Consider the following 52096-nt stretch of genomic DNA (forward strand, 5'->3'; position numbering starts at 1 on the left):
TTGAACTCGGGCGGCATGTGGGGCGGATCGGATTCTCGCGCCGGGGTTTTGAAGGGCCCCAGGTGTGCGCCGTACACCTTGTATCCCTGCATCAGACTCACGTGCTCGAGGTCCGGTGAACTGTCCTCGATGGCCGTGACCACGTTGACGAGCATCGAGAGATTGGGGGCGACGAGTTCGGCCCAGCTCAGTCTCTCCTGATACGCGGCGTAGAAGATGTGCGTGACGTCGGTGAGCTCGGCCAGTCTGCGGTGCGTCTCGTCGGCGTCGAGCAGATCCACCGCGATGTGCCGGACGCGTCCGTCGTCGATACCGCCGCGGCGTGAGAGCCCGACGATGTCCCAATCACCTGTTCGCTGCAGGTGATCGACCAAGTTACCGCCGATCACTCCGTTGGCTCCCACTATCACTGCTACGTGTGACATGAACTTCTCCTATCTGGATATCGCGATATTGCGATGTCATTAGTAGACCACATATCGGGATATTGCGATATTGGAGTAGGCTTCGAGGGTGGCTGACGAACTGGACCCCGCAGAGCTCGCGGCGGTGTTCGGTGCGCTGAGCAATCCCGCGCGATTGGCGATCATGCGGTGGCTCAAGGATCCCAATGACTTTCCGCCCCAGCTCGAGCCCGCCGAGGACGTAGGAGTGTGCCTCAAGCACATTCGATCGCGGGCGGGTGTTTCGCAGTCCACAGCCTCGCAGTACATGGCCGTGCTGCAACGCGCGCAGCTGGTGACAAGCACCAAGATCGGCCCCTGGGTGCATTACAAACGCAACGACGAATTCCTCGACCGACTGGCCGAGACGATCAAGTCCGATCTGTGACGTCTGTAAGCGGTGGGTTCGACCGGGGCTTTCTTCTTCGGTTCGACACCAGGTTGATGAACCCGGACAGCGCGAGACTGCCGCCAGGGTAGAGAAGAAGACCGAGTGAAAAGATGACGGGTTCCGAGGCGTCCTTCACCATGTACACCGCGCCGACGCCGGTGAGAACCACTCCCACAACGGTGGCAAGCGCGATGGTTCGCCGGCTCTGACGGGACAACCGCGTCGAGATCAAGGCTGCGAAACCTGCGAACACGCAGAGGAAGATCGACGCGATGAACAACGCATCCGACTTCACCACAGTGGCAGCGACGTACATAAATCCGCCGATGAACAGCAGCACCAGTTCCGGAACAGGCTGTCGCTGAGGAGTATCGACACTCATTGTGGCAGTCCCCTCGCGAGATCCACCGCGCGAGTGAGCGATGCTGCCCCCAACAGTAGACCGTGTACGGCCGCACCATCGGCAGCACGTTCTCTCAGCGCGACGGTGTCCGTCGCGCAGGCGATGGCCCGTAGGTCGATGCGCTGCAACAGCTTCTTCGTCACCGGTCGCTTGCTGTCCCAGAATGCGAGGGCCGCGATGAGATCAGTCGCTTCCGGTCCGGTCAACAGTGCATGGGCGACGGCGCATGCCGCTGGGTCCTCGAATGGCAGTAGATAGGTGGCGTCGTCGAACACCGCAGGTTTTCCGTCGTAGGGGCCGACCATCCTGAACTGCGGAATCTTGTGGAATCCGGAGATCGCGATCTTGTAGGGCGCAAACGTGTACGGCCCGACACCGAAGATGCAGAACCGGGCGCGATTTCGGTAGATCGACGACTTCCGGCCATCGAGAGCTGTCGCGTTGTCGGTCAGGTACTTCCACAACTTCGGTGCGCTGTCCGCCAACTGTGCGGTGTCGTCACCGGTGTGGGATTGCGGCACGATCATCCATCGCGAGACCACGCTCAACTTGTCGCGATAGACGTCGGTGCATTTGAACAGGGGAAACAGGAAGTCTGTCTCGACGTCGACCGTAGCTCCGAGTTTGGTTCGTGGGCCGTCGTTCTCGGCCAGTTCCATGACGGCAGACGCATCGTGTTTGATGCCCTGACGCCACATCAATGGACTGATGCCATCGAACTGCTTGCTTCGCTCGTAGGCGTCGACGTCCGCGACGAGTTGTCCGTCGACCACTCCGATCCTGCTGCTGGGGTGCAGTGCGTCCATGCTCGAATACATCTGCGCGGTGTGGTCGGTGGCACCGGTTCCGAGTTCGACCACGAACCAGCAGGCATCGACTCCGGCGTCGAACCACTTCTTGGCGTCGATGGGGCGCAGACTCGAACCGGTGATCGGAAGGCCGTGCCGAGCGCAGTGCAACAGGACGTTTCGAGCTACCTGGGTTTTGCAGATCATCGCAACGGTGACCGGGCGATCTGCGAACTCGGTGAGCAACTTGATCCAAATGAACTCCGCAACATCGAAATTCGAGCTTCCGGTGATCGCATCGATGCCGCGCACGTTCCCGGTGTTCGCACGAGCCGGTCTGTTGTTGGAACCCAGAACCGACAGCTGTGAGTTGGTCACCCACGGTGGGTTGCCGACGACGAGGGTCGGGCCCGACTCCGACGTCCATGCGATGTCGCGCGCCAGGTCGAAATCGAAGATCGATGCTGTGATCACCCTGCCGAATATCGATGCTGCCGCGGCGTACTCGGGCTGCACTTCGATTCCGACCCGTTCTGTGTCGGGGTGACGCTCACCGATGACCGACAAGAAGTTCCCGACACCACACGTGGGTTCCAGGACACGAGTCCACTGCCGTCGAGGCAGGGTGTTCACCAACGCACGTGCCAACTCGATCGGGGTCTGGAAGTCCCCGAACTCGTTGTTGGGCATCGATGCCTCCGGCGGTGGTGCGAACAAGTTCCTTCTACGGCACTCAACCACACCACTGCCGAAGGCATTAAAGTCGACTGGGATGAAGCTCTCGCGTGCGGCCCTACTGCTGTCAACTCTGGCGTTCATCGTCGCTCTGATCTGGGTCGCCGTCACTGCGGGGGATCAAGTGCCCGCGCACTTCGACGGGTCCGGTCAGGTCGATCGCATGGAGTCGAAGCTGTCCTTCCTGCTCACGATGGGCGGCATCGGATTCGCGATCATCGGGTTGTTCGCGAGCATCGGGTGGTGGTTCCCCAAGGTTCCGGGGTCCATGGTGAATCTGCCGAGCCGGACGATGCACGAGTATTGGACTGCCGCCGAGAACCGACCCGAGCTGAACCGAAAGATGGCCGAGGACCTCGAGTGGATCGGTGCGGCAACGGCATTGCTGTTCGCCTGGATCACCGGCGTTGCGGGTGCAACGACGGGCGACTCGGTCGGCGTCTGGGTTCTCGCCGTCCCGACGGCGCTGTACCTGCTGGCCGTTCTGGGATACGTGGTGTTCGTCGTCAAAGGCGGCCGGTACCGCGTATCGAAGAACTGAATCAGGGGAGTGGTTGCAGCATCGCCAATTTCGGGTTCGATGACACACGGCCGGTCGATGTTCAGTGCGTACCGAGTCCGTCGAGGAGAAGTTCACCGACGAACGTCGCGTTGTCCTGTGGGCTGTTCTGTCGTCGGGTGAAGCATCGCATCAGCAGAGTGTTGGTGATTCCGGCAGCGAGATCCACTGGGCTCGAGCTCGTTCGGAAGACGCCGGTGTCCTGTCCTCGCGCGATGACCGGTGCAATGATCGCCGGCAGGTTGAGCTTCTCCTTGATCGAGATCAGCCCCTCCGGCTCGCCGTAGGTGTCGTGTGCGACGGCGACGAGGAGAGCGTCCATGAACTCGAGTTCGTCGGCGGCGAGTTGCGCGCACCGCAGCATGTGATTCCGCAGAATCGTGAGCTCGTCGAGGCCCAGCAACTGGTCGTCGGCCACCGACTCGCGAAGACGATCGACTCGACTCTGCAGTGCTGCAACGATGACGGACGGTTTGGTCGGAAACAGTGTCTTGCACGCCGCCCTCGGCACTCCCGCGATATCGGCGACGTCGTCCATTCGCGTCATGAAGTAGCCACGCTTTCCGAACTCGTCGCGCGCAGCGGTGACGATCGCAGCACGCGGATCGCGGGGCAGCGGCCGCTCCTCGCCCGAGACACCGACTTCCCCCACGACGTCATCGAGGTGCTGATGATGCCCCGACGTGTCGACGACGGCCCCGAGGAAGGCGAGCAGCGCATCGGACAACACATCGGCCGATACGGAAGCGGCGTCGACCTGACTGCGGATGCGAAAGCCGTCCACGACGGCATTGACCGTCACGGCGAACGATCGGGCCGTGAAGGGACGGCGAAAGGCTCCACCGTCGGGAGCGAACAGCACCTCGAATGCGTCGAGCACGGCGTCGTCACGCAGGCGGTACTCAGCGGCGAGTGCCGCGGAAGCGGGTCCGCGGAAAACATGGTCGAGAAGAGACGCGGTGGTGCTCTTCCGGTCGACGATTGCCGGGAAGTGGTCCGCGACGAGCGCCGACACCGATGCGCGAATCGACGCGCCGCTGTTCGTCATCTGCGCGCGAACGATGTCGTGGATGGCGACCGGTGGAGGAGTACGGGACAAATGTTCGACGACCGCGGCGAGGAAGTCGGATTTGGTCTTGAACTTGCGGAAGAACGTCGCCGTCGACGACTCGGTCTCGTGGACGACGTCCTCGATGCGCAGTCCGCGTTCGAGGATCTTGCGCGGATGTGCGATGAGCAATGACACACCCGCCTCGACGAAGTGGGCGGCGGTCGCGTCGAGCTCGGTCATAGAGCCGGACTTTACCCAGGTGGGGCCAAGATCGAGGTCGCGGGCGACAGTATTCACTCTCAGGTGAGAGCGACCTCGGTCATTCCTCGGAGTGACCCAGCGGAGCGGTTGCGGTGTCATTGGCCGTGTTCGCGCCACCGGGACAGCGGCGGTGCCCGACACCAAGGACCTCCATGACAGTGCTCGATATCCGCGTCGGCGACGCACCCGACCCCCGGCTCAGCGCTCGTGAAATCGAAGTACTCACCGCCTGGCTCATCTCGGATTCCAAAGCGGAGGCGTCCCGTTCGCTCTATCTGTCGATGGGAACCGTCAATACACATCTGACTCGCATCAGAGCGAAATACACGGCGGTGGGGCGAACGGCACCGACCAAGGCGACGTTGCTGGTGCGTGCGCTGCAGGACGGGTTCATCGACATCGACGATCTGTGAGCGGCTATTGCACCTCGACGCGTCTGGACTTGATCTTCTTCACCACGAACCAGGCGATCAGCGCGACGACTATGCCGATGACGACGTACTGGAACACCGAGGCGTAGTTCTCCACGTAATGCCAGTTCTCGCCGAGGAAGTAGCCGGAGAGTACGAAGATCGAGTTCCAGATCAGGCTGCCGAGAGTGGTGTACAGGGTGAATTGGAGAATCGGCATCCGGGACACGCCGGCCGGGATGGATATGCCCGAACGGACGACCGGGATCATGCGGCCGAAGAACACTGCCGACCGACCGTGACGGGTGAACCAGTCCTCTGCCTTGGTCAGATCCTCGGTGCCGACGAACGGCATCTTCTCGACGATGGCATACATCCGATCGCGGCCGAGCTTGATGCCGAGCCAGTACAGGACGAGTGCGCCGATCACCGAGCCTGCCGTCGTCCAGAACAACGCACTCAGCAGCGTCATGCCGCCCTGCGACGCGGTGAACCCGGCGAGAGGGAGGATGATCTCGCTGGGAAGGGGCGGGAAGAAGTTCTCCGCGGCGACGGCGATTCCGGCCCCAGGGCCGCCGATGGCCTCCATCAAACTCACTGCCCATCCGGCAATCCCTCCGAGGTCGCTGTCGGCTGCGGCAAGGGAGGAAAGGGCACTCATGGCAACGACTGTACGAAACCGACGCCAGGAAAATCTGCTCACCAGGACAAATGCCCGAGAATTGAGACATATGGAACACTCGACGGTGTGAACCGAGTCTCCCGAGTAGTCCCCGCTGTTGCCGTTGCCACACTCCTGCTGAGTGCCTGCGGGTCCTCGGATTCGGCCGAGCCGGCACCGAGCACCCCGAGCGGTTCCTCCTCGTCGGCGACAACGTCATCGAGTTCGAGCACCGCAACGGTCTACGACCTACCCGGTAGCGGAGTGTTCCCCGAGGGCATCACCGCCGCGGACGACACGTTCTACGTGACGTCGACGTCCGACGGAGCGGTGTTCCGCGGAACCGTCGGATCTCCCGATGTGTCGGTGTTCCTACCCGGCGGCGCGGACGGACGCACCGGTGCTGCGGGTATCGATGTGACCGATGACGACGATCGCGCCGACTACCTGGTGATCGCCGGTGGAGCCACCGGCAAGGTGTGGGTGTACGACGCCGAATCCGGTGACCTGGTGGCCACGTTCACCAACGGTCTCGGTGCAGACGCGACATTCCTCAACGACGTCGCCATTGCCGACAACGGCGATGCCTACGTCACGGACTCGCGCAGCCCGGCGTTGTACCGCATTCCCGCCGAACAGATGACCGCCGGAACGCAGGACGGACCGTTGGAAACGTTCGTGAGCTTCGACGGCACTCCGTTCGCGTACGGCGAGGGGTTCAACGCCAACGGCATCGTGGAGAACGACGACGAATCTGCGTTGATCGTCGTGCAGTCGAGCACCGGCAACCTGTATCGGATCGACAAGACTTCCAAGGAGGTCACACAGGTCGATCTCGGGGGAGCGACACTCATGAACGGCGACGGGATGGAGATGGACGACGACACGCTGTACGTCGTCCGTAATCGCGACGGTGTTATCGCGAAGGTCGACCTCGATGACGACGGCAGAACCGGCGCGGTCACCGGCGAGATCACCGACGCATCGTTCGCGTATCCGACAACCGTTGCAGCGATGGACGATCGGCTGTACGTGGTGAACAGTCAGTTCGACAAGCGTGGGGGAGAGCCCGTCGAGCCGTTCACCGTCAGCTCGGTTCCGGAATAGAGCGGCTTCGCCGCACGTGCACGAAAGTTCGTAGCAGAGACCGAGTTTCCGTGCACAACGATCAGTCAGCGACGATGGCGTCGATCTGACCGAGTGCCAGGGCCATACCCTCGTCCATGCCCATCTCGACGAGTTCTTCGAGCTGGCTGAGGCTGTCGAATCGCGAACGTATGGTCATACGCGTTCTGCCGTCGACGTTTTCGAGGGTCGCGGTGGCATGGGTGACGGGCATCGTCGACGACGGGTTGCCGGAGTCGTCGGCGAAACCGTCATCGAAGGACAGTGTGGTCGGCGCGAAGATCTCGGTGAAAAGCCACCAGCCGGCGGCTTTTTCGCCCTCAGGGCCGGTCATGTAGTACGACGCCCTTCCGCCCGGAACGAAGTCGTGGCTGTCGAATGTCGCGGGCCACGTCGGTGGGCCCCACCATTTTTCGAGCTGGCGTGGGTCCTCCCAAATCTGCCAGACCCGTTCGACGTTCGCGTCGAACTCGGCGACCAAGGTCATGGTCAAGTTCTCCGCATCCTTGTGTGAGCTGATGAACGGCATGATTCAGCCTTTCTCATCTGTGGACAGAAGGTCGTCGATCCGGTCGACCCGGTGTCGCCAGATCTCCTCGTAGGTATCGAGTAATTCACGAGCTTTCGCGATGGTGTCCAATCGAACTCTCACGATCTGCTCCCTGCCACGCTTGTGCTTCGTGATCACGGCAGCACGTTCGAGGACCGCGACGTGTTTTTGTACTGCGGCAAAACTCATGGCGTAGTGAGATGCCAAGTCCGAGACCGACTGTTCGCCCACGGTGACCTTGGCGACGATGTCACGTCGTGTCGTGTCCGCGAACGCCTGGAAGAGGCGATCGACCTCCGCATCACTCAACTGATCTACAACCATGTGGTTGTACGTTATTCGTGCCTCGGTCCTCCGTCAAGGGGGCACATCGATTTGTCGGGCAACATGGAGTGTGGACGGCGACCCTCGTCGGCCGAGAGGAGTGCCAAGGTGCGGATTCGATCGGCCATGATCGGCGCGCTGCTGATTGTGTTGGGAGCCCTGGTAGTGCTGGTTCTCGATCTGCACACCGCGTGGCAGACGCCCTCGCATCTGCGTCGCACGATCAGTGAATACGGACTCGGCGCGCAGCAGTGGGTGTTCTCGATCGGGGTCGTCCTACTCGCTCTCGGTTCGGCGCTCACCCTCGTGTCCGCGATTCGGCATCGCCTCACTCGGCCTGGCGCAATAGCCTCGATCTTCCTCACACTGTGGACCCTGGGACTTATTGCCGTCGTCGCTGTGCCGAAACAGGATTGGTCGAACGACGCCTCACTGAGTCTCGGCGGGACGATCCATCGACTGGGGGCTGCCGTGGCGTTCGTCAGCATCCCGGTCGCAGTCTTTACGTTCTCTCGGCCCTGGCTTCGTGACACCGTGTGGGCAGTGCGCGCCCGCGTGACCATGGGACTCAGCGCGCTCTCCGTCGTGACACTGATGCCCATCGTCTACGCGCTGGCAGTGGGAGCAACCGGCTCGCGGCCTTGGTACCGCGTAGTCACACTCGGCTACGTGGAGCGGGTGCTCGTCGTCGCCGAAGTGATCGCATTGATATCGCTGGCGCTGTGGGTGTGGGCGGCAGAACGAAGGAGCCGCACCTCGAAGGCGACTCGGGAGCTGCGAGCCTCTCAGCCTGTCTGAGGGAACCGATCGAGCACGCGTCGCGTCCAACCGTTCAGTGACGTCTGTGTCGAGAGGTTGAACGAATGCGGCTGGTGGGCGGGCGTTTGCTCGCGGTGGTCTGTGCTTCGGCGCTGGTGCTGACGGGGTGTGGGGGCTCGACGCAGGGCAGCCCGGTCGCGAGTCGGGACGCCTCGACGGAATCGACGACGGTGGCGGCCGGTCCGGAGCCATTCGATCCATGCACCATTCCGAAATCTGCAGTGACGGCAAGTGGATTGGACGTCAGCACTGAGCGACCGGATTTCGCAGGTCTCACCACCTACCCAGGTTGGAAAAACTGCACCTGGGACGCCTCCGGAACCAGCCCTTGGTATTACCTATCCGTCATGTCATCGATCAACTCGATCGACGAATACTTGCGGAGCCCACAGAATCAACGCCAATCGCCGTTGCAGGTCGGCTCACGCGACGCGGTGAGGTACAACACCGATTACCAGGGAGATCCGCCAACTGGCTGCGACATCGTGCTCGACGTAGGGGGAACCTGATCATCTTCGCCTTGGACAGGATCGGATTGGAAGACGTTTTGGGGGACCCTTGCGCCGAGGTCCAAAGACATGCCACCGAGCTCCAAAGCTTTTTGCCGGCCTGAACAGGGGACGCAATGATCAACGAATCCGAACGACTCGCCCAGAACTTGACCCACTGGCGGTCTCTACGACAGCAAGCATCGGACGGCACACTTCATATCGAAGCGGACATGGCGCGCGCGTGTGACAACGTATGTGCAAACTACCTGGACGATTGTACAGAATGCTCGAAATGACGCTCAGGCTGTCGAAACCCGAAGCGTTCGGAGAGCTGCCCTCAGCACAGATGCTCGGGGCAAAGTTTCACCGTTTGGCGGTTGGGGAGGACGGCTCAGCTCGGTTCGCAATTACGCGACAGATCGAGATAATCAAGACGATGCGGGAGTTCTTTCGACACTATTTCGCCAGTGTCGAGGCGACCGATACAGACACCGCGTCCGCGGTCGAAGCTCTGTCACCACCGCTATAGACGCCGATTCCCGACGACCCAGGTGCTCGGTCGTCGGGAATCGCAGATCGAATGGCTCTGTCAGCGAGCGAGTTCCACGTCCGCTTCCTCGTCGAAGAAGGGGTCACCGTTTCGCGGAGCGTTGTAGCGCTCGAGGTCGAGAATTCCCTCACGCTTGGCGACGATGGTCGGCACCAATGCCTGACCGGTCACGTTGACTGCGGTGCGTCCCATGTCGACGATCGGTTCCACCGCAAGCAACAGACCGACACCGGCCAACGGCAATCCGAGTGTCGACAGCGTGAGGGTGAGCATGACCGTCGCACCCGTTGTTCCTGCCGTTGCGGCGGAACCGATCACGGACACCACAATGATCAGCAGGTAATCGGTGATGGTGAGATCGATGCCGTAGAACTGAGCGACGAAGAGCGCTGCAATCGCGGGATAGATTGCCGCGCAACCGTCCATCTTGGTCGTCGCCCCGAGAGGTACCGCGAACGACGCGTACTCGCGCGGAACTCCGAGGTTGCGTTCGGTGACGCGCTCGGTGAGTGGCAGGGTTCCGATCGACGAACGCGAGACGAAGCCCAGCTGGGTGGCCGGCCACACTCCCGAATAGAAGTTGCGCACCGAAAGGCCGTGCGCGCGAACGATCAACGGGTACACCACGAAGAACACCACGGCGAGGCCGACGTAGATCGACACGGTGAAGACTCCGAGTGAGCCGATTGCATCCCAGCCGTAGGTCGCCACTGCGTTGCCGATGAGGGCGGCGGTGCCGATCGGTGCCAAGCGGATGATCCACCACAGCACCTTCTGCACGATGGCCAACAGTGACGCGTTGAACTCGAGGAACGGCTCGGCTTTCTTGCCTACCTTGAGTGCCGCGATACCGATGGCAGCGGCAATGACGAGCAACTGCAAGATGTTGAAGCTCAGCGATGTGGTTGCGGTGCCGCTGTCGGCGACCGTAGTTCTCGCACCGAGCGCGAGGAAGTTGTTCGGCACCAGCCCCGTGAGGAACGACCACCACGACCCGACGCTCGACGGATCGCCCGCCGAATCGGCGCCCGCGCTGGTACGCGAGCCGGGCTGCGCGACCAACCCGATCACGATGCCGATGATGACGGCGATGAATGCCGTGATGGCGAACCACCACAGCGTCTGGATCGCCAGACGGGCAGCATTGGTGACCTCGCGCAGGTTGGCGATGGAACTGACGATCGCCGTGAACACCAGCGGGATCACCGCGACGGTGAGAAGTTTGACGTAGCTCGAACCGATGGTCGACAGGGTGCCGACCAACCAGTTCTCGTTCCCGTCGGCGGCGTCGGGCATCGATCGGGCGATGAGTCCGAATACGACTCCGAGAATGAGTCCGGCAATGATCTGTGGACCGAATGCGGTTGCCCAGGTACGGACACGGCGCGTTCGGGTAGCGCTGGGGGCAGACATGGATATGCCTTTCGAAAAGGAGAGGTGTCGCCAGGGATGGGCGACAGAAGTGCTGGTCGGCCGATGGGCCGAACTTCAGGGGGTTGCGGTCTGGAGGACCGTCAACAGGTTGCGCTGGCTTGCAGACGCAAGTCGACATACCGTCGAGAGGTCAGCAGCGGATTCACTGATCGAACGGTACTCCGCCTCCGAACTGCGCAATCAAGCAGGGGCGGGCTCTGAGGGATCACTGTGGAATCGGTATGGGTGCGCTGCGGCGACCCTCGGTCGCCGTATTCGTGGGTTAGCTTGAGGTTTCCTGACGACGACGAAACGAGATCATGAGTACCGAATCGAAGCCCCGAGGATTGGGCCGGCGACTCGTCGGTGCCTTCTGTGCGGTCGTCGCCGCCCTGGTTGCCGTCGTTCTGGCATCGGCCGGTTGGGTGGCGTATGCGACGGCGGGGAAGGTCTACGACGTCGACGATGCGCCGGACGCGCCGGTGGCCATCGTCCTCGGTGCACAGGTGCGCGACGGCAAGCCGATGCGATTTCTGGCCGGACGGCTCGACACGGCGATTGCCTTGATGGCAGCGGGGAAGATCAAGGCAATCCTGGTCTCCGGTGACGCGGACGGCAACTCCGGCAACGAGATTCAAGCCATGACCGACTACCTGATCGAGCACGGAATCGACCCCAGTGTGATCATCGGAGACGATCACGGCATCGACACCTACGACACCTGCGCCCGCGCAAAGGAGACGTTCGGCGTCGAACGGGGACTGATCATCAGCCAACCCCTCCACGTGTCGCGAGCAGTAGCGTTGTGTGAGGACATGGACCTCGACGTCGACGGAGTCACGGCCGAGTGCATCGACTGCAATACCCTTGCAGTGGTGCGTAACTACGCGCGAGAGTTGCTGGCGCGCCCCAAAGCGGTACTGGATCTGTGGTCGGGTCGCGACCCCGTGGTGGTGTCTCCGCCCGTCGATTCTCTTGCGAACATCACCGATCGATGAGTGTGCCCGACGGCGACATCACAGTGCCGACCGTGGTGCGAGACTTGGCGGGACCTGACGATATCGAGCCGGTGTGGTCGAATGAACTGGGCGGGTTGACTTTTCGTCTCGGCACAGGACGCTACGTCAAGTGGACGCCGGTCGCGGCCTCGATCGACTTGGAGGAGGAGAGGCGTCGTCTGCAGTGGGTGATTCGATACAGCCCGGTGCCCGAGGTCCTCGACACCGGTTCCGATGACTCGGGCTCCTGGATGGTGACCGAGGCCTTGCCGTGGGGGAACGCGGTAGCCGATCGGTGGAAGACCGACCCGGCTGTCGCAGTTCGAGGGGCGGCGACCGGCCTTCGGGCGTTTCATGATGCTGTCCCCGTCGCACAATGCCCGTTCGATTGGTCGGTGATCTCTCGCATCGGCGATCGCGACCTGCCGGTCGAACCGCCGCCGATCGATCGACTCGTCGTGTGCCACGGCGACGCTTGCATGCCCAACACCCTGATCGCCGACGACGGATCCTGGGCAGCACACGTCGACATGGGCACCATGGGCGTCGCCGATCGATGGGCAGACCTGGCACCGGCAATCTGGAGCACCGAGTACAACTTCGGACGCGACTACTGCGCGGCCTTCTTGGACGCGTACGGCATCGACCTCGACAGTGAGCGCCTCGCTTACTACCTGTGGTTGTGGGAGTCCACGTGAGCAGCAGAATCGAACGGAGCCGCGCGCGGCTAGAGTGAGCGAGCCCGGTTCGACTACTCAGCGGACCCGTGTATTCAGGAGAAGTGGACGCTTGAGCTGGATTCGCTTGAACGACGTTGCCAAGGGATACGACCAGAAGGTGATGCTGCGCGAGGTGTTCTTTCGTCTCGCCGACGGCGATCGCATCGGTCTGATCGGGCGCAACGGAACGGGCAAAACCACCCTGCTGCAGCTGCTTCTTGGACGTGAGACGCCCGATACGGGAACGGTCGATGTCACCGAGGGCGCCCGGATCGGGTACTTCTCGCAGTTCTCGGAACTCGACGGCGATCGCAGCATCCAGGCGGAGCTCGAATCTCTTTTCGTCGCTGTCCACGCTATCGAGGTCGAGTTGGCCGAGGTCGAGGCCGCACTCGGAGGTGACCTCGACGAGAAGCAGATGTACAAGCTCGTCGACCGCCAAGCCGAACTGCTCGACGCCATGGAGAACAGCGGCGGTTGGACCTACCACCAGCAGATCGACACGGTGCTGTCGATGCTCGGATTCAACGCCGAACGACGTGAGCTTCCTGTCGATCGACTGTCCGGTGGTTGGCGCAACCGCGCAGCGTTGGCCAAGATCCTCATCGAGGCCCCGGACGTCCTGCTCCTCGACGAGCCGACGAACTTCCTCGATGTTGCCGGAATCGCGTGGCTCGAACGTTGGCTACGAGATTTCCGCGGCGCGCTTCTCGTTGTCTCGCACGACCGCGCATTCCTCGAGCAGGTCGTCACCAGCATCGTCGAAATCGAGAACCATCACCTGCAGACGTACGACGGTAGTTATTCGGAATACGTTCAGCAGAAACAGTTTCGACTCAAGAACCTCGAACGTGAGTTCAGCAACGAACAACAGCTGCTGGCCTACGAGCAAGAAGCGATCAGTGATCGCAAGGAAGCAGTGAAGAACCCCAGCGGGGTGCTCAAACGTCGACTGGCGAACATCAAGAAGAGCAAGAGTCCACGGCCGGTCGACACGGTGGTCACCGCTATCTACGGCGGTCTGCATGTGCACGACAACCTGGCGGAGATCAACGGGATCGCCAAGAGCTATGGGGAGCAACGACTCTTCGACAACATCTCCTTCACCGTGCACCGCGGTGACCGCATCGCCATCACCGGACCCAATGGATGTGGAAAGACCACTCTCGTCGACATTCTCGTCGGTGCCGAGCAGCCGGACAGCGGCAAGATCAAATGGAAGACCAAAGCGCCGTCGTTCATCTACTACAACCAGGTGCTGGCCGATCTCGATCTCGACGACACGGTGTCGCATTCGGTGAACGCGATGCCGGGCAGTCTCGCTCTGACGGCGACGAAGAAGGAAGTGCACCGCTTTCTCACGTTGTTGCAGTTCTCCGAGATGGATCTCAAGTCGAAGATCGGCGTGCTGTCCGGAGGGCAGAAGGCACGAGTTGCATTGGCGCAGTGCCTGTTGTTCGGCGCAGGCGTCATCGTGCTCGACGAGCCCACCAACCACCTCGACCTGCAGAGCACCCAGGTGCTCGAACGCGCACTGATGGCGTTTCCCGGCGCGGTGATCCTGGTGAGCCACGACAGGTTCTTCGTCGAGAAGGTGGCATTTCGGCAGTTGTCGTTCGACGGCAAGGGCGGCGTCACCGAAATCGCCGGTGTGCAGATGGCGTGACCAGAGCGGGCTACCCGTTGATCTTCGACGCGGACGTGCCCCACTCGGCGTCGCGCAGCTCCTTCTTCCTGATCTTGCCGGTCGATGTCTTCGGCAGCTCGACGATGAATTCGACGTTGCGCGGGGCCTTGTACGACGCGATGGCCGATTTCACGTGCGCCACGAGCTCGGCTTCCGAGGCGTCCGCGCCGGGCACCAGCACCACGAACGCCTTCGGTCGCTCTCCCCACTTGTCGTCGGGAACCCCGATGACCGCAACATCGGCGACGGCAGGATGGCTCGCCAGCGCCTGCTCCACCTCGATGGTCGAGATGTTCTCGCCGCCGGAAATGACGACGTCCTTGGCGCGATCGAGTAGCTGAACGTAGCCGTCGGGATGCATCACCCCGAGGTCACCGGAATGGAACCAGCCGCCCGCGAAAGCCTTTGTCGTTCCGGCGGTGTCGTTGTAATACCCCTTCATGACGTTGTTGCCGCGCATGACGATCTCGCCCATTTCGCCGCCGTCGGGTTCGACGTCGATCAACACTCCACCGGGACCGGGCTTGTCGCGTACCACGCGCAGACGGTCCGCAGTGAGCATGCCGACTCCCTGTCTGGCCAAACGACGAGCCTGTTCGTCGGCGTCCAGTTCGAGCCACTCCTGCTTTGCCTCGCACACCGAATAGGGACCGTAGGTTTCGGTGAGGCCGTAGACGTGTACGAGCGTTGCTCCCAATGCTCGGATCTTGGCGATGATCGTCGGGCTCGGAGGAGCTCCCGCTGTGACGATGGTCAGCGGTCGATCGAGTGAATGTGCCTCTGCAGCAGTGGCGAGAGTGGTCAACACGGTCGGCGCACCGGCAAGGTGATCGACGCCGTTGTCGATGGCCGACCAGATGGCGTCGCCGCGCACTCCGCGAAGGCATACGTGTGTGCTGGACGCGGCTGTGACCGCCCACGTGGTGCACCACCCGTTGCAGTGGAACATCGGCAGCGTCCATAGATAGCGGGTGTCGACACCGAATCCCTGGTGGTGCAGTTCGCCCAGGGAATTGAGGTAAGCACCGCGGTGGGTGTACATCACGCCCTTGGGTCGACCGGTGGTGCCCGAGGTGTAGTTGATCGTGATGGTCGACGTCTCGTCGTCGACCTCCCACTCTATCGGTTCGTCCGTGCCCCGTTCGAGGAATGCGTCGTATCGAGTGGTGTGCGGCAGCTTCTCGTACGTGCCGTCCACCGAGGGAGTCTCGACGATCTCGGTGACCGAATCTGCGATGGGATCTGTTCCAAGGCCGGCCAGCAGTGCCGAATCACCCACCAAAAGAACCGAACCGGAATGATCGCAGATGTAGCGAACTTCGTCCGGTGAGAGCCTGGTGTTGATCGCGACCAGAACGGCACCGGCCAGCGGCACCGCGTAGTGCGCGAACAGTAGCTCCGCCGAGTTCGACGCGATGTAGGCCACCCGATCGCCGTGGCCGACCCCCGACGCGCGCAGTGCACGCGCGAGCCGGGTGACGGCGGCGGCGAACTGCTCGTAGGTGAAGGTGCGCGGTCCGTCCTCCACGGCGGTCTTGTGGGGATGAACCTCGGCAGCGCGTTCGAGGAAGCGAAGTGGCGTCAGCGGAGTATCCAGACCGGTCATGTCAGCCAATGTAGCCCGCACTACGAGGCCAGATCGGATTTGTCGATACGTTCGCGCCCACCGGTCAGGTCGGCGCGTTCGGCGGCAGCGCGGCCGGCATACGATCCCGCCGCATTGTTGCTGCTGAACCTGATCGTTTTCGTCGCCGGGTACCGGGCGGCGTACACACGATCCACGGCATCGGATCGCTTCGCCAGGATGGGCACCAGTGCAGAACCGTGTTGCTGTGTTGCCGCCGCCGTGGCTCGCTTGCGTGCGTCCTGAAGTCGTTCGCCGACTCGATGGGCGTATGCGATCAAGAATGCGTTGCGGAAGCTGCGTGTGCGCGTAGTCGGAGATTCGGCGACCTCGTCGAGTGCACGTGCCGACTGGACCAGCAGCGAGGTGTACAGCAGCTCGCACAGATCGAGATCGACGGGCATGCCGATGACGCTGGCGAGCAAGTACTTCTTCTTCCATAGCGTCCTGGTGCCATTTGCATGACATACGCAGTGCAGCAGAAGCAGTTTGGCTTTGGAGTACGGATTGCTCACCATGATGCGACGGGTGACGACATCGTCGATCAGGCTGCGATGGTTCCCCGCGTCGAGAAGCGCACTGTCGATCGCGTAGCGGGTCATCAGATCCTGGGCCTTGGCCGATAATGCCTCGGCCTCAGCGGGGAATTGCGTCGACTCGGCTTTGGCCAGCAGCCCTCGTATTCTGCCGAGCATCTTCGAGTCCGTGGCTTGTCCGGGGCCGCTCGCTGCCGACTGTGAGGTCCATCGACCCGGAGGGGGCAGGAGCTTCTCGAGGGGCAACAACCACGTCGCACAACCGAGTACGAGCAACAGCGTGTACCAGGACTGCGTCGACGATCGTCGGTTGTACGACCGCCACCGCCGAAGGCGCTCGGCCGTCGTGCCCCCTGCGTAGTCGATGTGCAGCTCGGACAATTGATCACGCCAGGAACCCGGAGCGAGGCGCTCCGCTGAGCTTCGCGCCGCGTGTGCGCCGATAGCCTCGACCATGACCACAGTGGCGTCGCCTCCGGCGCACTGGCGGGTTACGTGCACCAGTTCGGCCGGCTGCCAACCACTCTCGAAAGCAGCGTCGAGAGCCTCGTCGAGTGTTCGCGCTGCGCGGTCGTGCACCGGACGACTCTGTTGCTCGCCCACAGCGGCCAAGCGTTCTGCAACCAGCCGGACCCTGTCTCTCCCGGCTGATCCGAGTTGGGCGAAACCGATTCCGCTGTCGAGCAATTCGCTCGGGTCGGCATCCTCCCACGCGTTCGTCGCGCGCGTGTACTTGAAAAAATTGTCCAGATCGATACGACTCATCGTCGTCCCCTCCACGTCCCCCGGTGTGGTCCCCGAACTGTTCGGTGAGACGCAGAGTAAGGGAGGGGTCCGACAAACTATTCGAACGTGTCAGCGAGGAGCGAGCATCTGCAGTAGTTCCTCGACCGACGGCAGGCCGGGTATCACGGGAAGGTTCGGAAGAGGAGCGGCGGCGGGCGGTGCCGTCAATTCGATGCCGCCGAGGCCCGCCATGACGTCGTCGGTGTTGGATCGGGTCGGTCCGTATGTATTGGATGCAATGACGAAGTCATCGCCGATCGACGCGGACGCCACCACACTCGATCGGTCGTCGGCCCATCCCCACTTGGTCCCGGTCACGCCGGGCAACTGCTCGGTGCCCCAGTCCTGAACCATTCCATCGCGTGCCACAGGAGCCGCGGTGTTCATCCATGCGAGGACGGGGCTGGCGGGATCGGTGCGCTTCTTCGCCGCCAGGAATCGCACCGTGTCGGCTGTGCTCGTGGACGAGTTGCCCCAGAAACCGCCCCGCGAGGTAGAGGTGAGTCCGAATTCCGCGGCGGTTGCCGAAATCGCCTGTGGGTACTTGTTGTCGAGCGTCGAAGCGGCACCGTCGTCGCTGACTTGGACCATCCTGGCTGCCAGGTCGAGGTCTCTGGGCGAACCGTCGCCGAAGCGGACGACGTAGTCGGCCATGTAGAGCTTGACCGTGGACAGTCCCGGGCGCGCCGAGTTGTCCTCCGCGCTGCCCACGTAGGTCCCCGTCGGAATGTGTTCGTACGACAGCGAGGTCCGGGCCGGGACATTTGCGAGGTCACCGGGCGTCGGCAGAGCCTGGGCCGGTACCGCGCACACCAACGCCACGGCAATACCGACAATTGGGACAGCAGTCCTGGTGAAGATGCGTCGCAGGGCCGTCATCTCGTACTCCTCGAGGTGTTGGCTCGCCGCGAATCGGTGGCCGATGCCTTGGTTTACCCCGATGGTCGACGCTTCAACCTCGACACCGCTTCCCTGGTTCTGCGGCCTTCGTCACCCGGATGAATGTGGCTTTCTTGCAGTTGGAGTGACCGAAAGGCGCATTGATCCCAACCGAGGTGAGCAATCAGGAGCGGCGCAGGGCCAGCAGCCTGTCTTTCGAGCGTCGTAGCGTGCCCCGGTTCGCCCCGGTCGGCCAGGTGTCGGGCAGCTCGATCGGATCCGTCAGGCGACCGGCGTTGAAGTCGTCGACCAAATGGCCGACGGTTTCCTGAGCGCAGGATTTGTTGGTGCCGATGAATCCCGAGGGACCCCGCTTGATCCACCCGGTGACGTAGCTGCCGACCGAAGTCTGCCCGCCGGATTCCTCCAGCACACGGCCGCCGGTGTTGGGAATGATGCCCGCCCGGTCGTCGAACGGAACTCCGGGAAGCGCGACACCGCGGTAGCCGATGGAGGTGAGGACGAGTCCGGCCTCGATGCTCTCCACGTCGCCGGTCGGAGTGCTGCGAACCACGTCGTCGCCGTCCGCGGAGAGGCCCATTCGGTCGAACTCGATTCCCGTCACGCGGTCGGTGCCCAGGATTCTGGTGGGAGAGAGAAGGTAGCGCAGAGTGATTCGCTTGCGGCCGTCGCTGTGCTCGGGGGATTCGTCGACGTGGCGAAGCAGTTGCAGCTTCTGTGCCACGGCGTGGGGTAGGTCGTCGGTCTCGGCGAGTCGGACGGTGACGGGATCGAGTGCGAGTTCGCTGCGATCGATGGCCAGGTCGATATCGGGGACGGTCAACAATCCGGCGAACTCGGGCACCGTGAAGGCGGACTGAGCAACTCCGCGTCTGCCGACGACGACAACTTCACGAACTGCGCTGTGGCGCAGGGCGTCCAAGGCATACGGTGCGATGTCGGTCTGGGCGAGCGCATCCGGATTCATCGTCAGAATGCGCGCGACGTCGAGTGCAACGTTGCCATTACCGATGACGACGGCACGTTCGTGCGAAAGGTCGAAGGTGCGGTGCGCGTGATCGGGGTGGCCGTTGTACCAGGCGACGAAGTCGGTCGCCGAACTGCGCCCGGGCAATTCGGCTCCTGGAATGCGGAGCTCACGATCCGATGATGCCCCGACGGCGTAGATCACGGCATGGTGGGTGTCCATCAACTCGTCGTGGGTGACGTCCTTGCCGACCTCCACACCGAGGTGGTAGGTGAATCCCTCTTGCGCGGAGATGGTTTCGAACAACCGGGACACCTGACGTGTCTTCTGATGATCGGGTGCGACGCCGAGTCGGGCGAGGCCGTGAGGCCGCGGAAGTCGATCGTAGACATCGACGCGAACGCCGGGTTGGGTGAGCAGCTCGTCCGCTGCGTACATGGCCGACGGTCCCGATCCGACGATTGCGACTCGTAGCGGCTGACGATCCCTCGATACCGAGGCTGCAGGTGTGACCGGTGCCAGGATGGGCCGCGGCGGGCGCTCCTGCTTGTAGAAATCTGCATTGATCGTCAGGAACGGCAGTTGTGCCTCGGTCAGTTTCGCCTGCGGCACAATGGCGTCGACCGGGCAGGCCGAGACACATGCGCCACAATCGACACACGATTGCGGGTCGATGTGCAACATTTCTGCCGTCAGGAAGTCCGGCTCGTCTGGAGTGGGATGAATGCAGTTGACGGGACACGCGTAGACGCATGACGCGTCGCTGCAACATGACTGGGTGACGACGTGGGGCATGAGGGGTTCCTGACGGCAGGGGCAAGAATGGCTGAGCGGCGAGAGGGCTATGCGGCGAACTGGCTCGAGCTGCGGTCGGGTTCGCTACGGAAACGCGACGCTTTGCCGTCGATTCCGCACAGCTTCCACACCAGGCGAGCAGCGCGGTTCATCATGCCGGTGTCGGTGGCCAGCATGCGCACATCTCCGAAGTAGTCCTGGAGCGCGTGCTGTGATTCCTCGGTGCCCCAGAACAGGTCCTTCTTCACCTGCTTGGGAATGTCGAACTTGGTCCAGAACTTCTTCGGCGGAATGACGATGACGTCGCACAGGATGCGCATCGTGACCGGGAAGGCCAGCGAGAGCAGGAACCGCCCGGCCTTGGACATCTTGGGAACGCGACGTCGCAGCAATTGGTGCGCGAACGAGATGTGTCGTGCCTCCTCGGCGACGTGAATTGCCATGACGCTCTGCATGATCGGATGGATGTCTTCACCGGACCGCAGGACCGACTTCTGAATGTGGTCGATGGGTTCCTCGCCTGCGAGAACGCCGACGAAGAACAGTTCGGGCAGCAGCGTGGCGAACAGGGGAATGAACGGCGAGAGCATCTTCATGGGCCGACTCATGCCGGGGGCGTCGGAATCGACGCGGTTGACCATCTCCTGGAACATCAGGGTGTGGTTGCACTCTTCGATGGATTCGTGAGTGCAGTACCGTGCTTCGGCCGAGCCGTTGGGCAGGGAGAACACGTACTGCATCATGCCGCGGATCAGGATGTTCTCGAATTGTAGACCGACCTTGGCGACGTTGGCCTGGCGCCACATGCCGATCTCGATCTGCTTCTCGAGCGGCAGTGCGCGGTACCAGTCGTGGCCGCCGATCGGGTCGGTCTTGGCGGGGAGTACCCAGCGGGGATCGTTCGCAGGTACCGCGAACTTCTCGGACTCCCAGTCGATGTCGACGTACGGATCGAAGTGCTTGTGCACAGAACCCTCGGACAGCAAAGTGAGCGTCTCGTTGTACTGCTGTTCGTCCGTGGTGTCGGTATCGACCGAAACGGACGTGGTGCCTGTCGTCAGTGTCATGGCTTCTCCAAACGAGGTGCGAACATAGGGTTAATGTAACCCCAGTTAACACGAAAGGGAAGCGCGTAGAAGAAATCCTGTTGGGTCGCTGCCTACTGTTCGTCCGAACGCTCGTCGGAGATCTCTGCCACCTCGTCGGTCTCGAACAGCTGCAACTGGATCGCCGACGGATCGACCACCGGCGTGACCTGCTCGGGTGTGCTGCGCAGTACCTCGCGCAGAGCGGTAACCGCGCGGCCCCACTTGCCCGCTTCTCGGTCTGCCTCGTCGACGTCGCAGTGTTCGTCACCGAGATCTGCAGCGACGGCCATACCCCGCCACGACGCCTCCTGCTCGGCGCTGATGCGCAGGTAGGAGACGACGACATCGCGATCGGAGGAGCAACGACCGAGGACGGTGTCGAGGTCGAGGGATTCGTCGGACCGGGCGAGAAGCTCGACCAGTTCGAGCAGCCCGTCCGGAAAGTCGTCCGCGTCGATCGGCGGCGGAGTCGGTTCCCCGAGTGCGCCGCCGAAATCCTCGGCGAACTTCTCGTCGACCTGCTCCCACACGTGGCTGAGCATTCGCACCGCCCACAGCAGGTGATCGGCAACGAAGGGGGACCCGCTCACTCGCACCTGCGCGACGATGCAGTCCTGCACCAGGTGCAGCATCACGTCGGGGAGTTGCAGATTGAGATCGACCAGCAACTCGGCTGCGCGGGTTCGTCCGGATACGGCGTGCACCAGCGTCGAATTGATCTCGACCACCGGTTCGGTGGGCTTGACCGACACGTAGGCGGTACCGCCCGCGAACCGCAGGGGGATGTCGCCGTCGGGGTCGTGATCCGGCGGGAAGCCGAACCATGGCTCGAGGGCGCGGTCGACGAGTTGCTGTAGGTGCTCCTTGCCCTTCGGTTGCACGCACAGTGGGACGACGGCCGTGTCGGTCTCGGCGGTGGTGGCGTCGAAACTCGGGACGTCGTAGCGACCGGTGGCGCGTGAGCCCAGGAAGGACGGGTGGGGCAGACCCCAGATGTCGCGAAACACCGCGACGGTCTTCTTCGCCAGATCATCGGACCACGAGCGATTTCGGTCGACGTGTGGTGCCGTGGGCTCCGAATCGACCGACGTGCGAAATCCGATATGGCTGAGCGCATCTCGCTGCTCGACGGTGATGGCGCGGCTACTGTGCAGGTGCTCGTTCGCGGGAATTTCGCAGCGGACCATATCCAGATCCCAGGCATAGAACTGCACACAGGCGGCGGTGTCGGGCACGCCGTCGGTGGTGTCGTAACGCGACTCGATCACCAGCGCATCGCCGTCGCGCATCGCGCTGACGTAATCGCCGAGCTTGCGCTGGAAGTGCATCCAGGCAGCGTCGACGTCGAAGTCGAACTCGAGTGAATCGCTCATGTCGGCTCCTTACCCAGATCGCGTCGACGTAACGCGCAGTCGGTGACGCTAGCGGCGACCACCGACAGGGTCTCGGCGCTCGCGTGGGTTGTCACGACGATGCCGAATCCTCGACCGAGCCGTAGAGCGGGTCGTCCTGCGACTCCTCGTCGATCACACCGAACGGCTGCGCCTCGGCCACACCGTCCAGCACTGCCGGACGCAACGCGTGCGGAACGGCGAGTACTTCCTCGATCCTGACGAGGATGCCCTGCTCGATGAGGGATCGAACGCGGTGATCGATCAGCTGTGCCGTACGCAGATCCTCACCTTCGAGCTCGGCGTAGTCCTCGCCCTCGTTGTTGATCGGCAGCTCGTCGGTCATGGCAGCCAGCAGCGTCTGCACCGCGAACGTGTTGGCCAGCGACCGTGACACGTCGGGGTCGTCGGCGTCTCCCGACAGCTGCACGCGAACGTGTTCGGCAACCAGCTCGTGCACGGTCTCGGCTCCACGGCCGGCCAGCGAATGGGCGTTGTCTCCCGGCCGGGCGGTGTCTCCGTCGATGCGAATCAATTCGGTGGCGATGGCCGTCGACCAGTAATCGACCGCGGCACCCACATCGAGCCGGGCGGGATCGACCAGGGCCGAGCCGACGGCCTCCTGTAGGTCGGCGTTGTCGGCCACCGCCAATCCGTCGGCCACACGCGCGACGATGTCGTCGAGGGCGGGCAGCAGCGGAAGCGCCGAGATCGCGGCGAGTTCCTGGGCCAGGGAAACGTCGGGCAGGTCGATGTCGTCGGCATCGAGCATGTCGGGCTCGTCGCCCTCGAGGAAGTCCGAGAGGTCTTCCATGCAGTGCGCGTAGTCCTCGGGGCTGCCGTCCCAGAGATCGGTCTCGTCGAGGAATGTCAGGTATTGCAGCGAGGTGAGAACGAGATTGACCGCGGTGTCCTCCGCAGTGTCGGACTCTTCCTGCAGGATCCGTTCGGCCGCATCCACCAGCAGGTGCGCATCTGCGGGAAGCCATGCGCTGGGCGAGAATCCCTGACGCGCACCGGCCAGTTGGGTCAGTGTCGACGACACGAGCCGAGAGATGGCCTCCGACTGTTCCGACATCTCGCTCTCGTCGAGCCATTCGACGAAACCGTCGATCAGGTCGGCGATGCGTTCGGTGACGGCACCGGTCGGGGCCGGTCGGGATTGCTGGTGACGCCGTTGCCGGGCCTTGGTCTTTTCTGCGCGTTTCTGTCCGCGGTTGGCAGGCCGCTTCGATCCCATGACTCCCAGCTTATCTGTTGGCATGTCCGGTTTCGCCGATCCGTGCCCTCAGCGAAGAAGGAACGATCCCGCAGCCGCGGGAAGAGCTGGATCCGCGGCACGGCGATACAGCTCTGCGGGGCGGCCGCCACCTGCGGTCGAGGTTGCGCCCGTCCCTTGCAACGAGCCGATGACGTGGCGTCGGAAAGTGTCTTTCGGCAGCGGGCGATCGAACACGATCTCGTACAGCTCACGGAGTTCGAGAAGGGTGAATCGAGCGTCCGTCAACAGCGCGGGATCGACCTCACGCGCGTAGCGATGACGGAGGTCGAGCACCGCCTCGGTCACCATGTCGCCGTGATCGAAGGCCAGCGACGAGACCGGTTCCGAGCCGTCGATCGGCATCGATTCTGTTGTGGGAGCAAGTGATCGAGCCGATATCGCTGCGCTGTGCGCCATCGACAGTACCCATCCACGGTCGTCGCGATCAGGACCGTCGAACATCCTCAGCTGATGAAAGGAGAGATCGATCAGGCCTGCCTTCGTCCTCAACGCGCGGTCGGCCGCGTCGGCGAGAGTCTCCGACGGCCGCAGGAAAGTGCCCGGTAACGCGAGGCCGCGGTCCGACCGAACGACGACGACGTGCAGTCGCCGTTCGCGGATGGTCAGTACTGCGACGTCGACGGCCACCGAGGGGCGCGGATAGTCGGTCAGAGCCTTGCCGTCTTTGTCTCGCCACGTCATGTCTTGCATCTTAGCGCCGATGTGATCTATGGTTAGCGCAATATCAATCTAAGGGGTAGAGATGCGGTTGACCGACATTCAGCACGATCGGGCGCGAGGGGTTCTGCTCGGAACCGCGGTGGGCGATGCTTTGGGCGCAGGATACGAATTCGGGTATCCCACGTCCGAGGAGACCATCGCCATGATCGGCGGCGGATCATTCGACTGGGCTCCGGGCGAATGGACCGACGACACCTCGATGGCGCTTTGCATCGCGCGCGCACTCGAGCAGGGCGGCGACGTCGACGAGATCGCCGGGTACTTTCGCGACTGGTTCGACCAGAACCCTCCGGACGTGGGGAACCAGACTCGGCTGGTGCTGTCGCAGCCGACACTCGACGGTGCCGATATGACTGCGGCGGCAGCGTCGTTGGCCGGTAGAACCGGAGGCAACGGATCACTCATGCGAACGGCACCGATTGCCCTGGCCTACCTCGACGACCCGGCCGGTTGTCGAGATGCTGCGGCGCGGATCAGTGCCCTCACCCACTCCGATCCCCGTGCCGGTCAAGCGTGCCAATTGTGGAGTCACGCAATTCGATACGCGATTGTGAACTCCACCTACGACGGCGTGACCGAGTTCTTGAACGAGGCCGAAGCCGACGTCCGCGAGTTCTGGCAGCCCCTGCTTCGTCAGGCACAGGAGGGGCAGCCGTCCGACTTCCCGAACAACGGCTGGGTGGTCCACGCTCTGCAAACGGCGTGGTGGGCAATCCACCGATCTGCCGACGCGGAGCAGCCCCTGCCCGCCGCTCTCGAACTGTGCGTCCGCGCCGGCGGCGACACCGACACCACGGCGGCCATAGCCGGAGGACTCCTCGGAGCGCGTTGGGGCGCATCGGCGGTGCCGAGCGAATGGCGCGACATCGTCCACGGCTACCCGGGATTGCGCGCCGACGACCTCGACCGAATCACCTCGAACATCATTGCAAAGAAGGAGCTTTCATGACAGTCATCGACGTCGTCCAGGGCGACATCACGGACGTGGCGGCAGACGCGATCGTCAACGCTGCCAACACTCGATTGCTCGGCGGCGGGGGAGTGGACGGTGCCATCCATCGAGCCGGTGGACCCGAGATCCTCGCAGAATGCAAGGCGCTGCGGGCCACCACCCTGCCCCACGGCCTCGACATCGGGGCAGCCGTCGCTACCACCGCGGGCCGACTTCGAGCCGGCTGTGTCATCCACACCGTCGGCCCGCGCTACTCCCCGCACGAGGACAGATCGGAGCTGCTGCGACTGTGCTACGCCCGGAGTCTGGCGCTGGCAGCGTCGATGAACATGAAGTCCATCGCATTTCCACTGGTTTCCGGCGGCTCCTATGGATGGCCGATGCAGGATGCAGTCACCCAACAAGTCCTGGCAGTCAAAGCTGCCCGACCGTCGGTCGACCTCGTCATGCTGGTCGCCTACTCCCATGAAGCCGCGGACCTGACGCGGCGGTTGGTGGGTTGACTGTCGAGGACCGCCCGATCAGTAGTGCTCGCGAAAGCCGCCGATCGCAGTGATGGAATTGCCGTCGGGATCGGAGACGGTCGACAGTCTGACTCCTTTGTTCGCGTCGACGATGGTGCCGAAGTCGATACCGCGGGAACGAGCGGCATCGACGAACACCTCGATGTCTCCGACGGCAACGTTGAACAACGACGAGCCTGCCCGCTCGGGATCGACGGTCACCTGCAGCCACGCAGCCGAAGCAAGCCGCCACTCCACCAGACTCGGCATCGGATTGTTGTCGGGGCGGCGGTCGAACAGCTGCTCGTACCACTGTCGTGCCGAGTCGATATCGCGCACCGCCACCACGGCAAGCACATGTTCGATCATTGCGTTCTCCTCACAATCGTTCGGGTTCGCAGATATGGACCGGATCCGGCGGCCCGACTCATCGCGCAGAATCTGTCGGTGGCTCGAGTAGGGTCGTCACGAGTCCGAAATCGGGCACCGATACGAGCAGGCAGGGGACCGCAACGGTGTTGACGCTCCACCGCGCCGAACGCGCCGGAACACTCGCGGCTGCACTCGCCGAGATCCTGTCCGTTCCGTTGGACGATCCGTTCGTACCCGAGATCGTGTCGGTCCCGGCCAAGGGCGTCGAGCGTTGGCTCACCCAGCGACTGTCGAGCACCCTGGGCGGTTCGCACGGCGACGGCATCGCCGCGAACATCGACTTCCCGAGCCCGACGCGATTGGTATCGCGCGCCATCGCGGCGGTCGACGACATCGACCCCGACGAAGATCCGTGGGCCCCTGGCCGGGTTCTCTGGACGGCGCTGGAGGTGATCGACGAGTGCCGAACCGAACCCTGGGCGGCCGTTCTGTTCAAGCACCTCGGTGCCGGTTCCGAGGATCACCGGGTGGGACGCCGCTGGTCGACGGCTTCGCATGTGGCAGAACTGTTTCGCACTTACGGATCACAACGTCCCCAGATGCTGCGCGACTGGTTCGACGGGCGTTTCACCGACGGCCACGGCGGCGATCTCGACGAGGACCTGCTGTGGCAACCGCGAGTGTGGGCCGCGATGCGCGAGCGGATCGGCAGCCCGAGCCCAGCCGAACGACTGCCGCAGACCTGCGCGCGACTCAGGGATGCACCGGAGTCTGTGGACCTACCGAGCCGGTTGTCGGTGTTCGGTCCGACCCGGCTGGCCACCGATCAGCTCGAGATACTGAGTGCACTGTCGCAGGCTCGGGATGTGCACGTCTGGGTTCCGCATCCCAGCCCGTCGATGTGGCGCACCCTCGCCGAGATTCCGGCGGTGACGCGCCGACGAGACGATACGACGGCTCTGGCCGTCGAGCACCCACTGCTGGCCGGCCTCTCGCGAGACGTGCGAGAACTCCAGGCCACCATCGCGTCGGTGGCGACGAACACCGTGCATCACCAGGGCCCGGAAACGGCGAACACCCTGCTCGGTCGAATTCAAGACGACATCACCGCCGATTCGCCTCCGTCTCCCGAATTCGACGACGGCACAACGTTCGTCGACGGATCGGTGCAGATTCACGCCTGTCACGGACCTGCTCGACAGGTCGAAGTGCTGCGCGAGTCGTTGTTGCATCTGTTCACCGGCGACCCGACGCTCGAACCACGGGACGTGCTGGTCATGTGTCCGGATGTCGAGACCTATGCGCCGCTGATCCGTGCGAACTTCGGGCAGGCGGCGCTGGTGCATCCTGGACACCGGTTGCGGGTGCGCCTGGCCGATCGAGGCCTGCGCCGCACCAACCCCGTCCTCGATGTCATCGCCACGGTGCTGGATTTCTCGGAGGGGCGGGTGACGGCGAGCGAGCTGTTGGACTTCGCTGCGAGCGGCCCGGTGCGGGAGAAGTTCTCGTTCACCGACGACGATCTCGAGCGCCTGCGCGAGTGGGTGGCGAGCTCCGGTGCTCGCTGGGGACTGACGGTTCGGCAACGAGAAGCATACGGCTTGAACGGTTTTCGCCAGAACACATTCAAATCTGCGCTCGACCGCATCCTGCTGGGAGTGGCCGCGGACGAGACTCGTAACGAATACCTCGACCTCGCGCTGCCTCTCGACGACGTCGACAGCAACGACATCACCCTCGCCGGCCGCTTCGCCGAGCTCGTCGATCGGCTTGCCTCGGTGCTCCGCGCACTTGCCGGTCCGGCATCGGTGACCGAATGGACGCGGCAGCTGGGACGCGCCCTCGATCTCCTCGCAGACGTGCCCACCGCCGACGAGCGGCAACTGGCACAGGCACATCGAGAGATCTCCGACGCCACCGAACACGGCGGCACCGCCGAGCTACGGCTCGCGGACGTGCGCGCCATGTTGGCCGGCAGACTGGCCGGTCGACCCACCCGTGCGAACTTTCGCACCGGCGAACTGACCGTGTGCACCATGGTGCCGATGCGCTCGGTGCCGCACCGAGTGGTGGTGTTGCTCGGGCTCGACGACGAGGTGTTCCCCCGAGTGGGCAGTACCGACGGAGACGACATCCTCGCCCGTGATCCGGCCGTCGGCGAACGAGATATCCGCAGTGAGGACCGACAACTCCTCCTCGACGCGGTGATGTCCGCCGAGGAGAAGCTGCTCTTGTTCTACACCGGAGCAGACCCCGTCGACGGGTCCGCCAAGCCGCCCGCGATACCGCTGCGAGAGTTGATGGACGTGCTCGAGGTGACGGCGGGCGCAAGCGTCGAACACCGGCATCCGCTGCAGCCGTTCGATCCGCACAACTTCGAGGCCGAGCACCCGTTCAGCTTCGACACCGTTGCACTGGCCGGAGCGGTCTCCCAGCAGCGGACGCCCGATCCGGTGGCACCGTTTCTGCTCCACGCACTACCTCCGACCGATCGCGGGGACGTCGAGCTCGCCGAACTGATCGCCTTCGTCGAGAACCCGGTGCAGGCCTTTCTGCGGCAACGGCTCGGATTCCGAGTTCCGGAGCTCGAGGACGACCTGGCGGACAGTCTGGACATCGAGCTGGACCCGTTGTCCCGGTGGAACATCGGTGATCGAATGCTCGCGGCAGTGCTCGCCGGTGGGGACATCGGGGAATTCGCGGACGCCGAGTGGCGGCGCGGCACCCTTCCTCCGTTCCATCAGGGCCGCAGAGAGATGTCCGACATCCGGCAGATCGTCGGAATCATCGCCGACGCGGCCGCTCCCTTCCACGAGGGTCCGGCCGAGACCGTCGACGTCGCGGTCGATCTCGGTGACGGACGCCGCCTGACCGGCACCGTCACCGGAATTCACGGCCGTACGCTGGCGCGATCGTCCTACTCGCGCCTGGCCGCCAAACATCGACTGGCCGCGTGGGTGCGGTTGCTGGCGGTGGCCGCATCCCAGCCAGGGGAGTGGAGCGCCGTCACCATCGGCCGAGCGAGCGGGATGCGCCCGCCTCGTCGCTCTCGGTTGAGCGCCCCGCGGGACCCCGCAGCCGTGCTGCGTGACCTGGTGGACCTGCGTGATCGCGGAATGACCTCGCCGCTGCCGATATCGACCGGTACCGCGTCGGCCTACGCGGAGAAGCGCTTCGGTGGCGGAACCATCGAGGACGGCTACGAATCGGCCACGTGGGCGTGGCGGGGCGACTTCGGCGACGCGACCGACCGGTCGCTGCGCTACGTCCATGGGTCGACACTGTCGTTCCAGACGTTGCTCGCCGCGACCCCGCATGCCGACGAGACCGAGCCGTCGAACGAGAAGAGCCGTTTCGGAATTCTCGCTCGAAAGCTGTGGGACCCGTTGCTGACCGCCGAGAACATAGGGAACGCATGACTGCCGCCCGCGGATTCGACCTGCTCGGTCCGATGCCGACCGGAACTACCGTCCTCGAAGCCAGCGCCGGGACCGGCAAGACGTACGCGATCGTGGGATTGGCCGCGCGCTACATCGCCGAAGGGATCGCCGAGATCTCGGACCTGCTCCTGGTGACGTTCAGTCGGGCCGCGACCCAGGAACTCCGAGACCGCACCCGCAGCAGGTTCGCCTCGATCGCCCGGGACCTGGCAGATCCGGACACCGCTCGCGCATCTCGGGATCCACTCGTGGCGTTTCTGGCAGAAGTCGACGACGCCGAAGTGGACCGGCGGCGTCGACGGTTGCGACGGGCACTGTCGGACTTCGACGCCGGAACCATCGTCACCACTCACAGTTTCTGCCAGCGCATGCTCGACGGGCTCGGCATCGCGGGCGAGCGCGAACCGGAATCGGCCTTCGTCGAATCGGTCTCGGACCTGCTCGAACAGGTCGTGGACGACCTGTATCTGCAGATGTTCAGCGGTGACGACGAGGCGCCGGCATTCGGTAGGCGGGACGCTCAGCAGTTGGCGTTGGCGGCCGTGGGTGACCCGCAGTCGATTCTGTACCCCGATATCGAGGACCTGGACGACAGCAACCGCGAGCCTGGACTACGTGTGCGGTTCGCCAGGGAAGCGCGCCGGGAAATCGAACGTCGCAAACGCCTGCTCGGGGTGCGTGACTACAATGATCTGCTGGGACTTCTGCATTCGGTGTTGTCCGACCCCGTCCACGGCGAGGCCGCTTGCGCCCGAGTGAGAGACCGATTCCGCGTCGTGCTCATCGACGAATTCCAGGACACCGACCCCATGCAATGGGACATTCTGCGGCGGGCGTTTCACGGATTCACCACGCTCATCCTCGTCGGCGATCCGAAGCAGGCCATCTACGCGTTCCGTGGAGCCGAGGTACTGAGTTACCTCGACGCGGTGCAGACCGCGGACCACCTCTACGAGCTCACTGCCAACTGGCGTAGTGATTCGGGGCTGCTCGACGCCCTGCATCATCTGTACGGGGGCGCGGCCCTCGGTCACGACGACATCGTGGTGCACCGAGTCGAGGCTCGAAACCCTCCCTCGCGCATGGTCGGACATCCTCCCCTGCGGCTGCGCTATCTTCCCCGAACCGGCGCTGGTCCACTGCGGCAGGGTTTTCCCGCGGTCGACCGCCTCCGATCCCGGGTTGCGGCGGACGTTGCGGCGGACATCGTCGAGCTGCTGTCCGGACATTCCGTGATCGAGCGTCCCGACGGCCCTCGGGTGATCGAACCGCGGGACATTGCCGTGTTGACACGAACGACCAAGCAGGTGGCGTTGATTCGGGACGCACTCGACGCGGTCGGGGTGCCGTCCGTCGTATCGAGCAGCACCAGCGTGTTCGGCACCGAGAGTGCCCGACACTGGCTGTGGTTGCTGCAGGCGATCGAGCAACCTCATCGCACCGATCGCGTACGTCTGGCCGCTTTGACTCCGCTGCTCGGGTGGACCGCCGCGCAACTCGACTCCGGAGCCGAGGACGCGCTGTCCCAGGTCAGCAGTCGTCTGCGCGAGTATTCGGTGCTGTTCGACGAGGCCGGGTTCGCAGCAGTCTTCGAGCGGGTGTCGGCCCAGTCCGGACTCGATGCGAGGCTGCTCGCGGTCGAATCCGGTGAGCGGACGATGACCGATCTGCGACACATCGCCCAATTGCTCAATCGCGCAGCGGTATCCGAGTCCTACGGAATCACCGCCCTCACTCGCTGGCTGACCGACCGCATCAAGGAACCGGCAGCGGGCGGGTCGACCGACCGGAGCCGTCGACTGGACAGTGATTCCGCAGCAGTGCAGATCATGACGACACACGGAAGCAAAGGGCTCGAATTCCCTGTCGTCTACCTGCCCTACGCCTGGGACACGTTGTTCTTCAGCAAGCCGTCGACGCTGTTGCTGCACGAGAACGGCAAGCGAATCCGAGACGTCGGCGGACCGTCCGGGGCGGGGTACGCGGCCAGGAAGATCCTCAACGATCAGGAGGAGGCAGGCGAGGAACTGCGATTGCTCTACGTCGGTCTCACCCGCGCCGAGTGCCGGATCGTGCTGTGGTGGGCACCGGGCCGAAACACCGCGACCTCCTCGCTGCACCGCATGCTGTTCGGACGCATCCCCGGAATCGCTCTGCCCGAGCCGTCGTACAAGGTTCTCGACGACGCGACGACTGCGAACCGGCTCCAATCCTGGGTCGGGTCGGCAGCCGGGCTCATCTCGGTCGAACCGGTGGGGCCCGGTGAGCCGTCCACTGCACACTGGATTCGTCCCGAGCAACCGCACCTCGACGTTGCCGCCGCACGCTTCGATCGAACCCTCGACCTACTGTGGCGTCGGACGTCATACTCCGCGTTGACAGCTCATGCTCACGACGCCGCGCCCGGCCGGCTCGAAGTAGGAGTAACCAGCGAGGCCGAGCATCCCGAGAAGACGGACGAGCCCGCCGAGACGTCGGTCGGCGGCGACTACACAGGAAGCGAGTACATCGACGAACAGCTGGACGGAATCGCGTCACCGATGAACGGCATGCCTGCCGGTGCGGCGTTCGGAACGCTCGTCCACGAGGCTCTCGAACACGTCGACACGTCCGCACCGGACCTGCTCGCGGAACTCGAAGGTCGCTGCGCTGCGGCGGTCGCGTCGCGAATGGCGGAGGTCGATCCGATGGCGTTGGCCCAGGCTCTGTTACCGGTGATGCAAACACCGTTGGGTTTCGGGACGCTGGCCGACGTAGCGCCGTGCGACCATCTGGCAGAGCTCGACTTCGAGCTGCCCTTGGCCGGCGGAGACGATCCGGTGGCGGACACGGTCACGCTGAAGTCCGTGGCGCGCCTGTTGCGTCGCCATCTCGAACCGACGGACGTGCTCGCGTCCTACGCAGATCTGCTCGACGATCTCGAGGCAACACCGCTTCGCGGCTTCCTCACCGGGAGCATCGATTCGGTTCTGCGCGTGGCCGGACCTCGATACGTCGTGGTGGACTACAAGACGAATCGAATCGCGAGAGGCGATCTGACCACCGGCAACTTCACCCGCGAGAAGATGGCCCAGGAAATGATCCGCTCGCATTATCCGCTGCAGGCAATCCTGTATGCCGTTGCGCTGCATCGATATCTACGATGGCGTCAATCGAACTACGACCCGCAACTACATCTCGGCGGCATCCGATACCTGTTCGTGCGGGGCATGGTCGGACCGCAGACTCCCGCCGGATGCGGAGTGTTCGACTGGGATCCGCCCGCAGCTCTGGTGGTCGAGCTGTCGGATCTGCTCGCGGGCAGGGCGAGCCGATGACCGGTGTCTCGATTGCGCTGCGCGGCAGTGGAATTCTACGTACGTTCAACGACGTGGGTGTGCTGTCGGCATCCGACGTACACGTTGCGTTGCGCCTCGGTGCCCTGGCCGGGGAATCGTCGGAGTACGTGCTGCTCGCCACCGCTCTGACGGTGCGCTCGGTGCGATCCGGCTCGGTGTGCCTGGATCTGCGACGACTGCAAGACGTCACCGTCGACGAGGATTCGGACGTCGATCCGAGCGCACTCCCGTGGCCCGAGCTCGACGACGTGCTCCGAGCGCTGAGGGTGAGTCCACTGGTGGTCGGCAGCTCGAATGGGCCGTTGAGGCCGCTGAAACTGGTCGACACCGATCAGGGTGAGCTGCTGTATCTGGACCGATACCATCTGCAGGAGAGCACCGTTCGGGATCTCCTCGACGTGCGTTCGCAATCCCACCCGCCCGCCGATGCCGTCGAGATCGGCGGGGCCTTGGCCGCGCTGTTCGTGGATGGATCGGGTGCACCCACGGCCGCCCCCGATCGGCAGCGAATAGCGGCGGCTCTGGCAGCGACGCAATGGACCACGGTCATCGCCGGCGGACCCGGAACCGGAAAGACTCACACCGTAGCGAGAATTCTGGCGCTCCTCGTACGCGAACACGGCAGCGATCTGCGCATCGGACTGGCCGCACCCACCGGTAAGGCCGCAGCCCGACTGCAGGAATCCGTGTCCGAACAAGCCGGGCTACTCGGACTTCCTGCGGACCTGAAAGCAATGACGCTGCACCGACTTCTGGGATGGAAGCCCGGAAGCAAGACGCGGTTTCGGCACGATGCGGAGAATCGGCTGCCGTACGACGTCGTCGTCGTCGACGAAACCTCGATGGTGTCTCTGACGATGATGTGTCGGCTGCTCGAAGCCGTACGTCCCGAGTCTCGGTTGATTCTCGTCGGCGACCCGGACCAGCTGACGTCGGTCGATGCAGGCGCGGTGCTGGCCGATCTGGTGGCCAGGCCCGTCACCGGCAGGGAGAACCCGGTTCTGGCTCAGCTCGTCGACGCGGACTTCGCCGCCGCCGAGGATCCCGAAGAAGCGGCGCTGAGCGCGTTCGAGCGAGACCGATTGCGCGGCGGCGTCGTTCGGCTCAGTCGTGGCCGACGCTTCGGCGGAGCCATCGCTCGCTTGGCCGTGGCCGTCAGGGACGGCCGGGCCGACGACGTGATGGCGTTGCTCGAATCCGGCGCGGAGGAGATTTCGTTTCAGAGCCCCGACGACGTCGACGCTCTACGTTCGGACGTGATCGACACCGCAGCCGAGGTCACCGCCGCCGCCGTACGCGGGGATGCCACCGAAGCACTGCTCGGGCTCGAGAAACATCGCCTCCTGTGTGCGCACCGCGAGGGGCGATGGGGAGTCTCGCGGTGGGATCGGCAAGCGATGGAGTGGGTAGGAGAAGGCACCGGAACATTTCTCGACCCTTCGCTGTGGTATCCCGGTCAGCCGTTGTTGGTCACGGCCAACGACCACGAGGCGAGGATCTACAACGGAGACACCGGCGTTGTGGTGTTGGGAGACAACGGGACTCCGATGGCGGCGTTTGCTCGAGGTCGTGGCCACGTGTTGATTCACCCGAATGTGCTCTCCTCGGTACACACCGTGTACGCAATGACGATCCACCGCAGCCAAGGCAGTCAGTACGACACGGTCTCGGTTCTGCTGCCGGCCGAGGCATCGACACTGCTGACGCGAGAACTGCTGTACACCGCCATCACCCGCGCACGATCGCACGTTCGAGTGATCGGTACCGAGGAGGCCATCCGCGCGGGCGTCGAACGTCAGGTGCTGCGGGCGAGCGGGCTGCGCCGAAAGATCCTGTAGCTCGTCCGATCGTGTTCGTCACCGGCACGCATGCCGGTCTGCCCTCGTCACGACGTCCATGCTGTGTGCGACCAGAAGCCACGTGCGGGCCAGGTTCTTCCATACCCCGATCGAGTTGTTGCCAGTCGCGTCGGCGGAGGGGCGAGCCCGGACGGCGGCCGATCGATGCAGCGACAGTGCTTGCGCTTTCAACGCGTCGATATCGCCGTCGGCGCACACCGATCGAACGGTGTGCGCATCGACGCGTCGACCGACCAACTGGCACAACGCTTGCAGTGACCTCAGCTCGGCAGGCACGTCCTCGGATGTCTCCGACGGGCTTTCGGTCGTTGCGACGGTTGTGCTACCGACGAACCCGCGCTGCAGGTCGACCGGTCCCGACGACGCAGCGTCGGCCGCGACGCTCCACACGCTCAGGAACGACGGATGTGGGACGTTCCAGAGCTCCCGGAATGCGCAAGTGATCATCTCCGCGACGAGCGCTGCATCTGCTCGGGTGTCGGTGCGCGTGAGATCGATGATCGACCCGTCTGCGACCGGCTTGCCTCGATCCAGCCAACCGAAGTCGAGGAGCTGCACATCCATGGCCGTTGCGTCCGGGGCATCCGGGTACAGCAGTGACGGCAGCGCTGCCACCGACACCAGCACGCCGCCGTCGGTCGCTGCCACGTCGATGTACGGCCGCAATCCGCGCTCACCGGGGCTCGCCTGGGCAGCGGAAACCGTGATGTAGTCACGTCTCGGCAGGGTCCGAAGACGGGCGTGCAGGTTTTCGGTGAACGTGGCCCACGCAAGCGCGGTGGCGGAGTCGAAATGGCCGTTCTGCAATGCGGTCACGATGCGAACCCTCTTGTCGGACGAGAACTGATGCCTGTATCCGAGACCGTAGCGAGAGGGTCCGACAAGAACCTGGGTCAGTAAACGTCGCGAAGGTAGCGCTTGGATCGCTTGAGGTCGTTGACGTAGTCCTCGGCGGCGTCGGGGGAGCGGCCACCGTGCTCTGCGACGATCTCGTGCAGTGCCTCGTCGACACTCTTGGCCATCCGAGCCGCATCGCCGCACACGTAGATCAGCGCACCCGCTTCGAGCCACCCGTACAGCTCCTTGCCTGCCGCACGCATGCGGTGCTGAACGTAGATCTTCTGGGGCTGGTCGCGGGAGAAGGCCAGATCGAGTCGAGTCAGCAGACCGTCGCGCTCGAAATCGACCAGTTCGTCCTCGTACAGGAAGTCGCTCGCTCGATGCTGATCGCCGAAGAACAGCCAATTCTCGCCTGTTGCGCCCCGGGCTCGACGCTCGTGCAGAAAAGCTCGGAACGGTGCCACTCCGGTTCCCGGCCCGATCATGATGATCGGGGTGTCGTCGGATGGAAGGCGGAACGATTTGTTGGCCGACAGGAACACCCCGGCTTGCTGTTGCTCCCCGACGCGGTCGGCCAGATACGTCGAGCAGACGCCGCCGCGATCACGCTCGGCGGACCGATATCGGACCGTGGACACGGTCAGATGCACGGTGCCCTCGTGCGCGAGCGGAGACGAGGAAATCGAGTACACCCGGTGTTGCAGTGGTCGCAGCAGTCCGAGGAACTCGGCTGGATCGAACGCTCCCGACCGATCGAGGTCGAGAACGTCCACGACGTCCCGACCCCACGTCCAGGCGTCGAACGACGCGCGGTCGCCGTTCTGCAGAACGTGATCGAGCTCGGCGTCACCGGCGCGTTCGGCCACGGCCTCGATCAGATCCATGGACGGGATGCCGATCTCGTAGTCCGTGGTCAAGGCATCCGCCAGGGTGATCTCACCGGATTTGGTGTGGACAGCGGTGTCGGCAGGCACTCCGAGACGCTCGATCACGGCCGAGACCAGCGCCGCGTCGTTGACGGGTTTGACGCCGAATCCGTCGCCGGCCTCGTAGGCGATGCCGCTCTCGCCGAGCGCGATCGAGAAGTGTCGAACTTCCTTGGCCGACGTGGGGCCGGAGAGACGTCGGTTGCCCAGAATCTGCGCGCGATAGGGATTCTTCCGATTCCACGGTGAGCGCTTCGATGCGGTCCTGGTGGCGCCGAGATCGCCGGTTCGAGCGTCGATGTCCTGTACCTGCCTTGCGGTAGTCGTCTTGTGAGCCGACTGGGAGGTCGACTCGTTCGAACACTAATCGGGGCCACTCACTCGCGGTGCAGGACCTCGATTCCGTCGACGGAGAACACGACGTCGTATCCGCTCGCCAGCGCCCGGTCGATCGCCTGACGGTCGCCGGTCTCGTCCGTCGGCCACCCCGCAGGTCGTTGCCGGTTGACGACGATCCAATCCGGGACGGTCGAATCGGTCGTACGCTGCGGAAAGACCGAGACCTCGTGGTCGGCGACGAGTTGAGCCACGAGATTGTTCGACGCCGCAACCCGATCACCGGCGGGAATCCACTCGGAGATCTCTCGTGCGGTCGCGGCCTGCGGATCGATCGTCCATTCCTGCGCGTGCACCACACGTGACATGGGCAGGAACGGCAGCGCGATGACCGCGAAGGCTGCCACGAACGCGACGATCAGCTTCCGGCCACGTTCGGTGAGCTGACCGTGGCGGTGGCTACGCGCCAACGCGTCGAGCAGGGCGACGAACACGATGACCATCAGGATCGCGTTGTAGTGGTAGATCGGCTTCCAGAAGTTGGTGTTGTCGCTGAGAAAGCGCCACGCGACCGTCGGGACCGCGACCAGGAGCAGTGGCGATCTCAGGGCGAAGAAGCCGGTGACCGCGAGAAGCAGAAAGGCGGTGGCCGCCCGTGAATCGCCGGCAACCAGACCGTGCGCGGTGTCGGCTATGCCCTCGCCGAGCGGAGGCAGCTTCGAGCCCTGATCGTACGAGTTGTCCGAGCTGAGGGCCGGGATGATCACCTTGACCGCGAGCACTACCCAGGTCAGTCCCCACACAGCAGTCAGCGCCCCCGCAAGGCGCGTTCGGCCGGTCGTCCACAGCGCCACCAACGCCCCGATGACGATCACCGTAAGGCCCATGTCCTCTTTGACGAACACCAACGGTAGAGCCCAGGCCAGGGCCGGCAGCCAATGCTGTCGGACCAGCGCGACCATCGACATGGCCAGCAGGGGCATCGCGAACGCCACCTCGTGGAAATCGAAGTTCAGCGCGGCCTGCACGCCCCACGACAGTCCGAACGCCGCGGCCGTCACGATGCCCACGACCGTGCCGAATTTCTGTACCGCCAGTCGGCTGATCGGAATCACTGCGAGCGCGAACAGCACCGCTTGTGCGATCAGCAGTGTCTCGGCGTGCGGGAACAGTCGGTAGAGGGGCCCCAGCAACGCGGTGATGGGCGAGAAGTGATCGCCGAGCGTGTTGTAGCCGGTGCCGAGCAGGTCGGATGTCGGCGCGCGAAACTGCGAGTACGACGCGATCTGTTGGACGAATATCCCCAGGTCGAATCCGGACGTACGGAGCTGGCGATGGCCGAGGACGGACATCACCGAATACAGGGTCGCCAGCACGGCGAAGGAGACGACCGGCACCAGCGTCTCGGCGGAACGTAACGCCGAGCGCCGGTCTGTGGTGGCTGTTTCGTCGGTCGCTGTGTCGACACTGTCGGCATCGGTGACGACCGTGGATTTCTCGGTAGTGGTCACGAGAAGGCATGTCTACCGGACCGACGTGAGATGTTCCTGAGAACCGCCGGTCAGCGCTTGCGCTTCTTCGCTGGTTTGCGTCGCGGCGGCTGCGAGGTGAGGTGGTAGTAGAGCGCATCCTCGGAGTCCTCGACCACCACATCGATGAAGTCGCCGACTTCGAGGTAATCGTCGACGGCGATCCGGTCGGTCGAGCCGATGACTGCTTTCACCGATCGAGCGGGAACGAGGCCCCTACGGCCGTCCGGTCCGACGGCGAGTGCATAGCGTGGACCGGTACGGGTGACCCTGGCGCTGATGAAGTCCGGGTCCTTCGGTATCGGGTCGGCCGCGAGCACGCCCCCGTCCTTCGACGCGGCCGTCAACGAGTCGAGCTGCGCGGCCAGATCGTCGGCCATCGCATCGACCTGATCGAGCAGGTGGGCCATGTGTGCGGCGTAGTCGGTGTGCTTCTTGGTCGGCTTGAGCGCCTCACCGGGCTTGTACATGTCTTCGTGGGTCAGCTCGCCCCAGGCGTCCTGCAGGCGCGTCTTGACCTGAACTTCCACTTTCACATCGAGATCACCCTGATGCGTTGCGACTCGGACGACCAGCACCGCGTGGTATGCGCGATAGCCACTTGGCTTGGGAAAGGCGACGTAATCGGTCGGTGGTTGCGCGAACCGAACAGAGCATTCCGGGTCGTTGCACGCACGCTCGAGAGCAGCGACGAACGTCAGCTGATCGCGCGGGGTCTTGCAGAGCACCTTGACGCCGACGAGATCGGGCAGAGCCTCGGCGACGGCATCGGCGTCGGTCGGCTCGGTGATGCGTCCCTCGGACAGATAGCGGCGCAGCTTGTCGGCCGATCTGCCCGGGTCCTTGATGCGTGCCGTCTGTGCATTCAGTCGGTCTCGATCGACGTCCTCGAGAATCTCGTCGGCGATGGTCTCGAGGAAATTCTGCGCGGTGACGAGAGCGGCTTCCCACGCTCGACGACGCTGCAGGTACAGCTCTTCGACCAAGTCGTCGATACTCGTTGCCGATGTCACGATGCCGAGGTTAACGCAGAAGTACCGCCGATCCTGTCGGCGGCGCGCATTCGAGCTGTGGCGTGACTGTGTGCGGTTTACGCTCTACCGCATGACCGTGGCTTCGGAACAGAAGGACGACTTCGTCGAGCAGTTCGATCCCTTCCGTCGTGAGTTGCTCGCGCACTGCTATCGCATGACCGGGTCGATCCACGATGCCGAGGACCTGTTGCAGGAGACGTACATTCGCGCCTGGCGGGGGTACGCAAAGTACGAGGGCCGTTCGTCCCTGCGCACATGGCTGTACCGAATCGCAACCAACACCTGCCTCACCGCTCTGGACGGCCGGGCGAAGCGTCCCCTGCCGACGGGCTTGGGTGCACCGAGTTCAGGCCCCACCGACGAACTCGTGCAGAACAACGAGATTCCGTGGTTGGAGCCGATTGCAGATTCCGATCTGGCGGATGCGAGTGATCCCGCATCGATCGTGGTGGCGAAGGAATCCGTGCGGCTCGCCTTCGTCGCCTCCTTGCAACACCTGTCGTCGCGACAACGCGCGGTGCTGCTGATGCGCGAAGTGTTGCAGTGGAAAGCGTCGGAAGTTGCCGAGGTTCTCGCCACGACGACGACCGCGGTCAACAGCCTCCTGCAGCGAGCCAGGGAGCGCCTCGACGAGATCGCGCCCGATTTGGACGACATCGAGCCGATCGAATCGGCAGAACTGCAGCAACTGCTCGCCCAGTACGTGGACTGTTTCGAGGCCTACGACATCGACCGGCTGGTCACGTTGTTCACCACTGACGCGGTGTGGGAGATGCCGCCGTTCGTCGGGTGGTACCAGGGCGGCGAGACGATCGGATCGCTCATCCGCAACAACTGCCCGGCAAACGGCGCAGGCGATATGCGGATGGTGTCGACATCTGCCAACGGACAACCGGCGTACGGGTTGTACATGCTGGGTGAGGACGGTGTGCACCGGCCGTTCCAGCTGCACGTGCTCGATGTCGATGCCAGAGGGGTCGGACACGTGGCCTGCTTCTTCGATCTGACTCTGTTCGATCGATTCGGATTGCCCGACCGCCTCTAGAACAAAGGTCGGTCAGCTCTCCGAGACGGCGGACGGGTCCATCCACATCACTTCCCACACATGATTGTCGAGATCTCGGAACGCCCTTCCGTACATGAACCCGTGGTCCTGTGGTTCCATCCACTTCGATCCACCCGCGGCGATCGCCGCGTCGGTGAGCGAATCGACCTCTTGGCGGCTGTCGGCAGAGATGCACATCAGCACCTCTCGGGCCGAGCCGGTGTCGCAGATCGAGTCCGAGATGAAGTCCTCGAATCGCGCGGTGGCCAGGAACATCACCGTCGCCTGATCGCTGACGATCATGGAAGCGGTGTTCTCGTCGCTGAACATGTCGTTGAACTCGAAGCCGAGACCCTCGAAGAATGCGCGGGTGGCGACGACGTCGCGAACGGGCATGTTGGCGAACAACAAACGTGACATGGGTACACACCTTTTCCGTGAAGAACCTGCTGCGTCGAACCGTCGAACAACGGTCTTGCTCGTACTGACAGCTGTCGATCCGAAAAGTCATCGGGTGAAGATGTGCCGACACGACGCGACCCCGCCGAGCGGGTGCTCGACGGGGTCGCGGACTGCGAAGCTGAAGGGGGCGTGTAGCTATCGCGTGATCTGCTGGCTATCGCGTGATCTGCGCGAGGCGCGACAGCATGCGCGAGAAGACGTGGCCGTCGTTGCCGAGATCTGCGTAGGGGCCGGATGCCTCGTCCGACTCGGTGGTGCCGGGCGTTGCCGCAGCAAGCGTGCGCGCCAGCCGGGTGCGACGCTCGATGGCGTCGAGGATGGTGGCGTCCAGCGTTGAAACTTCGTCGAAGAGCTGGTCGACGTCAGCTGTCGCGATGTCGGCACTGTCGGTGCCAATTGCGAGCGAATCGATCTGAACAGTCACATCGTCTCCTTTTGTTCGCGTCCTGAGGTGTGAGTCGTTCGGTCGGCCGGAACCGTTACAGCTCCATCCGAGTAAAAACGATGTTTCGTCGCCCAAACCAACATGCCCACTCGACGGGCCTGGGCCAACCTCTTCGGGGTGTGATGCTGCATACAGTCCGGTCGGTTCCGCTACCTGCGGGTTCTTCGGACGGAACGGCTCGAAGGATTCTTCTCGCGATGTTCCGGGTAGCCGCGGAGCGGATACGTCGACTTTCGAGGAGTGAACGATGCGTTACGACTACCTGATCATCGGTGGGGGAATGGTTGCGGACAGTGCAGCTCGCGGAATCCGCGAGCAGGACGCGACGGGCTCCATCGGAATACTCGGCGCGGACCCCGACGCGCCGTACACCCGGCCGGCGCTGTCGAAGAAGCTGTGGACCGACCCGGAATTCGGCCGCGATCAGGTCTCGCTCGACACGGCGTCCGACACCGACGCATCGGTGCACACCGGAACTCGAGTGATATCGGTCGACCGCTCGAACTCGTCGGTCACCATGGAATCCGGAGACACCCACGAGTACGGAAAGCTGCTCCTGGCAACGGGGGCGACGCCGACTCGCATCGAACTGGCCCCCAGCCCGCGCGTGGTGTACTTCCGCACCTTCGCCGACTACCGGGCGCTGCGTGAACTGACGAAGACCGCCGACCACATCGCCGTGGTCGGCGGCGGATACATCGGCACCGAGATCGCAGCTGCGCTGTCTGTCCAGGATGTGAAGGTCACACTGGTCACGTCGGACTCCGTGCTCGGCGGACACATGTTTCCGCAGAGCCTGGCTGCCGGCTTCGACAAGGGTTTCGCCGGCCACGGTGTGACCGTGCGCCGAGGAACGAGGGTCGTTTCCGGAGCCGAGGCGTCGGCGCGCGTACAACTGCAACTCGACGACGGTTCGACCGTGGAGGCGGACGGAGTCGTGTTCGGACTCGGCGTGCGACCCGACACGGAACTGGCCGAGGCTGCGGGGCTGGCAGTCGACGACGGCGTGATCGTCGACGAGTTTCTTCGCACCGAGGACGAACGCGTCTACGCCGCCGGTGACGTGGCGAACTACCCCGACGCCATTCTCGGACGCCGACGCATAGAGCATGTCGACAATGCGACCGAGATGGGTAAGGCTGCCGGACGCAACATGGCCGGTGCCGCAGATCCCTACACGTACACCCCGTACTTCTACTCCGACGTGTACGACGACGGCTATCAAGCGATCGGCACGGTGTCCACGACGCTGACCGTCGTCGAGGACTGGAAATCGGTGGGGAAGGAAGGCGTCGTCTACTACCTCGACGACGATGCCGTCGTCCGGGGCGTGCTCATGTGGAACGTCTGGGAGGGGCTCGACGTGGCGCGCAGCCTGTTGGCGGAGAAGAAGCCGCAGACCGAACAATCGTTGCGCGGACTTATCTGACCTTCTGGAACACTCGATGGCAAGCGATCCGTCGACGACGCCGGCGATTCGGCGCGACCTAGGAGAGACGATGTCCGAGTTCGATCGCAGTGAGTCGGCCGATCAGCGTGCCCGGTTCGACGACGAGGTCCATCGCCGCTGTGCCGACTGCCGGCTGCCCGGTCGCTCCGAGCAGCTGTCCGACGCGGCGGCTGTCGCCATCGCGGCCGGACGAGTGGACGAGGCCACTCGAGCAGTCCTCGTCGGCCGATGGCATGCCGGACGCTCGCTGCCGTCGATCGGAGGATTCGGCGCACTGCGCAATCTGGTGGACGAGCGCGATCGCTGGCTCGGCAAGGACACGACGAACAAGCCCGGATCGGCGCTCGTGTACAAACTCCGTGCTGCCGAGTTGACCAAACGAGTCAATCACCACCGCACCACCGTGGTGATGTCGAATCGCCACTACGCCACCGGGGTACGCGCGGCGCGCAAAGAGCGCAGGGAAGGTGTGCATCTGGACCTGGACCAGCGGGACACGATCTTCGATGCGTTGACGAAAACGCCTGCACCACAGAAGTTCGGCCCGATCGCCGAGCGTGGCCTCTCGCTGGTGGACGCGGCCACGGATCGGGTGAGCACGCTGGCGCGCAGAACTCCGGTGGCCGACAGGGTCGAGTGGGCGACAGGAGTGGTGGATCAGTTCGTGGATCGAAAGGACGACCGCTTCGTCGATCGTTACGACACCCTGCTGTTCTTTGCCGGCACGGCGTTCGATCGGGTGCGTCGGTCGCCGGCATGGCAGTCGACGTACTTCGAGATCCAACGCAAACAGCTGGACCTGTTCGTCGAACTCACCGAGATCTCGGTCGATGCCACCTCGTTGCATACGGTAGCGACCGAGTTGAATCGGATCGGTGAAACGATGGTCGACGAGGAGACAGCAGCGCAGGTCGAATCCCGCCGTGTCGCACTGGAAGTGGTGTGGAAACAGTTGACCGGACGGGTGGCTGCGCTGGTTCGGCTCGCGAACGTGGTCGAGTCCTCGGAGACCGAGGCACGCACCTCCGACGCGATGGCCCGCGCGCACAGCCTGGACGATCGGATCGACGACCTCGTCGGGCGGTCGGGGAGCCGGGAGATGTCTGCCGAGAACACGCACTTCGTCGGCGATCAAGTGCGGACACAGTGGCGCGACTGAATGACACCATAGGCGCAGAGGCGCGATTCACTGCTGTTCGGGCCACTGAATCGCGCCACCGGCTCTAGGCGATGATTGCGAACAGAATCCCCGCGACGGCGAAGCTGACCACGGACAGAATGGTCTCGAGGACCGTCCACGTCTGCAGTGTCTGCTTGACGGTGAGGTTGAAGAACTTCGCGATGATCCAGAATCCGCCGTCGTTGACGTGGCTGGCGATGATCGAGCCCGCCGCGATGGACATGGCTATGAGCGCCACGGCCGGAGCCGAGTAGTCCTGCGCCGCTACCAGGGGTCCGACGATTCCGCCGGTCGTCACGATGGCCACTGTGGCCGAGCCCTGCGCCACGCGCAGGGCGCAGCTGATGATGTAGGCCAAGACGATGATCGGTAGGCCCGCGGCTGCCATGGTGTCGGCCAACGCCGTGCCGATACCCGTGGCCGAGATGACCTTCCCGAAGAACGCACCAGCTCCGACGACCAGCAACAGCATGCCCACCGGACGAAGTGACTCTCCGGTCAGCTTGCTGAGTTCCTGGACTGTGGATCCGCGTCGAATTCCCAGAACGTAGAACGCGATCAGAACTGCGATGAGCAGCGCGACGGCCGGTGTACCGAAGAACGTGAGTACTTCGAGGAGATTTCCGGGATCGAGCAGAATGCTGCCGAACGTGGCCCCGAGGATCAGGACCAGTGGAACGGCAATGATCGCTCCGATCGTGCCCACCGACGGCGGCGTCGTGACGACCGGGCGCTTGGTTGCGACCGTGCCTGCGCCTCCACTCTCGGTGGTGCTTGCGTCGTCGCCGTCGTTGATGAAGTCCTCGGGGACGTCGACGATGACGCGTTTACCGATCCAGTTACCCCAGACCAGGCCGGCGGCGATGAATCCTGGTATCCCGCAAATGAATCCGAACAGGATGAGCCAGCCCAGGTTCACCTCGAGCAACCCGCCGAGGGCGACCGGACCTGGGTGTGGCGGCAGGAAGGCGTGCGTCATGGACAACCCGGCCAGCATCGGCAGCGCATAGAGCACCAACGACTTTCCGCCTTGACGCGCCGCCACGTACACCAGCGGTGCCAGCACGAAGATGCCGATGTCGAAGAAGACGGGGATGCCGAAGATCAGCCCCAGCAGTCCCATTGCGATGGGTGCACCGCGTTCGCCGAAGACCCCGAGTAGTTTGGCGGTCAAAGCCTGTGCACCACCCGACTTTTCGAGAATCGCCCCCAGAACCGTTCCCAGTCCGATGATGACTGCGATGTGCCCGAGGATGCCGCCGAACCCGGTTTCGAGAAGCGACTCGTTGCTCTTGATCGCGGTGCCGACTATCTCGTTGACGGGCAAACCGGCAGCCAGAGCCAATCCGAGGCCGACGATGAGAAGTGCGATGAACGGTTCGAGCTTGACCTTGATGATGACTACGAGCAGTACGGCAATTGCGATGCCGCACAGTACGAGTAGACCAGGAGTCGAGGTCCTGAGCCAGTCGACGACAGAATTCATGACGAGCCTTCCTTGATGTGTGCACTGATAGCCGCCACGAACGCCTGCGCTCGCACGGTGATGTCGTCCCACTGGGCGGCCGCGACCGACGCCGGTGGGACCACATCGGTACCTGCAGTCACTGCGACGGCACCTGATGTCAGGAACTGAGCAGCGTTGCCCGCGTTGATTCCGCCGGACGGAACGAGTTGTGCGTCGGGGAAGGGGCCGAGCAGATCCTTGAAATACGCGGGCCCGACGGTCCGAGCCGGAAATATCTTCACGGCATCGGCTCCGAGATCGAGGGCGGTCATCACCTCGGACGGGGTGAGTGCGCCCATCATCAGCGGGACTCCGGCGTCGGTGACGATCGCGGCAACGTCGGGACGCAGCCCGGGTGTCACGACGAAGTGCGCCCCGGCGTCGATCGCGGACCGGGCTTGGTCGGCGGTCAGGACCGTGCCCGCCCCGACGACTGCACCTGCGTCCGATGCCGCGCGGATCAGCGCGAGGACGCCGGGCGTGGTGAAGGTCAGCTCGAGCGCGCGAATTCCTCCGCGCGCGAGCGCATCTGCCAACGCAGCAGAATCCGAGATGTGCGGGGCGCGCACCACCGACAGTGTGCGATCCTCGAGAATGGTCGTCATGGCGTTCACGATGTTTGCCTTCCGGCGGGGTTCATCCGCAGGGCGTGGCCTGCCAGAGAATGAGTGGGGCGATGCTCGTCGATGGCGAACGCGCCGTTGACCATGACGTGGCTGATGCCTTGGGCCTGTTGTTTCGGGTTCTCGAACGTGGCGGTGTCGCGGACGGTGGCCGGGTCGAACAGGACGAGATCGGCTGCGTACCCTTCGGCGATCGTGCCGCGGGCGCGCAGGCGGAGTCGCTCAGCGGGACGGCCGGTCAGGTGATTGACGCAGTCCTCCAGTGACAGCAACTGCTCGTCTCGCGCGTAGTGACCCAGGTAGCGGGGGAACGTTCCCCAGGCGCGCGGGTGCGGCTTCTCGCCGACCAGGATCGCGTCGCTGCCGCCCATATGGCGTGGATGCGCCATGATCTCGCGCACGTTCTCCTCGTGTCCGACGTGCTGCAGGATGGTGGTGGCCAGCGCGTCTCGTCGAAGAAAGTCGAAGAACACGTCCACCGGGGACCTACCCGCCTCGGACGCGATGTCGGACATCGTGCGTCCGACGTACCGATCGAGGTCGTGGTTCGCGACCCCGCTGAGCTGGATGGTCTCCCACTCGACGGTGACGCCATGGCAGCCGTCGGACCCGTTGACATCGACATCTCGTGCGATGCGTCGACGCATGTCCGGATCGTCGAGTCGTTCCAGCGCGCGGTCCGGGCCACCCGACATCGCCCAACTCGGAAGCAGCGCAGACAAGGTGGTGGCTCCGGGCAGATAGGGATACGTGTCGAGGGTGACGTCGCAGCCGTTCGCGATCGCCGAATCGACGCGGTCCAAGAACTCGCGTGCCCGGCCCCGATTGACGCCGAAGTTCATCGTCGCGTGAGTCAGATGCAGCGCACATCCCGTCTGCTCGGAGAGATCGAGCATCTCCTGATACGCGTCGAGCGCGCCCGCGCCGTAGGACCGAGTGTGCGGCGCATAGAACCCACCGAAGTCGGCGACGACCTCGCACAACGCTCGTAATTCGCTTGTGTCCGCGTACATTCCGGGCGTGTACGTCAAGCCGCTCGACATCCCGACGGCACCTTCCTGCAGCCCCTGTGCCAACAACTGCTGCATGTGGGCGATCTCGGACGGCGACGCGGGTCGCTGATCAGGGCCGACCGCGAGGTATCGCAGTGTTCCCTGGGGAACGAGATAGGCAGCGTTCGGAGTGATGCCCTGGTCGAGGCGAGCGAGGTACTCCGAGACCGAACGCCACGAGAAGTCGAGGTCGACGGGATTGCCGTTCCATCCGGCGATCTGACGCCGCACCACATCGAGCGTCGCGTCGTCGATCGGAGCGTAGGCGATTCCGTCCTGTCCGATGACTTCGGTGGTGACGCCCTGACTGATCTTCGGGAAGTGGTCGGGGTCGGTCAGCAGACGCAGATCGGAATGGGCGTGCATGTCGATGAACCCGGGGGACAGGACGTGCCCCTCGGTGGCGTCGACGATTCTGTCGGCACCGTGAACGGTGCCGGGTTCGGCGACCGAGGCGATGAGACCGTCGCGTACGAGAACGTCACGACGCTGCCGTGGTGACCCGGTGCCGTCGATGACGTCGGCACCTCGAATGAGGATATCGGACAAGGGTTTCGGCTTTCTAGAAGAATGTGTGCACGAGATCGACGACGCGGGGATCGTCGCCATCGGCGTCGTCGACGACGGGAACCAGACGCCATTTGTCGAAGGCGGTGCACGGGTGAGACAGGCCCAACCGCACCACCGATCCGACCGGCAGCGCCGCGGCGTCCTCGGCCGGTAGGCGAAGGAACGCGTGTTGATCGTTCAGCGCTGTGACCGCGGCACCGGAATCGAGGGTTTCGGTTCCTCGAACCAGCTGGGGGACCGGTAGACCTTCGTCGAACGGAAAGTCCCGCTTGCCTGCATCGAGCAGCGCGAGACCGGGTTCCGGCCGGGATACCGTCCGAGCCCATCCGTGCATCGCAGACATCAGCGGCGCGTCGGTGCGGGCGGGAGTCAGTGGTGAGATCTGCGAGTAGAAGCCGTCGTCGTGCACCACATAGGCACCCGAGCGCAGCACCACGTCGGTAGGTACACCCTCGCCGGTGGTGAGGGAGTGCAACCGCTCGACAACCAGGTCCTGGTAGGCGCTACCGCCGGCAGTCACGATCGCATGGTCGCCGTACAACCCTTCGGCATCGAGCGCGCGATGAAGGGTGGCGACGTTGTCGAGGTAGGTCCGAACCGCCGCGAGGCCGCTGTCGGTCCGGTCGTGGCTGAGTGCGCCCTCGTAGCCGCCGACCCCGGCCAGGATCAGCCGCGGCGACGACGCGATGGCACGAGCGACCGCGATCGCCTCGTCGGTCGTCCGCGCTCCGGTGCGACCGTGCGGGCCACCGAGTTCGACGATGACCGGGATCGAGCGTGTTCCCTGCGCCGCCAGGATGCGGTCCATCTCGTGCACCGTCGCGACGCTGTCCGCCCAGCAATAGAACTCGAATGTCGGATGCGAATCCAGTTCGGCCGCAATCCATGTCAGTGCGACAGGATCGATCTCGGCATTCGCGAGAACGACCCGTTCGACCCCGAACGCACGCGCTGCCTGAACCTGCCATCCGGTTGCGAGGGTGATCGCCCAGCTTCCCGCATCGAGTTGCTGTTTCCACAGTTGAGGGGCCATCGACGTCTTGCCGTGGGGCGCGAGCAGCACTCCCGCGCGCGCCGACCACTCGGCCATGACCGAGATGTTCGACGCGATGCGTGCGCTGTCGAGAGTGAGTACGGGCGTCGTGAACTCGGAGAGTCGTGGCGACGTGGCGAGAAAGCTCTCGATGGTGTGCCCCCACGACCTGGGTGGCAGCGCCTTGTGCTCGGGTCCGAGCACTCGCCGGCTGAGTGCCTCGACGGCATCGGTGTCGATCACGGTCGTCTCCTGGGTCTCGAAATCGAAAGCGTTGCGTATTGTGCAACGCTAGTTGCGCAATGTGTTTATGATTTGTAGTCTGCAACGAAAGCCAGCGTTCCCGCAAGAGTTCGAGGAGATCGACGTGAAAGCACCACGAGCGGTGTGCGTAGGCGAAGGCCTCGTCGTTCTGGTCGCCGAGCCTGGCCCACTGGAGAATTCGGACACCTTCCATCGCACGGCCGGTGGCGCTGAAGCCAACGTGGCAAGGGTGTTCGGTCAACTGGGCGTCGATGCATCGTGGATCTCGAGAGTGGGCGACGACGGATTCGGCCGGTACCTCGTCGGCCAATTGGACGCGGCAGGTGTCGACACCTCCGGTGTGACGGTCGACGACGCGCGACCCACGGGCATGTATGTGAAGCAACGCGGCTCGGGTTCCGATGATCGACACGACCTCGCGTGCGGAGACAGTGCCATGACGTACTTCCGTACCGGCTCGGCTGCGAGCGCCCTGTCGCCGGGAGACATCGACGGGCGTGCGGCGACCTTGGTCGATCGTGCCGACTTGATCCACTTCACCGGGATCACCGTGGCGATCTCCGATACCGCGGCCGACCTGACGAGGTCCCTGATGGATCTACCCACCGTCGTCAGCTTCGATCTGAACTATCGGCCGGCGCTGTGGAAGTCTCGGCCGGACGCAGCTGCAGATGTGCTCGGGGAACATGTTCGGGGAAGCGATGTGGTGTCCATGGGGGCCGACGAAGCTGCGCTGGTGTTCGGCACATCCGATCCCGCCGAGCTGCGCGAGATGTTCCCGCAGCCACGCCATCTGGTGATCAAGAACGACGCGCACACCGTGACGGCGTTCGAGGGAACCTCTCGGGTCGACGTACCGGCGCTGAAGCTCGACGTAGTCGAAAAGATCGGTGCCGGAGACGCGTTCGCGGGCGGGTATCTGACCGGACTGATGTTGGGTAGGAGTTCCGTCGAGCGCGTTCGGTTCGGGCATCTCTGCGCGGCGGGTGCCTTGACCGGGCACGGTGACATCGCCTCGGTGCTGCCCCTGGCGGTGCTGATCGAACTGGCCGAACTGCACGACGCCGACTGGGCGAGGCTGGACTACGCAGTCACCACCGCGCGTCACTCGGGGGTATCGCAGTGAGTCAAAGTCTCGCGCGAGCGATGACACTCCTCGGCTTGCTCGGCGACGGCCCGCGGTCACTCGACGAGTTGGCGTCGGTCCTCGAGGTTCACAAGACGACCGTGCTGCGCCTGCTGCGCACGTTGGAAGCCGACAGATTCGTCCAGCACGACGTGGATCACCGCTATCAGCTCGGATCCAGGCTGTTCGAGCTCGCCAACCGAGCGCTCGAACAGCGCGACGTTCGGAGCATCGCGCGGCCGCATCTGGCCGAACTGAACTCGATCACCGGTCAGACCGTCCATCTCGCCACCTACGAGGCAGGCGTCGTGATCTATATCGACAAGTTCGACGCCCAACAGAGTGTGCGGATGTATTCGCGAATCGGAAAGCCCGCACCACTCCACTGCACAGCTGTGGGGAAGGTTCTGGTCTCGGCCCGTCCCGAGGCAGAACGAGCGCAGATTGCACACGGCATCACATACACACCGTTCACCGAACGAACGATCACGACGGCCGAGCGCTATCTGCGCGAGCTCGACCTCGTGCGCGAGCAGGGGTTCGCCGAGGACCGCGAGGAGCACGAGTCGTTCGTCAACTGCATCGGCTGCGCAGTGCGCGACGGAACCGGCGAGGTCGTGGCAGCGGTGTCGATGTCTGTTCCCGACATGGTGCTCGATCACCAACAAGTCCTCGCAACACTCCCCGAAGTACAGCGCGCCGCGGCCGCGATCTCCGAGGGATTGGGCTGGCGACCGTGAAAAACCCAGGACTGCAAGACACAGGACGAGAGCTCGACGGAAGGAACACAATGAGTGAAAAGATCGAAATCCGCACCACAGACGCGCCCGCACCGGCTCACACCTTTTCTCAAGGAGTCCGGAAGGGACCGTTCGTTCAGGTCTCGGGGCAGGGACCGGTCGACCCGGTCACCAGCGAGTACCTGTACCCAGACGATGTTGCCGCACAGACGACCCGCACTCTCGAGAACGTCAAGGCCATCGTCGAGGCCAGCGGTGCGACATTCGACGACGTCGTCATGCTGAGGGTCTATCTGACCAAGCGCGAAGACTTCTCCACCATGAACGACGCCTACGGACAGTTCGTGTCGGCGCATACCTCGGGCGACGTCCTACCGAGCCGCACGACAGTGTTCACGGGCCTGCCACGAGAAGAGATGTTGGTCGAAATCGACGCCGTCGCGATCGTCTGACCGAGTCCGGCGGCAGATGTTCACACGAAAATTACATCTGACCAGGCGATTTGCGTAAGCGTTGGTCTTCGCGTAACTTTTGTCGAGTCAGAGCGACACGGACATCGACCCGGTCTTCACGGACTGGGACAACGAGGTTGTACGGAGTGTGCACTGAACAACCCAGGCAAGGCGAGATGGTATCAGCCATGCCTGGGGTTCGAGCGTGTAAGCCCCGAAGTTACCGTGCAAACGGCAGCGACGGTGTGTGCGTGTTCTTTGAGAACTCAACAGTGTGTCGATGAATGTCAGTGCCGAAATTATTTTGGTGAAAGCATTCGATGTATCAGCCATCCGCTTGTGGTGGTTGTTGTCGGGTGTTGTTTGAAATGCTAGTTGAGTTTTTTTGCTAGTGATTTGACTTGATGTCTTTGACTGATTCACGGTCCCTTGTGGGGATTGTTGTTTCGCAGGTCTTTTACGGAGAGTTTGATCCTGGCTCAGGACGAACGCTGGCGGCGTGCTTAACACATGCAAGTCGAGCGGTAAGGCCTTTCGGGGTACACGAGCGG

The 52096-nt window shown here is 63.7% G+C and carries 46 protein-coding genes, 1 rRNA gene and 1 pseudogene (1 of these 48 only partly in view); 21 read left to right on the forward strand and 27 right to left on the reverse strand.

Annotated elements, in window-relative coordinates; all coding sequences use genetic code 11:
• Positions 1-425, reverse strand: partial view of an SDR family oxidoreductase gene (locus CH296_RS18505; protein ID WP_094685461.1) — the 5' portion only. It extends 625 nt beyond the left edge of the window; 425 of the gene's 1050 nt are visible here — the first part of the coding sequence; its start codon is at positions 423-425; its stop codon lies beyond the left edge, outside the window.
• Positions 426-513: 88 nt separating this feature from the next.
• Between CH296_RS18505 and CH296_RS18510 the strand changes: the two genes are divergently transcribed.
• Positions 514-831: a helix-turn-helix transcriptional regulator gene (locus tag CH296_RS18510; RefSeq protein ID WP_032395051.1), complete on the forward strand. Its 318-nt coding sequence runs from the start codon at positions 514-516 to the stop codon at positions 829-831.
• Here the strand turns inward: CH296_RS18510 and CH296_RS18515 are convergent.
• Both CH296_RS18515 and CH296_RS18520 read right to left on the reverse strand, forming a co-directional pair.
• Positions 815-1216: a hypothetical protein gene (locus tag CH296_RS18515; protein WP_143546386.1), complete on the reverse strand. Its 402-nt coding sequence runs from the start codon at positions 1214-1216 to the stop codon at positions 815-817. The genes CH296_RS18510 and CH296_RS18515 overlap by 17 nt on opposite strands.
• The gene (locus CH296_RS18520; RefSeq protein ID WP_094685496.1) at positions 1213-2715 is read right to left on the reverse strand and encodes an SAM-dependent methyltransferase; all 1503 of its coding nucleotides are present in this window, start codon (positions 2713-2715) and stop codon (positions 1213-1215) included. Before CH296_RS18520 ends, CH296_RS18515 begins: the two co-directional genes overlap by 4 nt.
• Before the next feature lie 82 nt (positions 2716-2797).
• Here CH296_RS18520 and CH296_RS18525 point away from each other — a divergent pair, with 82 nt between their 5' ends.
• Entirely contained in the window at positions 2798-3301 is a 504-nt protein-coding gene (locus tag CH296_RS18525; protein ID WP_094630719.1) for a DUF1648 domain-containing protein, read from the forward strand.
• 61 nt (positions 3302-3362) lie between these two features.
• On the opposite strand, the gene CH296_RS18530 is transcribed toward CH296_RS18525, so the two are convergent.
• Complete coding sequence (locus CH296_RS18530) at positions 3363-4610, reverse strand: TetR family transcriptional regulator C-terminal domain-containing protein (protein WP_094630718.1); 1248 nt, start codon at positions 4608-4610, stop codon at positions 3363-3365.
• A 173-nt stretch (positions 4611-4783) separates the two neighbouring features.
• On the opposite strand from CH296_RS18530, the gene CH296_RS18535 reads away from it, so the two are divergent.
• Positions 4784-5044 (forward strand): LuxR C-terminal-related transcriptional regulator, encoded by a 261-nt coding sequence (locus CH296_RS18535; protein WP_032395056.1) that lies wholly within the window; start codon positions 4784-4786, stop codon positions 5042-5044.
• Positions 5045-5048: 4 nt separating this feature from the next.
• On the opposite strand, the gene CH296_RS18540 is transcribed toward CH296_RS18535, so the two are convergent.
• Positions 5049-5702 carry a DedA family protein gene (locus CH296_RS18540; RefSeq protein WP_094630717.1) on the reverse strand — a complete coding sequence of 218 codons (654 nt, stop codon included), beginning with the start codon at positions 5700-5702 and terminating at the stop codon, positions 5049-5051.
• 87 nt (positions 5703-5789) lie between these two features.
• Between CH296_RS18540 and CH296_RS18545 the strand changes: the two genes are divergently transcribed.
• Complete coding sequence (locus CH296_RS18545; protein ID WP_094685463.1) at positions 5790-6809, forward strand: SMP-30/gluconolactonase/LRE family protein; 1020 nt, start codon at positions 5790-5792, stop codon at positions 6807-6809.
• A gap of 61 nt (positions 6810-6870) precedes the next feature.
• Here the strand turns inward: CH296_RS18545 and CH296_RS18550 are convergent, their stop codons facing one another.
• Positions 6871-7356, reverse strand: a complete 486-nt coding sequence (locus CH296_RS18550; protein ID WP_094685464.1) for an SRPBCC domain-containing protein — start codon at positions 7354-7356, stop codon at positions 6871-6873.
• Positions 7357-7359: 3 nt separating this feature from the next.
• Entirely contained in the window at positions 7360-7701 is a 342-nt protein-coding gene (locus tag CH296_RS18555) for an ArsR family transcriptional regulator (RefSeq protein ID WP_032379688.1), read from the reverse strand.
• 108 nt (positions 7702-7809) lie between these two features.
• On the opposite strand from CH296_RS18555, the gene CH296_RS18560 reads away from it, so the two are divergent.
• Together CH296_RS18560 and CH296_RS18565 are read left to right on the forward strand one after the other, a co-directional pair.
• Entirely contained in the window at positions 7810-8499 is a 690-nt protein-coding gene (locus tag CH296_RS18560) for a DUF998 domain-containing protein (protein ID WP_256980501.1), read from the forward strand.
• 65 nt (positions 8500-8564) lie between these two features.
• Positions 8565-9029: a DUF3558 domain-containing protein gene (locus CH296_RS18565; protein WP_094685466.1), complete on the forward strand. Its 465-nt coding sequence runs from the start codon at positions 8565-8567 to the stop codon at positions 9027-9029.
• Positions 9030-9600: 571 nt separating this feature from the next.
• On the opposite strand, the gene CH296_RS18575 is transcribed toward CH296_RS18565, so the two are convergent.
• A complete protein-coding gene (locus CH296_RS18575; protein ID WP_094685468.1) occupies positions 9601-10974 on the reverse strand; it encodes a dicarboxylate/amino acid:cation symporter in 1374 nt (457 codons plus the stop codon).
• A gap of 320 nt (positions 10975-11294) precedes the next feature.
• Between CH296_RS18575 and CH296_RS18580 the strand changes: the two genes are divergently transcribed.
• The 3 genes from CH296_RS18580 (at position 11295) to CH296_RS18590 (ending at position 14357) form a co-directional block, all read left to right on the forward strand.
• Complete coding sequence (locus CH296_RS18580; protein ID WP_045194325.1) at positions 11295-11972, forward strand: vancomycin high temperature exclusion protein; 678 nt, start codon at positions 11295-11297, stop codon at positions 11970-11972.
• Positions 11969-12670, forward strand: coding sequence for an aminoglycoside 3'-phosphotransferase (locus CH296_RS18585; protein ID WP_094685469.1), 702 nt, complete (start codon positions 11969-11971; stop codon positions 12668-12670). The genes CH296_RS18580 and CH296_RS18585 overlap by 4 nt, the downstream gene beginning before the upstream one ends.
• A 91-nt stretch (positions 12671-12761) precedes the next feature.
• Positions 12762-14357 (forward strand): ABC-F family ATP-binding cassette domain-containing protein, encoded by a 1596-nt coding sequence (locus tag CH296_RS18590; protein ID WP_176459246.1) that lies wholly within the window; start codon positions 12762-12764, stop codon positions 14355-14357.
• Positions 14358-14367: 10 nt separating this feature from the next.
• Here CH296_RS18590 and CH296_RS18595 read toward each other — a convergent pair whose 3' ends face one another.
• From CH296_RS18595 to CH296_RS18630, 8 genes are all read right to left on the reverse strand, one after another.
• Positions 14368-15984: an AMP-binding protein gene (locus CH296_RS18595; protein WP_094685470.1), complete on the reverse strand. Its 1617-nt coding sequence runs from the start codon at positions 15982-15984 to the stop codon at positions 14368-14370.
• 20 nt (positions 15985-16004) lie between these two features.
• Positions 16005-17303, reverse strand: coding sequence for a DUF2786 domain-containing protein (locus CH296_RS18600; protein WP_143546387.1), 1299 nt, complete (start codon positions 17301-17303; stop codon positions 16005-16007).
• A 90-nt stretch (positions 17304-17393) separates the two neighbouring features.
• The gene (locus CH296_RS18605; RefSeq protein ID WP_094685472.1) at positions 17394-18203 is read right to left on the reverse strand and encodes a hypothetical protein; all 810 of its coding nucleotides are present in this window, start codon (positions 18201-18203) and stop codon (positions 17394-17396) included.
• A 184-nt stretch (positions 18204-18387) separates the two neighbouring features.
• Positions 18388-19986: an FAD-dependent oxidoreductase gene (locus CH296_RS18610; protein ID WP_094685473.1), complete on the reverse strand. Its 1599-nt coding sequence runs from the start codon at positions 19984-19986 to the stop codon at positions 18388-18390.
• Between the two features lie 47 nt (positions 19987-20033).
• Entirely contained in the window at positions 20034-21053 is a 1020-nt protein-coding gene (locus tag CH296_RS18615) for a diiron oxygenase (protein WP_094630705.1), read from the reverse strand.
• Positions 21054-21145: 92 nt separating this feature from the next.
• Positions 21146-22447: a hypothetical protein gene (locus CH296_RS18620; protein ID WP_094685474.1), complete on the reverse strand. Its 1302-nt coding sequence runs from the start codon at positions 22445-22447 to the stop codon at positions 21146-21148.
• A gap of 91 nt (positions 22448-22538) precedes the next feature.
• Entirely contained in the window at positions 22539-23705 is a 1167-nt protein-coding gene (locus CH296_RS18625) for a hypothetical protein (protein ID WP_094685475.1), read from the reverse strand.
• 48 nt (positions 23706-23753) lie between these two features.
• Positions 23754-24428: an NUDIX domain-containing protein gene (locus tag CH296_RS18630; protein WP_094647322.1), complete on the reverse strand. Its 675-nt coding sequence runs from the start codon at positions 24426-24428 to the stop codon at positions 23754-23756.
• Positions 24429-24489: 61 nt separating this feature from the next.
• On the opposite strand from CH296_RS18630, the gene CH296_RS18635 reads away from it, so the two are divergent.
• Entirely contained in the window at positions 24490-25416 is a 927-nt protein-coding gene (locus CH296_RS18635) for an ADP-ribosylglycohydrolase family protein (protein ID WP_094685476.1), read from the forward strand.
• Entirely contained in the window at positions 25413-25922 is a 510-nt protein-coding gene (locus CH296_RS18640; protein ID WP_094647325.1) for an O-acetyl-ADP-ribose deacetylase, read from the forward strand. The genes CH296_RS18635 and CH296_RS18640 overlap by 4 nt, the downstream gene beginning before the upstream one ends.
• An 18-nt stretch (positions 25923-25940) precedes the next feature.
• Here the strand turns inward: CH296_RS18640 and CH296_RS18645 are convergent, their stop codons facing one another.
• A complete protein-coding gene (locus CH296_RS18645; RefSeq protein ID WP_094685477.1) occupies positions 25941-26291 on the reverse strand; it encodes a VOC family protein in 351 nt (116 codons plus the stop codon).
• Positions 26292-26437: 146 nt separating this feature from the next.
• Between CH296_RS18645 and recC the strand changes: the two genes are divergently transcribed.
• The 3 genes from recC to recD are packed head-to-tail and all read left to right on the forward strand — an operon-like array spanning position 26438 to position 34910.
• The gene (gene recC / locus CH296_RS18650; RefSeq protein WP_094685478.1) at positions 26438-29713 is read left to right on the forward strand and encodes an exodeoxyribonuclease V subunit gamma; all 3276 of its coding nucleotides are present in this window, start codon (positions 26438-26440) and stop codon (positions 29711-29713) included.
• The gene (locus CH296_RS18655; protein ID WP_094685479.1) at positions 29710-33051 is read left to right on the forward strand and encodes a UvrD-helicase domain-containing protein; all 3342 of its coding nucleotides are present in this window, start codon (positions 29710-29712) and stop codon (positions 33049-33051) included. Before recC ends, CH296_RS18655 begins: the two co-directional genes overlap by 4 nt.
• Complete coding sequence (recD, locus tag CH296_RS18660; protein ID WP_094685480.1) at positions 33048-34910, forward strand: exodeoxyribonuclease V subunit alpha; 1863 nt, start codon at positions 33048-33050, stop codon at positions 34908-34910. Before CH296_RS18655 ends, recD begins: the two co-directional genes overlap by 4 nt.
• Positions 34911-34928: 18 nt before the next feature.
• Here the strand turns inward: recD and CH296_RS18665 are convergent, their stop codons facing one another.
• From CH296_RS18665 to CH296_RS18680, 4 genes and pseudogenes are all read right to left on the reverse strand, one after another.
• Positions 34929-35747 (reverse strand): hypothetical protein, encoded by an 819-nt coding sequence (locus CH296_RS18665; RefSeq protein WP_094659228.1) that lies wholly within the window; start codon positions 35745-35747, stop codon positions 34929-34931.
• A 77-nt stretch (positions 35748-35824) separates the two neighbouring features.
• Positions 35825-37000 (reverse strand): annotated as a pseudogene (locus tag CH296_RS18670) (sulfite reductase subunit alpha); the annotation flags it as partial.
• A gap of 74 nt (positions 37001-37074) precedes the next feature.
• Positions 37075-38544: a DUF2079 domain-containing protein gene (locus tag CH296_RS18675; RefSeq protein WP_094685482.1), complete on the reverse strand. Its 1470-nt coding sequence runs from the start codon at positions 38542-38544 to the stop codon at positions 37075-37077.
• Positions 38545-38594: 50 nt separating this feature from the next.
• On the reverse strand, positions 38595-39575 hold the full coding sequence (locus tag CH296_RS18680) for a GTP pyrophosphokinase family protein (protein WP_032395080.1): 981 nt from the start codon (positions 39573-39575) through the stop codon (positions 38595-38597).
• A gap of 91 nt (positions 39576-39666) precedes the next feature.
• Between CH296_RS18680 and CH296_RS18685 the strand changes: the two genes are divergently transcribed.
• The gene (locus CH296_RS18685) at positions 39667-40641 is read left to right on the forward strand and encodes a sigma-70 family RNA polymerase sigma factor (RefSeq protein WP_032395156.1); all 975 of its coding nucleotides are present in this window, start codon (positions 39667-39669) and stop codon (positions 40639-40641) included.
• A 12-nt stretch (positions 40642-40653) separates the two neighbouring features.
• On the opposite strand, the gene CH296_RS18690 is transcribed toward CH296_RS18685, so the two are convergent.
• A complete protein-coding gene (locus tag CH296_RS18690; RefSeq protein ID WP_094630692.1) occupies positions 40654-41061 on the reverse strand; it encodes a VOC family protein in 408 nt (135 codons plus the stop codon).
• Positions 41062-41257: 196 nt separating this feature from the next.
• Positions 41258-41527, reverse strand: a complete 270-nt coding sequence (locus CH296_RS18695; RefSeq protein ID WP_032395082.1) for a hypothetical protein — start codon at positions 41525-41527, stop codon at positions 41258-41260.
• 268 nt (positions 41528-41795) lie between these two features.
• Here CH296_RS18695 and CH296_RS18700 point away from each other — a divergent pair, with 268 nt between their 5' ends.
• Positions 41796-42977, forward strand: coding sequence for an NAD(P)/FAD-dependent oxidoreductase (locus tag CH296_RS18700; protein WP_094685483.1), 1182 nt, complete (start codon positions 41796-41798; stop codon positions 42975-42977).
• 70 nt (positions 42978-43047) lie between these two features.
• Positions 43048-44157 (forward strand): hypothetical protein, encoded by a 1110-nt coding sequence (locus CH296_RS18705; RefSeq protein ID WP_094685497.1) that lies wholly within the window; start codon positions 43048-43050, stop codon positions 44155-44157.
• 64 nt (positions 44158-44221) lie between these two features.
• Here CH296_RS18705 and CH296_RS18710 read toward each other — a convergent pair whose 3' ends face one another.
• From CH296_RS18710 to CH296_RS18725, 4 genes are read right to left on the reverse strand one after another with little or no spacing between them, the layout of a single operon-like run.
• The gene (locus tag CH296_RS18710) at positions 44222-45664 is read right to left on the reverse strand and encodes a GntP family permease (RefSeq protein ID WP_094685484.1); all 1443 of its coding nucleotides are present in this window, start codon (positions 45662-45664) and stop codon (positions 44222-44224) included.
• The gene (locus CH296_RS18715; RefSeq protein ID WP_094685485.1) at positions 45661-46290 is read right to left on the reverse strand and encodes a bifunctional 4-hydroxy-2-oxoglutarate aldolase/2-dehydro-3-deoxy-phosphogluconate aldolase; all 630 of its coding nucleotides are present in this window, start codon (positions 46288-46290) and stop codon (positions 45661-45663) included. The genes CH296_RS18710 and CH296_RS18715 overlap by 4 nt, the downstream gene beginning before the upstream one ends.
• Before the next feature lie 5 nt (positions 46291-46295).
• The gene (locus CH296_RS18720; RefSeq protein ID WP_256980502.1) at positions 46296-47909 is read right to left on the reverse strand and encodes an amidohydrolase family protein; all 1614 of its coding nucleotides are present in this window, start codon (positions 47907-47909) and stop codon (positions 46296-46298) included.
• 13 nt (positions 47910-47922) lie between these two features.
• A complete protein-coding gene (locus CH296_RS18725; RefSeq protein ID WP_094685487.1) occupies positions 47923-49206 on the reverse strand; it encodes an amino acid deaminase in 1284 nt (427 codons plus the stop codon).
• Positions 49207-49330: 124 nt separating this feature from the next.
• Here CH296_RS18725 and CH296_RS18730 point away from each other — a divergent pair, with 124 nt between their 5' ends.
• The 4 genes from CH296_RS18730 to CH296_RS18745 all read left to right on the forward strand — a co-directional run.
• On the forward strand, positions 49331-50353 hold the full coding sequence (locus tag CH296_RS18730) for a sugar kinase (RefSeq protein WP_256980503.1): 1023 nt from the start codon (positions 49331-49333) through the stop codon (positions 50351-50353).
• Positions 50350-51093, forward strand: a complete 744-nt coding sequence (locus CH296_RS18735; protein ID WP_094659234.1) for an IclR family transcriptional regulator — start codon at positions 50350-50352, stop codon at positions 51091-51093. Before CH296_RS18730 ends, CH296_RS18735 begins: the two co-directional genes overlap by 4 nt.
• A gap of 50 nt (positions 51094-51143) precedes the next feature.
• Complete coding sequence (locus CH296_RS18740; RefSeq protein WP_094659235.1) at positions 51144-51545, forward strand: RidA family protein; 402 nt, start codon at positions 51144-51146, stop codon at positions 51543-51545.
• 456 nt (positions 51546-52001) lie between these two features.
• Positions 52002-52096 (forward strand): 16S ribosomal RNA (locus CH296_RS18745); the annotation flags it as partial.

The sequence above is a fragment of the Rhodococcus sp. 14-2496-1d genome (assembly GCF_002259365.1).
GTDB lineage: Bacteria > Actinomycetota > Actinomycetes > Mycobacteriales > Mycobacteriaceae > Rhodococcoides.

Bases quoted from the DNA above. Each gene is read 5' to 3' on its own strand.
- CH296_RS18600 (WP_143546387.1), bottom strand. From the start codon at position 17,303: ATGAGTCGTATCGATCTGGACAATTTTTTCAAGTACACGCGCGCGACG.
- CH296_RS18520 (WP_094685496.1), bottom strand. From the start codon at position 2,715: ATGCCCAACAACGAGTTCGGGGACTTCCAGACCCCGATCGAGTTGGCA.
- CH296_RS18530 (WP_094630718.1), bottom strand. From the start codon at position 4,610: ATGACCGAGCTCGACGCGACCGCCGCCCACTTCGTCGAGGCGGGTGTG.
- CH296_RS18630 (WP_094647322.1), bottom strand. From the start codon at position 24,428: ATGACGTGGCGAGACAAAGACGGCAAGGCTCTGACCGACTATCCGCGC.
- CH296_RS18740 (WP_094659235.1), top strand. From the start codon at position 51,144: ATGAGTGAAAAGATCGAAATCCGCACCACAGACGCGCCCGCACCGGCT.
- CH296_RS18550 (WP_094685464.1), bottom strand. From the start codon at position 7,356: ATGCCGTTCATCAGCTCACACAAGGATGCGGAGAACTTGACCATGACC.
- CH296_RS18540 (WP_094630717.1), bottom strand. From the start codon at position 5,702: ATGAGTGCCCTTTCCTCCCTTGCCGCAGCCGACAGCGACCTCGGAGGG.
- CH296_RS18690 (WP_094630692.1), bottom strand. From the start codon at position 41,061: ATGTCACGTTTGTTGTTCGCCAACATGCCCGTTCGCGACGTCGTCGCC.
- CH296_RS18615 (WP_094630705.1), bottom strand. From the start codon at position 21,053: ATGACACTGACGACAGGCACCACGTCCGTTTCGGTCGATACCGACACC.
- CH296_RS18605 (WP_094685472.1), bottom strand. From the start codon at position 18,203: ATGACGGCCCTGCGACGCATCTTCACCAGGACTGCTGTCCCAATTGTC.
- CH296_RS18565 (WP_094685466.1), top strand. From the start codon at position 8,565: ATGCGGCTGGTGGGCGGGCGTTTGCTCGCGGTGGTCTGTGCTTCGGCG.
- CH296_RS18685 (WP_032395156.1), top strand. From the start codon at position 39,667: ATGACCGTGGCTTCGGAACAGAAGGACGACTTCGTCGAGCAGTTCGAT.
- CH296_RS18515 (WP_143546386.1), bottom strand. From the start codon at position 1,216: ATGAGTGTCGATACTCCTCAGCGACAGCCTGTTCCGGAACTGGTGCTG.
- CH296_RS18580 (WP_045194325.1), top strand. From the start codon at position 11,295: ATGAGTACCGAATCGAAGCCCCGAGGATTGGGCCGGCGACTCGTCGGT.
- CH296_RS18525 (WP_094630719.1), top strand. From the start codon at position 2,798: ATGAAGCTCTCGCGTGCGGCCCTACTGCTGTCAACTCTGGCGTTCATC.
- CH296_RS18700 (WP_094685483.1), top strand. From the start codon at position 41,796: ATGCGTTACGACTACCTGATCATCGGTGGGGGAATGGTTGCGGACAGT.
- CH296_RS18625 (WP_094685475.1), bottom strand. From the start codon at position 23,705: ATGGGATCGAAGCGGCCTGCCAACCGCGGACAGAAACGCGCAGAAAAG.
- CH296_RS18640 (WP_094647325.1), top strand. From the start codon at position 25,413: ATGACAGTCATCGACGTCGTCCAGGGCGACATCACGGACGTGGCGGCA.
- CH296_RS18715 (WP_094685485.1), bottom strand. From the start codon at position 46,290: ATGACGACCATTCTCGAGGATCGCACACTGTCGGTGGTGCGCGCCCCG.
- CH296_RS18535 (WP_032395056.1), top strand. From the start codon at position 4,784: ATGACAGTGCTCGATATCCGCGTCGGCGACGCACCCGACCCCCGGCTC.
- CH296_RS18575 (WP_094685468.1), bottom strand. From the start codon at position 10,974: ATGTCTGCCCCCAGCGCTACCCGAACGCGCCGTGTCCGTACCTGGGCA.
- CH296_RS18595 (WP_094685470.1), bottom strand. From the start codon at position 15,984: ATGACCGGTCTGGATACTCCGCTGACGCCACTTCGCTTCCTCGAACGC.
- CH296_RS18635 (WP_094685476.1), top strand. From the start codon at position 24,490: ATGCGGTTGACCGACATTCAGCACGATCGGGCGCGAGGGGTTCTGCTC.
- CH296_RS18705 (WP_094685497.1), top strand. From the start codon at position 43,048: ATGTCCGAGTTCGATCGCAGTGAGTCGGCCGATCAGCGTGCCCGGTTC.
- CH296_RS18620 (WP_094685474.1), bottom strand. From the start codon at position 22,447: ATGAGCGATTCACTCGAGTTCGACTTCGACGTCGACGCTGCCTGGATG.
- CH296_RS18585 (WP_094685469.1), top strand. From the start codon at position 11,969: ATGAGTGTGCCCGACGGCGACATCACAGTGCCGACCGTGGTGCGAGAC.
- CH296_RS18645 (WP_094685477.1), bottom strand. From the start codon at position 26,291: ATGATCGAACATGTGCTTGCCGTGGTGGCGGTGCGCGATATCGACTCG.
- recD (WP_094685480.1), top strand. From the start codon at position 33,048: ATGACCGGTGTCTCGATTGCGCTGCGCGGCAGTGGAATTCTACGTACG.
- CH296_RS18610 (WP_094685473.1), bottom strand. From the start codon at position 19,986: ATGCCCCACGTCGTCACCCAGTCATGTTGCAGCGACGCGTCATGCGTC.
- CH296_RS18555 (WP_032379688.1), bottom strand. From the start codon at position 7,701: ATGGTTGTAGATCAGTTGAGTGATGCGGAGGTCGATCGCCTCTTCCAG.
- CH296_RS18710 (WP_094685484.1), bottom strand. From the start codon at position 45,664: ATGAATTCTGTCGTCGACTGGCTCAGGACCTCGACTCCTGGTCTACTC.
- CH296_RS18655 (WP_094685479.1), top strand. From the start codon at position 29,710: ATGACTGCCGCCCGCGGATTCGACCTGCTCGGTCCGATGCCGACCGGA.